This window comes from Flaviflagellibacter deserti, assembly GCF_042652085.1.
GTDB classification, from domain to species: domain Bacteria; phylum Pseudomonadota; class Alphaproteobacteria; order Rhizobiales; family Methylopilaceae; genus Flaviflagellibacter; species Flaviflagellibacter deserti.
The window spans coordinates 221,959-278,146 of record NZ_JBHSJF010000006.1 but is presented as its reverse complement, the minus strand read 5'-3'; the positions used below and the strand labels follow the sequence as shown (position 1 = coordinate 278,146).

The window sequence follows — 56,188 nt, the reverse complement described above, 5'->3', positions numbered from 1 at the left end:
GGCCTCCCCGTTCCGGAATGGCTCGAACAGCCCGCCCGGATCCGGGCATCGGACGTCTTGGTCTGATGCAGCTTCGAACGCTCTGTGCGTGGCCGGCGACTAATCGTCGGCAACCAAACGCGATACTCGGCGTTAAAGGTTGGGTGTGTAGGTGTTGCTTGTCGACCTCGTATTAGTCGCCGCAGGGGAAGGAACGAAACGTGGATCTGTTGCCTCTTCATCTTTCGATCGCGTTTTTCGTTCTTACGGTCGCGGGCTGGGCCGCGCTTTGCGGTCATCTTTACTTCAAGCGTCGCCGTTCGCTCGAAGCCGGTATCGCAGCCCTCCGCGCCGAACTGGACGCGGCTGTTTCCGAGCCGATGCAGCAGGCTGCCTGAGCGGTCTCGCATCCAGACGCAAACGGCGCCTTCCGGCGCCGTTTTCGATTCGTGAGCCCCGTCAGATCCGCCAATAGGGATCGGTGTCGTAGTGTTCGTGGAGCGCACGCTCCGCGTTGCGGTCCGGTCCGCTTTCACCTTCGGAATTCAGCACCGGCGCGCCCTGTAGCTGGCCCTTCGTGATGTCCAGCACATAGGCATTGAGGTTCGGATCGTAGTCGAGCTTGGTCCACGGCATCGTGTAATAGCGCTCGCCCACGCCGAGCAGGCCGCCGAAGCTCATCACGGCATAGGCGACCTTGCCGCTGATCTTGTCGATCATCAGCCGCTCGATCTTGCCGATCTTCTCGCCGTCCGGCCTGCGAATGGTCGAGCCCTGCACGCGGTCACTCGCGATGAGCGGGTTTCCGGCCGCGCGAATCTTGGTCTGGGTATCAGAATCCATCTGATGGTCCTCCCGCTTGTACGGGATGAACACTCCCCTCCGAGGGTGGGTTCCGTCAGGCGGGCGCGGGAAGCGGCTCGGAGCGGGTTTCCGCAGACGTCAGACGCTGCACGTTCGCCACCGCATGGCCGATAACGGCCAGCGCTCCGAACTGATGGGCGAGCGCGAGCGAAATCGGCACAACCTCGAGCAAGGTCCAGATGCCGAGCACTGCCTGGCCAAGCACCATGCCGAACAGGACTTTCGCCGACTTCTCCGCTTCGGTGCCCCGCGCCTGGAATGCATGGAACGCGGCGACGGCGAACAGGAGATAGGCCGTCATGCGGTGCATGAACTGGGCCGTCATCGTGTTCTCGAACAGATTGCGCCACACCGGATCCATGAACAGCAGGCCGTCGACCGGCGGGATGAAACGGCCATCCATCAGGGGCCACGAATTGTAGGTCAGCCCCGCATCGAGCCCGGCGACGATGGCGCCGAGGAACACCTGGACGAAAGCGATGACGAGAACGATCCAGGCACCGGTGCGGACCGAGCGCGGGACGGATCTCGTCGCATGCTCCCGTAGGCTGCCCGCAATCCAGATCAGGGCCGCGAACAGAAGAAATGCGAAGGTCAGGTGGACCGCGAGCCGATAGGGCGCGACGGACACGCGTCCCGCCAGACCGGAGGCGACCATCCACCAGCCGATTGCGCCCTGAAAGCCACCGAGCACGAACAGCAGAGTGAGGCGCGGCGCGAGCGTCCGGTTCAGGTATCCGCGCCACCAGAAGAAGACGAGCGGCAGGAGGAAGACGAAGCCGATGACGCGGCCGAGTAGCCGATGGCTCCACTCCCACCAGAAGATCGTCTTGAACTCATCGAGGCTCATGCCTCTGTTGACCCGCTGGTACTGCGGAATCTCGCGATATTTCGCGAACTCCGCCTCCCACGCCTCGTTCGACAGCGGAGGCAACGCACCGGTGACCGGCTTCCACTCGGTGATCGAGAGGCCCGATTCGGTAAGGCGCGTCGCACCGCCGACCATTACCATCACTGCGACCATGGCAGCGACGATGTAGAGCCAGACGCGGACGGGTCGCATGGATTTGGCGGCGGCCGCCATGAGCTTGCATTCCTTGAGAGTTCGCCGGAGAGATAGGTCCCTCGCCTTTCGACCGCAACGCGACCTGTCGCCCCGCGCCATTTGGAGTAATCGTGCAGATCCGCACCCGCAAATTCATCGGCACCGTGCTGATGATCATCCTTGTGCTCAGCTGGGCGCTGTTCTTCATGGCCGTTGCACAGGGACGTGTGGCGCAGGCGGGCGCTATCGTGCAGTTCGTCTATTACGTCGTGGCGGGCGTCGGCTGGGTGATCCCGGCCGGACTCATCATCAAATGGATGTCGAGACCGGACTAGGCGACGTCGAGCCTGCGGAACCTGTTCTGCAGCGCGAACGGCAGGCCGGAGGCGAAGAGTTCGAGATAACGCCGTTCCTGGTAATTGCCGTTCAGCGAGATGCGCGGCAGCGCCGTGGGATAAGTGCCGTGCTCGGGAAAAAGCACGCCCTTCCGCGTGGTCAGCCCGCTGGCAAAGCCCAGTTCCCTGGCGATACGAAACTCGCGCGGGCCAGCCGAGGTCGGGTCGCCGACGGGATAGGCGAGGTGTCGGGGGGTGACGCCAAGTTCTTCCGTGATGCGGCGTTGCGAGGTCGTCAGTTCATCACGCACGTCCTGTTCGGTGGCCTTTGCGAGCATCGGATGGGAGACGGTGTGATTGCCGATCTCGACCAGAGGATCGGCCGCGACCGCGCGCAGTTCGCTCCAGTCCATGCAGACTTCGCGGGTTAGCGACAAGCCGTCGAAGCCGGAATCCTGTGCCATCCGGCTGATGATCGCGCGCATGGTCTTTTCGTCCGCGATGCTCCTGAGATGCCAGTAGATTCGATTCCACACGGCATTCTTCTCGGCGTCGCTCACGAGCGCGATCTGTTCCGGGCCGCCGCCGAAGTCGTAGGCCAATGACGAGCGGCGACGGAGTGTCTCTTCGAGGACCAGCCACCATAGCTCGGCTGTGCCATCGGCAAAGCCCGAGGCGATGAACATGGTGCAAGGCGCATCGTGCTTCCGCAGGACGGGCAATGCGTGATCGCGGACATCGCGGGCTCCGTCGTCGAAGGTGAAGACAGCGAAGCGGCGCTGGTCTTTCTCCTGAAGACGCTGAAGGGCGTCGCCGAGCGTGACCACGTCGTAGCCGGCCTCTTTCATCGCGACGATCGCAGTGTCGAGAAACTCCGGTGTGATCTCCAGGATACCGTTGGGATCGAAACGCTTCTCCCGCGCTGGGCGCACGTGGTGCAGCGTGAAGATCAGACCTGAACCGCGTGTGAGACGCGCAAGCAATCTCGTGATCCCGAGCGCACCCGCCGCATCAATGGCGTTCAATCCCAGTCGAAGAAGGCCTGTGCGCAGATCCACCGCGCCGCTCAGGCGGACAGAACGGACGAGGCCCGCGCCGGGGCATCGGGCGTGAGCAGCACGACGACATCGCTGATACCGCTGGCGAGCAGCGACGTATGCGCCATCGCGGTCGCTTCGTTCGCGCCTGTCGGGGCGACGAGAATGGCGGCGTCGGTTTTCTTGGCGAGTTCGATCATGCCACGGCTGGTGTCAGGCGACGGCGCGAGGACGACGACGAAGTCATAGGTGAGGCCGAGAGCATCGAAGACGACGCCGATGCGCTGGATGGCCGGCACGGTCAGCGCGCCTGAAGCCCCATGAGCGATGATATGCGCGGCCGAGGCGCGATCGCGCTGGATCGCTTCCCCGAAAGAAACATCGCCGTTGACGAGTTCGGCAATTCCGCCGGCCCTCGGCGAGGCGACCGTATCCGAGATGACGTCGGTGTCCGCAGCATCGATCAGCACGACCTTCCGGCCGGCTGCGGCAAGCGAACGGGTCAGTGACAGCGCGATCGTGCCGGCGTCAACACCGCCAGTCGCCCCAACGGTGAGGATGTTCAGGGCGCCCTCGCCCTTCGGCATCGCAGCGAGATGGTTCGCCAGATCTCCGAGCAGACGAAGATCGGCTGCCTCGACTTCCATCTGAGGCGAAAGCGGCGTTGCAGCCGAAGTTTGCAGGCGGCCGAACACCGGTAGTTCCGTCGTCGCCGCCGAAGCAGATGGCGCTTCCGGCGCGGTTACATTCGGCACCGTGACATTCGGCACGCGAGAGATGACGACTGGCGGGGGTTCGGGCTCGGCTTCCTTGCGCCGGAACCGACCGGTCGCGCCCGCGAGTGCGCCGCCGAGCGACCAACGGGCACGCGACGGTTCGACCACTGGGCTGGGTTCGGCGACCGGCGTGGGAACGGGCACGCGGACTTCCGGCGTCGGTGGAGTGCGCAGGAATTCCGCCACTGCAACCGCGATGCTCAGCAGTACGAACGTGGCGACTGCAGCCAGCGCCACGATCGGTATGGGCTTTGGGTAATAGGGCGTGTTGGAGGCCGCCGCACGCGAGATAATGCGGGCATCCGCAGGCGTCGCTTCGATGCGCTCGCGTGCGGCCGCGTCGCGGTAGCGGGCGAGAAACTGTTCCAGAAGATCCCGCTGAGCCTTGGCATCGCGTTCGAGCGCGCGGAGCTGGACTTCCTGTTCGTTGGACGAGCCGGTGACCTTGCGCTGATCGACGACCGCAGATTCGATGGAGGCCACGCGCGCGGCGGCGACATCGGCCTCGTTCTCGTAGGCACGGGCGAGCTTACCGGCTTCTTCCTTCATCTGCTGATCGAGCGATTCGATCTGGGCGTTCAGTTCCTTCATGCGCGGATGCGCAGGGAGATAAGTCCGGCTTTCACGCGCGATCGTGGAGGCAAGCGCGACGCGTTGCTCGGCAAGGCGCCCGATCAGGCCGGAATTGGCAAGATCGAGCGATTCCATCGGCTTGCCGCTCTTCAACGCATCGCGAATGGTCTGCGCCTTGGCGCGGGCATCGGCCTGCTGCGAACGGACTCGCGACATCTCCGCGGAGAGATCGCTGAGCTGCTGGCTGGTCAAACTGACATTGTTCGCACCACCGCCCATGAAGAGATTCGAGTTGGCGCGAAAAGCCTCGACCTTGGCTTCTGCCTCGGACACACGGCGGCTGAGCTGGTCGATTTCCGTGGCCAACCAGGCGGATGCCTGGCGCGTGCTCTCCTGCTTCGCGGTCTGCTGCATCTGCAGATAGCGTTCGGCGACGGTGTTCGCGACCTTGGCCGCCAGATCGGGATTCTCCGACGAGAACTCCGTGACGACGACACGGGAGCGTGCGACGGCGTAGACGCCGAGCTTCTTGAAATAGGAATCGAGCACACGCTCTTCGGTACTCATCTTGCCGGGATCGCGGATCACGCCGAACAATGACAGCACCCTGTTGACCGGCGAAGGACTGCCGCCGTCCGGATTGAATTCCGGAAGGTCGGCGAGACCGAGATCCCGCACGACGTCACGAGCCAGATCGCGCGACATCAGGAGCTGAACCTGACTCGTCACCGCAAGCTCGTCGGCCTCGACGGCCGCGTTCTGGGCCTGTTCGGTGCTCGGCCGCGTATAGGCGTTTTCACTCGTCTCGATGAGCAGACTCGCTTCAGACTTATAGAGAGGGGTGAGCTTGCCGGTGAGGAACAGCGCAGCGGCCGCGACGAGAAGCGTCGGGCCGATGATCAGTACCTTCTTTGCCCATATGGCGCGGCCGAGCGCGCCGAGATCGATGTCGCTCGGTGGCTGATCGCTGGGCGGTACGCTGAAACTGTTGGCGCCCGGCATGGCGCTCCCCTGCTCGAATGACCCAGCCTGTTGTCGCGGCTTATGGTTTCGAACGGGTTAACCCCGGGAAGAACCAAGGGTTTGTTAACCATAACGGGGCTAACTCGGCATCAGAGAAAAGCTACTGAAAGCCTGTCATGCCGCGTTTCCGCTGGGCCGTCATTCCGCTCCTCCTCGTCACCATTGGATTCATAGCGGGCTGCGCGCCAAAACCGCGCGGAGCAGAGCTCGCGATCGCGATGGTGGACACGCCCTATCTGCTCGGCAGCGGCGATAAGTTGAGAATCACCGTTCTCAACCAGGCGAATCTCAGTGCGACCTACCAAGTCGATCCGAGCGGGTTGATCACCATGCCGCTGCTCGGCCCGGTCGAAGCAAGTGGACGCTCGCCTTTCGAGTTGAAGGGCGCGATCGAGGCTAGGCTTCGGAAAGACTACCTTCGAGAGCCGAATGTCTCTGTTGAGATCGAGAGTTACCGGCCATTCTTCATCCTCGGTGAAGTGACGGCGGCAGGACAATATCCATTCGTCGCGGGCATGACCGCCGAGCAGGCAGTGGCGATTGCAGGCGGCTACTCACCGCGTGCCTACCGCAAGCAGGTCGAACTCAGCCGTCGCGACCAGACCGGCGTCACAAGCATGACAGTGCCGATGACGACATTGATCCGGCCGGGTGACACCGTCACCGTCAAGGAACGCTGGTTTTGACGCAGCACGCGACCGATCGGCCGCTCAGGATCGTTCACGTCTTCCGCTCGCCCGTCGGCGGGCTTTTTCGCCATGTGCTCGACGTTGCACGCGGCCAGGCCGAACTCGGCCACCATGTCGGCATCCTCTGTGATGCGAGCACGGGCGGCGAGCGGGCTGCAACGGCCTTGGAGGAACTCAAACCGCGTCTCGATCTTGGCCTGAGACGCATCGCGATGGGCCGCAATCCGGGCCTCTCCGATCTTGCCGCGACGCGCGCGGTTCGCGTTTTCGTCGAAGAGGCGAAGCCCGACATCGTGCACGGACACGGCTCTAAGGGCGGTGCCTATGCCCGGGTACCCAGATTGATCGACCGGAACTGGCCCGCGACGGTCTACACGCCGCATGGCGGCAGCTTCCACTACACGACCAAATCCGTCAGCGCCCGTGCCTATATGGCTGCTGAAACCATGTTGGCGCGCTCGACCGATATCTTCCTCATCGAAAGCGACTATATCGCCCGGCTGGCGAGGCCAGTGATCGGCGAGAAGGCGTCCCAGCGCATACGGGTCGTCCGCAATGGTGTCAGCACCGCCGAATTCAAGCCGGTGCCGCTCGAACAAGACGCTGGCGACCTGCTCTACATCGGCGAATTGCGCGTGCTGAAGGGGATCGACGTCTTGCTGCGGGCCGTGGCGCAGATCGCGGCCGGCGGCCGGGAACTGTCCCTTCTGATCGTCGGAGCGGGGCCGGACGAGCGGCAATTACATGACCTCGTTGCCGAACTCGGACTTGGAAACCAGGTCCGCTTCTCCCCTCCCCAGCCGATCCGGGAGGCTCTCGGCCAGGCCGGCCTGATGATCGTGCCGTCGCGCGCGGAAAGCCTGCCTTACGTCGTCATCGAAGCAACCGCCGCCGCGCATCCACTCGTCGCAACCAATGTCGGCGGCATTCCCGAAATCTTCGGACCGTTCGCGGATCGGCTCGTCCCGCCTGATGACAGCGAAGCGCTCGCCGACGCGATCGAGCAGCTTCTGTCGATGCCCGCCCCGGAAAAGACCGAGCAGGCGGAAGCATTGGCTGGCTATGTCCGCGAGAATTTCTCGATCTCGGAAATGGTCGCCGGAGTACTATCCGGATACCGCGAGGCCCTGACCTACAGGACCTGAGAATAAGCGTTTAATTGTCCCTATTAAGCCTTCTTCCACCCCTCTTGGCGATGATGCCCCGTCCCGAACCGCGTCTGGGTCTGTGCAGGTCTGTCATGAGTATTGCCGACATCGAAAGAAGAAACGCTGGGCGAAACCGTTCCGTGGCGCCATCCGCGCAGACTTTCGAAACCGGCAAGCCGACGGCCCTGTCGCCTCTGGCCGAAATGATCGCCAGCACTCCGGTTCCGGCAACCTATTCCCCCATCATCATCACCGGCCTCGTCAGGTTCGGCGAGGCGATCGGCCTGTTTCTGGTCGGCGTGGTTGCCCTTTCGCTGTTCTCCGGTTCAAGCGAATGGTTCTGGCTCGAGGCGCTGCTGCTTCCCGCCGTGACGATCACCGCCATCGTCCTGTTCGAGGCCGCGCATCTCTATTCGGTGCCGATGTTCCGCAACCTGAGCGCTCAGGCCATTCGACTCGCCTGCGCATGGACGGTCGCGGTCGCCGCGCCCTGGGTTCTCTTCGCCGCGCTCGGCTATACGACGCCCGGACCGAGCTGGATGCTGGCCTGGTGGTCCTGCGGTGTCATCGCGCTTATCGCCGGGCGAGGAATCGTCTGCGCCGTGGTGCGGCACTGGACGGCCGCGGGACGGCTCAAGCGGCGCACGGCGATCGTCGGCGGCGGCCCGGCCGCCGAGAACCTGATCAACGCCATCCAGGCTGATACGATGAGCGACGTCGACATTTGCGGCGTGTTCGACGACCGCACCGACGAACGCTCGCCGGACACTGTCGCCGGCCTGCCGAAGCTCGGCACCGTCAATAATCTCGTCGAATTCGCGCGCCGCACACGGCTCGATCTCGTGATATTCACCCTGCCGATCACGGCCGAGGGGCGCATCCTCGAAATGCTCAAGAAGCTGTCGATTCTGCCGATCGACATCCGGCTGTCGGCGCATACCAACAAGCTGCAATTCAGGCCGCGCTCTTATTCCTATCTCGGCTCGATTCCGGTCATCGACATCTTCGACCGCCCGATCGCCGACTGGGACGTGGTGATCAAGGCGATGTTCGACCGTGTCGTCGGCGCGATCGCGCTGATCTGCCTGTCCCCGGTGATGCTGGCGACCGCGGTCGCGATCAAGCTGGATTCACGCGGCCCGATCTTCTTCCGGCAGAAGCGCTACGGCTTCAACAACGAGCTGATCGAGGTCTTCAAGTTCCGCTCGATGTATACCGAGCATACTGACCCGACCGCGTCGAGGCTCGTCCAGGTCAACGATCCGCGCGTCACCCGCATCGGCCATTTCATCCGCCGCACCAGCATCGACGAGCTGCCACAGCTTCTGAACGTCGTGTGGAAAGGCAATCTCTCGCTCGTCGGCCCCCGTCCGCACGCGATCCACGCCAAGGCGGAAGACCGTCTCTACGACGAGGCCGTCGACGGCTATTTCGCGCGCCATCGCGTGAAGCCCGGCATCACCGGCTGGGCGCAGATCTGCGGCTGGCGCGGAGAGACCGACACGCAGGAGAAGATCCAGCAGCGCGTCGAGCACGATCTCTATTACATTGAGAACTGGTCGGTCCTGTTCGACATCAAGATCCTGCTGAAGACGCCGCTGTCGCTGCTGAACTCAAAGAGCGCCTATTGAGCGCAACGCACGCAACCGGCATCGCCGCGCCGCGACTGGCGGTCTCGCGGGAAGGCCTTGCCCGGTTCATGCTCTGGCTGTTCGTCTTCAGCGGCAGCTTCGTTCTGATCGAGCCTTCGCCCTATGAGGCGATGTTCATTCCAACGCTTCTCTTTTTCATGCTGGCCGGGCTGAGGCTGCACGCCACGGCCATGCCTCTCGTCATCCTGCTCGTCCTGTTCAATATCGGCGGGGCAATGGCCGCGACGCGCGTGCTGCAATATGAGGGCACGGTCGAATATGTGTTGATCTCGGCCTTCATGCTCGGCAACGCCGTTTTCTACGCGGCGCTGCTGACCGAGCACACGCTCGAACGGTTCGCGATCATCAAGACCGCCTATATCGCCACAGCGATGGTCGCCGCCGTCTTTGGAATAGTGGGTTATTTCAATGTCGCCGGCACGAGCGAGCTTCTGACGCTTTACAGCCGCGCCAAAGCCTTCTTCAAGGACCCCAATGTCTATTCGCCATTCCTGGTCCTGCCCCTCGTCCTGATGCTGCAGGACATGCTGCTCGGGCGCGCCCGGACGATCATGATCCTGTCGCTGCCCTACATGATCACGCTGATCGGCCTCTTTCTCAGCTTCTCGCGCGCGGCCTGGACGCACGTCGTCCTGTCGAGCGCGCTCGCGGTGCTCTTCCTGCTGATCTTCTCGAACTCGGCGCGGCTTCGGCTTCGAGTGATGGTCGTCAGCATCGCCGGGGGTGTGTCGGTGGCGCTCGGCCTCGTCGCCCTGCTCAGCATTCCCGCCATCAGCAAGGTCTTCGAGATCCGCGCCAGTCTCGAGCAGGACTACGACGTCTCGGATAGCGGCCGCTTCGCCAACCAGGCGCGCGGCCTCGCCTATATCATGGACAACCCGCTCGGGATCGGCCCGCACGCGTTCGCACGCATCTTCGAGGCCGACCCGCACAATGTCTTCATGAACGCGTTTTTCTCGTATGGCTGGCTCGGCGGCTTCAGCTACGCGGCGACGATCGTGCTGACCTGGGCGGTCGGCTACAAGGCGTTGTTCAAGCCGAGCCCATACCGGCTGCCGTTCGGCGCAGTGCTGGCGACGTTCACCGTGCTATCGCTGCAGGGCTTCATCATCGACACCGACCACTGGCGTCACTTCTTCCTGCTGCTCGGCCTCACCTGGGGCTTCATCGCCGCCGTCAGCAAATACCAGCAGCAGTCCGGATCCTATTTCCGGACCACCGCATAGGCGTAAGCGGACAGCCGGCCGAAATTGGTGCGGCGGGCAAGATTACTGACCAGAGCGTCGATCTCGCGCACGACCGGAATATTGATGAAATACTCGTGCCCGTAGAACGGCATCACCGCGACATCGCGATAGCCGATGTCACGCAGCATCGGCTCGACCAGACCCGGCGCGCCATAGCAATGGTCATAGAAGGCGGGGAATTTCGGATCCTCGTCTGCAGTGCGGTGCTTGTAGAGCAGGTTGACAATGGCCGAGGACACGCTCTCGGGGATGAACTTGTTCACGACAAAGGGCGGGCAATAGAGCGTCGGGTAGAAGGCGATGGCGACGCCACCGGGAGCGAGCAGCTGGTAAAGATTGGTCCAGGCCTGCTCGACGTCCTTCACGTGTTCGAAGACCATCCGGGAATAAGCGAGATCGTAGGCGCCCTTGGCGATGCCGGTCGAGCTGATGTCGCCGGAGACATCGAAACAGGCCGTGCCGAAATTGGCCTTCATGTTCTCGAGTTCGACCGACGAGATGTCGTTGATCGTCACCTGAAAGCCGTGCTCGGCAGCCTCTTCAGGAGAAAACGACGGATCGCGGCCGCCGCCGATTTCGAGCAGGCGCGTCAGGCCGTAGGCCTTGGCCAAAGCCACGATGGTCGGCTTGTAGCCGTCCCAGCACCAGTCGCCATAAGGACGGTATCCGGACGCCTCGATGACGCTGCGAAGAGAGGAATTCGCGCTAACCTCAGGGTGCGCGACATCATCGGCAACGTCGAATTTTGAAACAGCGGACACGAACGCCTCCCGAATATTCGCCGAAAATTCTATCGATCGACGGGAGTTTACAAGTTCAACGCTGAAACACTGTTAATCTCGAGGAAAAATCATTCCGACTGAAGGTTTCTGCGGATCAGTCGCCAGCCTATCGCGCCCACGGCGAGATAAGCGATCGCCGCCAGCCCGAGCCTGACCGCAGTCGGGAGAAGGTCGGGTAAGGAGGGGATCAGATTGGGCAGGCGGGCCATTTGCGGCTCAAGCCCGACTAAGACGGCCGCCATCGCGAAGGAGGCGGCAATCGATAGCAGAAGAACCCGGACGAGCCTCTGGTCGGCTGCGAACATCCCGCGCCTTGCGAGCAGGATCGCGAGAAGGATCGCATTGATCCACGCGCCGACCGACGTCGCGAGCGCAAGGCCCGCACTCGCGAGGTGTCCCATCAAAACGATCTTCAGAAGCACGTTGATGGTGATCGAGATCGCCAGCACCTTGACCGGCGTCGCGGTGTCGCCGCGCGCGTGGAATGCGGGCGTCAGGGCACGCAGCGCGACCACCGCGGTGAGACCAATCGCGTAGGCTTCGAGCGCGCGAGCGGAACCCGCGACCGCATTCGCATCGAACGCCCCTCGCCCGAACAGCACCGCCATCACCGGTTCGGCCGCCAGCAGGAAGACGACCACGCATGGAAGGGTCAGGGCGACGATGCCTTCCAGCGCCCGGTTGAGTCCACGCCGGGCGCCCTCCTCGTCTCCCGCCGCGACGCGGCGCGACAGCGCCGGCAGCAGCACGACGCCGACGGCGATGCCGATGACCGCAAGCGGGAGCTGGTAGAGCCGGTCGGCGTAATAGAGATAGGACACCGAGCCCGACGGCAGGAAGCTGGCGATGATAGTGTCGGCGAACATCGCGATCTGTACGCCGGCCGAGCCGATCGTCGCCGGCCCGAACGCCTTCAGGAATTTCCGCATGTCCTCAGTCATCGAGGGGCGGACGAAGCCGAGCGTCTGGCCCGTCCGGCGCAGATCGAGCATGACCCAGAGGAGCTGGCCGAAACCGGACAAAGTCACGCCCCAGGCGAGCGCATGGGCCGCGGTCGGGAAATACGGCGTCAGGAACAGCGCGCCGATCATGAAGATGTTCAGCAGGATCGGCGACGCCGCGGCGGCGGCAAACCGTTCATGGGCATTGAGCATGCCGGAGACGAGCGTCGCGACGGCGATCAGCGCGAGATAGGGAAAGGTGATCCGCGTGAGATCGATCGTCGTCGAAAACTGGGCGGGATCGTCGACGAAACCCGGGGCAAGCAGCCGAACGAGTAGTGGCATCGCCGCGAATGCGAGCGCCATCAGGATGAGCTGGACGATCAAGGTCAGCGTCAGGATCGCACCGGCGAAACGTTTCGCTTCCTCGGCGCCGCGTTCGGTCAGCACAGCCGAGTAACGGGGCACGAACGCGGCGTTGTAGGCACCCTCGGCGAAGATCGCGCGGAAATGGTTCGGCAGCCGGAACGCGACCATGAACGCGTCGGACAGCGGGCCCGCGCCGAGCAACGGAGCCATCGCGACGTCACGGATGAAGCCGAACAGGCGCGAGACGAGGGTCAGCCCGCCAACGGACGCAATGCTGCGCCACATCGCCATCAGCCTTTGGATTGTCCACTGGACACCGAGGCCTTCAGCTCGGCGAGATCCTTCCGGATTTCCCGCAGGACGTCGCCAAGGTCATGGTCGAGCTCGCGGCGCAGTTCGGCATCGCGCTCTTCCTCTTCCTCGGCCACCGCGGCCCGGACGCCGCTCTGCATGGAATCGACGATGACGGCGACGACGAGATTGAGCACCGCGAAGGTCGCGATCAACACGAAGGGTACGAAGAACAACCAGGCAAAACGATGCTGCTCCGCGACATCGCGCATGATGTCCGCCCAGCCTTCCAGGGTGAGGATCTGGAACAGGGTTAGCAGCGAGCGGCCGAGATCGCCGAACCATTCGGGATGCGTCGCGCCGAACAGCTTGGTGGCGATCACGGCGCCCACGTACAGAACCAGCGCCAGAAGCGCCGCCACCGAGCCCATCGCCGGCATGGCGCGCAGGAGCGCGTCCACCACGGACCGAAGCGCCGGCATTGCCGAGACGAGGCGCAGCACCCGCATGACACGCAGGGCGCGGAGCGCGGATAGGCTGCCCGTCGCGGGCAAAAGAGCGATGCCGATCACTGCGAGATCGAACACCGACCAGGGATCGCGAAAGAAGCGCGAACCGAATGCAAACAGGCGAGCCGCGATCTCTACGACGAAGACCATGAGGATCGCGTGGTCGAGCGCATAGAGCACGGGCCCTATCGCCGCCATGACCGGCGGGATCGTCTCCAGGCCGAAAATGACCGCGTTCACCAGGATCAGCGCGATGATCCCGGTCTGGGCCGGCGATGATTCCAGGAAGTCTGCGAGGCGGGTGCGGAACGAGACAGGCGTGGTTTGAGCGCGCGCCATTGTGCCCCCGTGAAATGAAATGGTCGGAGCGGCGGGATTCGAACCCACGACCCCTAGTCCCCCAGACTAGTGCGCTAACCGGGCTGCGCTACGCTCCGACGCCCGAACGTCTAGTTTATCAAGGTGATTTTTGGAAGGCCGGAACGGGGAAGAATTTCAGAATGGGAACAGAACGGCATTCACGGGACCGGTTTGGTGCGGAAAGCCCCACGAAAAGTCCCACGAATGTTTATGGCTTGTTCCGGCCCTGGCGGAACCATTCCGCCCGATCTGGACTCCACCGGCATGTCGCGGCTGGAGTTCATAGGCATCGTCACATGCGCGTTCATTGCTGCCGCGGCCATCTCGCAGCTCATCCGGGGCATTCAAAACTTCTTGTCAGAGTAAGCCGCCGTCCGCCAATCCCTACACTGTTGGTCAAGACACGGCCGCTCGCAACGGAGCCCTTCAAACGGCTATCGCTTGGTCCAAACGAAAGCCGCCGCTGTTGCCAGCATCATACCGCCTGCCAGATGTAGAATCAGGTTCGGCCAGGCGGCCGATCCCATCAACGTGGCGACGAGCACGCGTTTCCGATCAGGAGATGTGGACGGCGGATGGGCGACAACGACACCCTTCGTCTCACCTAATGAGGAATGCGCCTGAACAGCGATACCCATTAGGCGTCAGGTATTGCGATCTCGAACGACAGCATCGCATGGCAGAAGCCTATGGACCTCATTGAGTCCCCTGGCGTGATGGGCGCCCCATTCCTGGAGAGAATTCAACACGGGCCGCAGGCTTTCGCCGAGCGGGGTGAGCAGGTATTCGATCCCCTGACTGTCGACGGCGCTGGGCTGTCTGCTCACGATTCCATGTTCATCGAGCGCTCGAAGCTGCTCGATCAACACCTTCTGTGAAATGCCGACGATGCGGTTTTCCATGTCGCATATGCGTTGCGGGCCATCCATCAGCACGTGAAGAATGACCGCCTTCCAGCGTCCCGAAAGGACGCCCAGGGCACGCTCGACCGGCAAGCCCGGTAGTCTCTTGATGATCTTCATCCGCCGACCACTGACCAATCAGTGTGTAGATAGGAATGGCTACCGAACATAGATCTTCGGCAGAAATCCGCTCGAAGGTGATCTATGTACGATTTGTTCGAACCTCAACTGCTTGGCGGCACCGTCTCGCTGAAGAACCGCATCGTCATGCCGGCCATGACCCGCACGCGAACGTCCGAGGGCGACCTCCCGACCGATGGGGATCTCCCGAACGAGATGATCGCCACCTATTACGGCCAGCGAGCCAGTGCCGGTCTGATCATCACCGAAGCCACTGACGTCGACCAGTCCAGCCACGGTTACGCGAGGACACCCGGAATCCACTCGGAAGCCCAAATGCAGGGCTGGCGTCTCGTGACCGATGAGGTTCACCGTCATGGCGGCACGATATTCATGCAATTGTGGCACGTCGGCAGGATGGCCCATTCCTCGATTCTGCCGAGCGGCCAGGCCCCGGTGGGCGTGACTGGGCAACGGGCAGAGGGCTCGTCGGTGTTTGCCCACGGCCCGGACGGCCGATTGGGCTATATGCCGACGGCGACACCGAGGCCCCTCAGCACGGATGAAGTGTCGGCCATGGTCGGCACCTTCGCCAAAGCCGCCGCCAATGCACGGAAGGTCGGGTTCGACGGTGTCGAGATCCACGCGGCCAACGGCTATCTGTTCGAGCAGTTCATGAACTCGGTGCTCAATACGCGCACCGACCGTTACGGCGGGAGCAGCATCGAAGATCGCACGCGCTTCCTGATGGAAGTCGTCGATTCGGTGGTGGCTGAATTCGGTCCGGGGCGCGTGGGTGTTCGTCTGTCTCCGTTCGGCAAGTACGGCTCAATGCCGGTTGATCCTGTTACGGAGGAAACGTTCCTGTATGTTGCCGAGCAGCTGGGACGCCGTGGCGTGGCATACATCCATCTACTCTACGAGTTGATGCCTGACGGAAACATGGAGACGGCGGAGTTCAAGCCTCGGTACCTCGACCATGCTCTGCTTGCCAAAGCTCGGGCGGTGTTTCCCGGCGCGTTCATCTGGTGCGGCGGCTTCAACGACAGCGAGCGTGCCCAGGCTTCGCTCGACACCGGATTGGTGGATTTGATCGCTTTTGGCAGGCCGTATATCGCGAACCCGGACCTCGTTGAGCGTCTTAAGCACGGCTGGCCGTTGGCCGTAGCAGACCGGTCGACCTATTATACCCGCGATGGCGAGGTGGGTTACACGGACTTCCCCGCATGTTCGAACGATATAGCTGCAAGCAGCGCTGCCTGACGCGGCGATGGGTCGGAGCGGGGGGCGGGGCCGGGCGGTTCTGCGAACCCCTGCTGGTCGACTATGGAAACTCGGCCGCCCCTGGCGAGGTCGTCCTGATCTCCCCGTAATCCCGGATCAGGTGCGCTTGGCCACCCTTGTTCATGACAGGTAGAGACATCATGACGAAACGAACGTTTCTCGTCACCGGCGCCAGCAAGGGCATTGGCCGCGCACTCTCAACGCGGCTCGCCGCTGCCGGGCATCATGTGGTCGGCGTCGCTCGCGGCGAGGATCGATCCATGCGAGGAACGTTCGCTCGTTTGCCAAAGAGAACCGATAGTTCAGCCGCTTCCCGGTTTTCCGCCAAGGAGGGTCGGCGTCTTGGTCGTTCCGCTTTAGGAAACGGAACATCAGTTGTTCACCAACTCGACGCTGTCCTCTTTCGTACCGCGCGCGACGATCGTCAGTGCCTCGTCCGGCAAAGGCCGTTGCAGCAGACCGGCCTCGCTCCACGGCGCCCGCATCAAGATTTCGAGCTCTTCGATCGTGGTCGGCAGAGGGCAGCGACCAATGCGCGTATCCGTGGAGTTCGCCGAGATCACGTCATCCTCCGCGCCGTGCCTTCTCCGCCGCCGCGTAGCCCTTGATGCTCACCTGCACGTGCACGTTCTGGTTCTGGGCCACGTAGGCGATCAGCAGGCTTTCGTTAAGGCGGCCGATCACGTCGAGAACCGCTCCGTCCACATCGGCCACCGCAAAACACCCTCCCCCTTGGCATTGTGTGTACTGAAGGGAGGCTATTTCCTTCTTGGTTTCGTCTAAGAGCCTCACTCCAGACGGCAGCCAGACGCCGAGCGGAAGCTGCACCAGGATTTTGGATTTCGGCTCCCCTGGCAGCTGGCCGATGACGATCGAAGCCGCCTGCGCGATCGTTCCGCTCGAGGTCTTCACGTTAACCGCACTTGTGCTCTCGCAGATCTTGCCGGTGTCCGTCACCTGGCAGCGAACCACCCAATCGTCGAACGTGGCAGTCGTGGCCGACTGGCCAGGCGCAGCTTTGGTCATCGCAGCCAACAGCAGCAGCGAAGAGAATGCGGTTCTAATTCGAAGCCAACTCACCACTTCATCCGGAAGCCGACGGTTCCACCGACACTGTAGTCTTCGCCGAGATCTTCAAGGCTGGTAACGGCGGTCGCCTCGCCGTAAACGGCGAATTTGTCGTCGTTCCAACTATAGCTGCCGCCGAGGCCGACGCCACCGGAGAGCCGTTCGTTGGTGGTCGCGAACGGCGTGCCGGCAACGTCCACATCGGTGTTGTCGAGGAACTCGTGATAGAGATTGGCGATGCCGTAGAAGCTGGCCCGGCTCGTCTGCCCGGCCGCGTCCTGCCACGCATTGCGGTAATCGGCCGAGAGACCAAGGCGACCCGTCAGCCGCTCGGCGCCGTCGAGCGACACCGGGGTACCGAACGCATCGGTGAAACTGTCCTTGACCGCGGCGTAGACGAGATGCGCCTGTGGCATCAGCGACCAGGCGCCGCTGACAGCAAGGCGGCGGCCGGTCTCGATGCCAAGCGCATAGCCGCGGCCGGCATTATCTGTGGCGAGACTGCCGGCAGTGTCGGAGGACAGATCGCTGTCGAAAATGGTGAACTGCGCCTGGCCGTCGACATAGAAACCGTTATCGCCGTACCAGGTCAGCGTGCCGCCGACGCCGTAGCCCGCCGCCTCGATCGTGCCGTCGCCCCAGAACGAACCGATGTCGGCCGAGACTAGACCATACTGCGCAGTCAGGCCGCCGATGAGGCGCCCTTTCTCACCGTCGTGCAGTTGCGTGTCTAGGCCGACCTGCATCTCGACTTCGTCGGCCTCGTAACTCAGACCCGATGTCGAGCTCGACGGTTCAAACCTGCTGTGCGTCGTCTCGATGCGGCCCCAGATCGGAGACGCCGCATCCCCTTCGGTTCCTCGGCTCGGGCCCGCGGCATCGTCATCCCGATAGCGATTGCCGACGCGCTGCTGCAGCGTCGGCAGATCGGCGAGACTGAGCAATGCCTGCGGCATCGCCTCGTACAAGGCAACGCCGGCCTGGAAGGCGGCGCCGACGACGCCGAGAAAGTCCGACCGCAGATACCAGTCGCCGTCGGCTGGCGTGCTGACGCCGCCCTGATAGAGACGATAGGCATAGGCGCCGCCGACCACTGCCTGCTGGCCCTTGAAGACATAGTCACCGAGCAGAGAGAACGTGCCGGTAGAGGCAACAGGATCGAGGACATCGACGATCTTGATGCCTTCATTCGTCTCTCCGCCGCCACCGCCGACATTCGTCACGCGCAGATTGCTCGTGCCCAGCACCGTCGTCGCCACGAGGCGGTCGGTGACCGACAGATCGCCGCCCAGCGCCGTATTGACATGGAGCGTGCCGCTATCGCCGTTATAGGTATCGACGGTGAGCACCGTGCCCGGTGCACCGCCGGTCCGCACCGTGCCGGCATTGTTGAGCAGACCGAGCGTCTGATCGAAGCCTTTGAGATCGAGCGTTGCGCCCGGATCGACATAATGATCGGAGGCGGCGCTGAACGCATTCGCCGCACCGGCGCGCAGCGTGCCGGCCCGGATCGTCGTCGCGCCGGTATAGGTGTTCGCGCCTGTCAGCACGGTCGTGCCGGGACCGTTATGGTTCACCGCGCCGCCAGTGCCCGACATCGCGGTCGAGAAGAGATAGTTCGTGTCGGTGTGATTGAAGTTGACGCGTGCCGTTCCGGGGCCGAACGTCAAAGTCGCCGCGTCGAGTGTGCCCGCGCCGGTCGCCGCCTGCCCCTCCGCGCCGCCGATATTGAGGATGCCCGTGCTGCTTGCGCCGCTCGCCAGCGTGAGCTGGTCGCCGACCGTCATGAGCGCGCCGTCGGCCAGCGTGACGATGCCGGTGGCGCTACTGGCCCCGATCACCTGGTCATCGCTGACGGAATAGGTCGAGCCGGCGCCGGAAACCAGCAGATTGGCGGTACCACTTGTGCTGCCGATGCGCGATGTCGTTGCGTTCGCTGCGCCGCCATCGAGGATCGACACCGATCCGCCGCTTTGGAGATTGAGCTCCCCGTTCATCGTCCAGCTCGAGCCCGCATCCGAGATCAGGACCGACTTTGTGCCGGTCGCAGCAGAGAAAGAGCCGACGGTTCCGTTCAGGCTCCGGACCGTGCCTCCGTTGGTAACGTTCAGAAAGGTGTCCGAAGCCCCATTCTGATGGCCGACGCCGAAATTGCCGGCGAGATCCAGGAGCGATCCCGCGCCGTCGACATTGACCGTCGCTGTTTGCGCGTTGGGGCCGCCGATAGCCGCCGTCCCGTTGATCGTCGTCCTGACGACACCGCCGTTCAACACGTTCAGGGTGGCGTTGCTTCCGGCGGTGACACCTCCTACAGCCAGAGTCCCGGTTTCAAGGAGCGAGCCGGTCCCGCTCACCGTCGCGGTCACCCCCGGGCCGCTCAGCCCCATGTGACTGGTGTCCGTGATCTTGCCGCCGTTCAGCAGCCGCAGATGGCCGGTGCCCGTCACGTTCGTGATGCCGGTATAGTCGCTCGTGCCGGTGAGGGTCTGCGTACCGGCTGAAACGCTCACGCCGCCGGTGCCGGTGATGGAGCCTGCGAACGTGTCGCCGGCATTGGTCAGCTGCAGCTGCTTGGCGCCGAGATTGACAGTGCCACTGCCAGCAAGGCTCTGGATGCTTGCGCTTGTCGGCGTCACAGCGGAAATGTCGAACGTGCCATCGGCGACGACGCGGCTGGAGTTGGCGATCGACCCGGCGCCGGACAAAGCGAGCGTGCCGGTTCGGATCCATGTCTCGCCGGAATAGGTGTTGGCATTCGTCAGCGTGAGTGTGCTGCTGCCGGTCTTCGCGAGCGCGCCGTTGCCGTCAATAACGCCCGACAGCGTGAGATTGGCGTCGGTCTGGAACGTGCCGCCGCCCGCGTTCAGCGTCACCGGCAGCGCGGTCGTGAATGCACCGGTGTTCTGCAGCGTGCCGCCGTCGAAGCTCAACCCGCCGGTGCCGAGATTGGTCGCGGATGCAACCGAAACCGTGCCGGCATTGATGGCCATCTCGCCGGAAAAGTTGGTGCTGTTTGCGCCGGTGAGCGTCAGCGTGCCCGCGCCGATCTTGGTGAACGTGCCGGTGCCGCTGAAGGGCGAGGACGCGGTCACGTTGAACCCGGCCGTATCGACGGTCAGCCCGCCGGACGCGATGTTGAGTTCCGTGCCGGAAAAGCCGCTGACGAAGCTCGTGGTATTCGTTTTCGCACGCAGCGTGCCGCCGTCGAAATTGACCTGAACCGGACCGGTGCCACGCAGAAGCGTCTGCGTTTGTAACGTGCCGCCACTCGTGACGTTGAGAGTGCCCTGGCTCGCGGAGGTTCCGACAGTCGTAGAGGTCCCGACGTTGACCAGCGCGTTGTCGCTGATCGTCAGCGCACCGGGGCCGCCGTTGCCGATGAGCAACCGGCTGGCGATTGTCCAAGTCGAGCCGGTTCCTGAGATCAGAGCGGTCCCGTTTGAGCCACCGAACCTACCGATATAGCCGTCGCGACCGGTGGTCAGCGTGCCGCCGCTGGTCACGTTCAGGAAGCCGGTGCCGTTCGTCTCGGCGACGACGATGTCTCCGGCTGTTTGGACGGCGCCGCCATTACTGATGTTGAGCGTGCCTGTTGCGCTTCCGCCGCCCGACGCAACGCTGCCCAGCAACAAGGAGACAGCGTTGGGGCTGCCGTTGATGATCCACTTCGATCCCGGACCGGTCACGTTCATGACGCCGACCGATCCCCCGTTTAATCCAACGTAGGAGTAACCAGTCGCATTGCTCGTGAGGGTACCGCCATTCTGGATCGTCAGGCTGCCTGGCCCGCTGCCGAAGCCGACAACAACATTTCGGCTCGTAGCGGTCGCAGCGCCGGAGACGCCCAGAACCGTCGGATTGGGCGAGGTCGTGGCAATCGTTACGTTGCCGTTGGTCGGCACCGCGCCGCCGGACCAGTTGCCGCCAACCGTCCAGTCGCTGCTGGTGTTGCCGGTCCAGGTTTGCGCCTCGGCGGTCTCGGAGATGCAGACCGCCAGCGCCAGGATCGAGCATGAGACCAGAAGAGGGGCGACCGAAGCGCGGGCTAGGCGCCTCTGCAGGGAAGCGTGATGCGCCTTTGCTGAAAGGTTCGTGCAAGTGCCCGGCGCGGTTTTCAAGGCCTGTTCCGCCTCCAATCCGTCACCGAATCTCCGACGCGAGCAAGCACCCACTTACCGCTCCCTCATCCGCCTGAGCGGAAGGACCTTTTTCGAATCCCAATAAGGACAACATACCGGTCGCCAAATTCGTAGGTCAGGTACCGTTTAGAATGTGTAAAAGTAGGCTAACTTGTCTCGGCCAGGCCGTTGCACCGGGAACACGGCGACGGACGTCGCGGAAGCCCGGATTGACTCCGGATCGCCATGAGAACAAATCTGGAACATGGGTGTCAAAGCGCTACCAGGCCAAGCATCAAGGGAAACGGCCAAGCTCAACGATTTCATGCTCGCTCAGGAGATCGAGCAGCGGGTGAAGGACGGCCGGTCGATCCGCCTCACTGCTGAGACAGCGATGCGCCTGGTCCAGGCCATGCGTTGGAAGATCGCTTATGAGGGCGGCAAGCAGGGTGCCTATATGGTCGAGAGCTGGGAAACTGAGCGCGCGATCCGAGGCCAGCTAAAGAAAAGCTTCGGCACCCTCAATAATTTCTGGGCCGCGATCAGCGCCTACGAGGGTGTCGCCGAGCAATTTCCGAACGAGCACATCACCTGCCGGGGGAAGGCGCGTATACTCCGCCAACAGAACGAACCGCCGACGCGGCCCTGAAAACGCAAAAAGCCCCGCCCGGCCGAAGCCGAGCGGGGCATGTGGTCAGGGCAACTGCTTAGTCGAACAGACCGCCGGGGACGGCTTTATCCCCGACCGGCGAAAAGCCGGAGACCTCTTGGCGGATCGTCAGTTCGCAGGCCACGGGAACGAATTGACGGTTTCCAGCTTCTACCCGCAGGAGGCCCCCAATGGTGTCAACGACTGCACGCCGCGTTCCTCTTCACACAGCCGCTCAGGTCAACCTCCGCATCCGGCAGGAGACCGAAGATCGACTCGCCTATTTTGCCGACCATCTCCAAGAGATCGAGGGTCGACTCAACGAACTCGACCGCGAATGGGACATCGAGCGCACGATCGAGGCCAATGCCTCCACACTCGCTTTTACTGGTGTCGTCCTCGGCGTATCGCTCGACAGGCGTTGGCTAGCACTACCAGCCGTCGTCACAGCTTTTCTGTTTCAGCACGCGGTTCAGGGATGGTGCCCTCCTGTACCGGTTCTACGCCGGATGGGCTTTCGCACCTCCGACGAGATCAACCAGGAACGGTATGCGCTGAAGGCTCTCCGAGGCGATTTTCAACTCCTTCAGAAGGCCCAGAATAAAGAATTGGCCGTACTGCAAGCAGTAGGGCTTCGCTAAAGCAACTCATGAAAAAGCCCGCCGAAGCGGGCCGTTGACGTTTAGATTTGTGAAGGTCAGGCGCCCGTTCGTCGGCGCAGGCGTGCCGATCCTCCGGCACGCGAGGTCAGCCCTGCTTGCTGCCGCACCACGGCAGCTTCGACGGGTCGCCCAGGGTCGCGCCGTCGCTCTTCAGGCACGCCGCGAGCTTCGCCTTGTCGCGGATCTCGTGCAGCCCCTGCTTGCGCTTCGCTTCCTCGAACCAGGGAATGAACAGCGGCGACGCCGGCAGGATCCCGGCGGCCTTGCCGGCATCAAGCGCGAACAACGTCTTCGGTCCGGCGATGCCGTCGACCGACAGACCGTGATCCGCCTGGAACGCCTTCACCGCCGAGATCGTGGCGCGCCCGAACACACCATCGGCGCCGGCCGAGCCAACGGAATAGCCGCGCGCGATCAGCGCGAGCTGCAGGGCAGTCGTCGTCATCAGAGATCTCCGGAAATGAAAAAGCCGCCTCGGAGGGCGGCTGGTTGAGAAAGTACGGTTGTGCTAGGCGTCACGCTTCATCGGCTGAGAGGAACAAGATGCTCGTTCTCGGACTTCACAAGGATCCTTGGCACAACACAGGCGCCTGTGCGGTCAGAGAGGACGGTGGAAAATTCTCGATCGCAATGCTGTCCGAAGAGCGGCTTGACCGACTAAAGGATTCTCGCGCCTTCCCTCATCACTCGGCAATGGCGTGCCTCAGGGAAGTTGGCGCACATGCTCCCGAAGAATGTGACAGCATCATCCTCGACCACATCGTCAACAAGAGCGATTGGAGGAAGGATCAATTTCGCCGCTCATGCTCAAACGTGAACTTCCTCGCCGAGGTCGACCAAAGCAAAATCGAGATGATCAATCATCATCTCGCGCACGCCTGTTCCGTCTTCTACTCCTCTCCGTTTTCCGAGGCTGCTGTTCTGGTAGTAGATGGTCGAGGCAGTGACCGCGAAACGCAAAGCCTCTTCCATGCGACCGAGGACGGCATCCGCCTGATCACTTCGACGTCCAAGATCGGAATCGGCCTTCTCTATGCGGCTGTCACCCAGGCGATCAAGTTCGGACTACTTCAGGAGGGCAAAACCATGGGTCTCGCGCCTTTCGGGAAGACGAACAGCCAACTCTTCAACTTCGGCGGTCGGTTCGATGGAATTGTGACCGACTACGAGGGCTTCTGCATCGACGGTAGCTACGACATTGCTCATAGCTATGAACCGCTCGATTCCTTCGAAAAGAAAGCCGACGCAGCCTTCGCGGTGCAGGCTGAATGCGAGCGGGCCATGTTACATTTGGCGCGTTTCGCAAAAGAGCAGACGGGCGCGAAATATCTCTGCATCACTGGCGGCGTCGCGCTCAATTCCGTCAGCAACTACCGGATTCTCGAAAGCGGCCTGTTCGAAGACATCTTCATTAACCCCGCCGCTTCAGACACGGGCATTCCCTTGGGCTGCGCCCTCTACGGCTATTACACGAAGGGCGGCAGGGTGCGCGAGGAGATATCGCCCTATCTCGGCCCAACCTATTCGGACGCCCAGATCGAGGACGCGATAAATCGGTTCGATGGTTACGAAATCGTACGAGCATCAGCGGTCGACCGGGCCATTGATCTGCTGGCAGCAAACAAGATCGTTGCACGTTTCGAAGGCCGCTCCGAGATGGGTCCTCGCGCCCTTGGCCATCGCTCGATCCTCATGAGCCCCTTGCTCGCGGAGAATAAGGACGTTCTCAACGCTCGCGTAAAATTTCGCGAGTCCTTCCGCCCCTTCGCCCCGATCGTCTTGGAGGATCGGGCCTCAGAGTTTTTCGAGATCGATCGCCCTTGCCCATACATGCTTCTCATCCCGCCGGTGCGGAAAGAGATGAGGTCTGTTGTTCCAGCTATCACACACGTCGACGGAACGGCCCGCCTTCAAACCGTCACCCGTGAGCGGAACGGAAATCTGTACGACATCCTTCAGGTTTTCGGAGAGCGCACCGGTGTTCCAGTGCTGTTGAACACCTCATTCAATATTGCGAACGAGCCAATCGTTGAGTCTCCGGTCGATGCCATTAAGTGCTTTATGGGGACCGACATCGACGCACTGCTGATCGAGGACATTCTTCTTCTGAAGATCTAACAGTGACCAGCGCAAGCATGCCAGGAGAAAAACTGATCGTTGCCTTCCCCATCTACAATGGGGAGCGGACGATGGAACAAAGTCTTCAATGTATCGCCGATCAAGACTTCCGGGACTTCAGAGCCGTCATCGTCGACAACAAGTCGACTGATCGCACGGCAGAGATCGCGAAGGAGTTCTGTCGAAGGGACCCGAGATTTGAGTTGATTGAAGCGGACGAGCACGTCGCTGGCGTTGATAACTTCGTGCGTACCATCAAGATCGCCCGCGAGCGTGGCGAATTTTTCTGTCTTCGGGCGTGCGATGACCTCTCCACAAGGGATTATCTCGGCAAGCTCCTATCAGCTCTCGAAACTGATCCAACAAAAATGCTGGCAGTTGGCTCTGTGGAGAGACACGCAGGAGATCAGGTCACTTATCTAACGCCCAAGGACGATATATTCGATTTCTCCACGCGGATTGCGTCCGGCCGCATCCCCCGCGGCCTCATGTTCCCTTCTGAGTGGTTCTACGGGATTGTTCGATCACACGGCGGCTCGGAGATCATGCTGAGGCGTTGGCCTGAATTAGGCACTCCATGGTGTGCGGCATCCTATACAGTGGCCGAATTCGTGGTCCGGGATTTGGTCGTCTACGTGCCCGAGCCGAGATTCCATTTCATTCGAGGCTCGAACTCGGAGTCGCTCTACAAAGTCACCAAATTCAAAGATCGTTTCTTAGCACGCTGGAATTACACTATAGGTTGCTTCCGCATTCGGGAATCCCTCGGCCCCCTATCGGCCCGCGCAAAGTACAAGCTCTTCCGCATGTTCTGGCGGGATGCCCGGAGGAAGACCGGATACAAATTGTTCTGGAAGCTCTGAGCTACCAAGCCGACGGGCGCAAAGGCCACTTCTTTTTGGGATTGTCCTGCCGTGTTATCGAAGCGGATCTCGGCATTTAGGCAGACATATGGCTTTCGGAATTGGAAGAACGATCCGCCGCTCTCTCGGCATCAAGAAAAAATGGCGGCCAGACTACGTCGGTGACAATGTCGGAGTACGCCGAAAGAACCTGGGATTTATGTCAGAGCCGTCCTTCGCATCGGCATGGGAGAGGGCTGCTGAGGGAAATCGGCCCGCCTGGGACGGACGAGTCAAGGACGTTCGCTGGAGAGCCCACACCGCTGTTTGGGCGGCGCGGCATGGCCTTCTTCTACCCGGGGATTTCGTCGAGTGCGGCGTCAATCTCGGCGCCTTGTCGATGACGATCTGCCACGCGCTGGATTTCGCAAAGGTCACGAAAACGTTCTATCTCTTCGACACCTACGAAGGCATTCCCGACGACGGCCGCGAGATCACTCAATCGCGCAACGGCTCGCTTTACTTCGACTGCTATGCCTTGGCCGAGAAGAATTTTGCGCCATTCCCGAATGCAAAGCTGGTCAAGGGGTGGCTTCCAGGTACTCTCGACCAGACCTCACTTGATCGGATCGCCTATCTATCAGTCGACCTCAACCATGCCGATGCAGAGAAAGCCGTAATGGACGAACTCTGGGACCGGCTCAGCCCGTCCGCCATCGTTGTCATCGATGACTATGCCTTCGCAACCCACGAAGATCAGCATGAGATGTGGGACGAATTCGCAGCCTCCAAAAAATCGTCTGTGCTGACTCTGCCGACTGGACAGGGGCTACTCGTGAAGCCAGCATAGCTTGGGTTCATGCGAGGCGACGTATAATAACTTCAGCATAGATTTCGATAACGCCGGCGTTGGTTGCCACGCCGAAACCATCGGTGTTTCTGGTCGTATTGCACCAGTGCTGAAGCGCGAACGTCGGCCGCAAGAGCTGGTGGCGGAAGTTCAAGAAGCGGATCGACCTGTCGAAGTACCGCTGGCACGACAACCGCCACACCGCCGGGACGCGGCTGTTGCGCGAGACCGGCAACCTGAAACAGGTGCAGCACCTGCTCGGACATTCGAAGATCGAGACGACGACGAAGTATGCGCACGTCCTCCTCGAGGATCTTCGCGCAGGCATGGAGGCGGTCAGCGCCCGGCGTAGCCAGACCCACGAAAATCCCCACGACAGAATAGACCGGACGGAAGAAGGCCAAGAGCTTCTTGGGAAAGAGGCATAATGCCTCCCATTCCCCCAGACTAGTGCGCTAACCGGGCTGCGCTACGCTCCGACGCCCGAACGTCTAGTTTATCAAGGTGATTTTTGGAAGGCCGGAACAGGGATGTTTTTCGAGATCAGCAGAATGATTCACTGAGGCGCCAATCATGCCTATCGAAATCACGCCCCCTGCCTCCAGAAATCACGGCCAGATCACGCCAGGCCGCCATCTTCCCCAAGCCGAGATTGAATCGCCCGGTTTGGGGAGGCAACATGTCGAAGATCAAATCTCGAAAAGCTCGCGTGATCGGCGCCCAGATCCCGGTTGAGTTGAGCGTCGCCGTCGATGCATGGATCGAACTCCAACCTGAACCAAAGCCCACTCGTTCAGACGTACTGCGGCTTGCTCTTAAGAGGCTTGTCGGCTCCAAGAGAGTGATCAAATGCCCTCAGCCGAGCATTCGATGGGAACGAGGCACCCAGAGCCCGACATGGCGATAAGAGCAAGCCGCAATAGGTCCGAACGGGAATCCTGCCCCGAACGGGGATAGTTCCAGGCTATCCTCATGATCGGTTTATGAGATTAGACGTGGACTGTCAGTTAAGTACGCTGAGGTTGCGAGGCGTCCCGTCTGCAACAGGCTGCATCGCCGGGTCGCCGCCCGTGGCTATAGAGGGTGGCGACCTAGCCTTTAGCCAGCGCTTAGCTGGCGCATCCCTGCATGGCCGCGAGGCCTGCAGGCGGGCCGCCGCTTTCTCTGCATGGGGTGGCGGCCCGCACCAACGAGCAACATACCCGCCCGGCTACTGCGAGACGTCCAACAGCCGCCGGCATTCCGCGAGTTCACGAAGCGCCGCTTCCAGCCTGTGCCGCCCGCCGAGCGCGATGCTCGGACGGCCGTTCGAGGCGCCCGTCAGTTCGAGATGAGGTGCATGTTCGAGCTCATCCGGTTCGTCATGATCATCGACGATCGGCTCGAAATTCGACCGCCGGGCGATGACCGCCGGATTGACCGCGAATGTATCGATATGCTTCGGAGCGAAGGCTTCCGGACCTGGCCGCTCCTCCATGCCGAACATGGGCTCGTGGCGCTGCTCGCCACGATCTGCGCGCGGGGCATAGTCCTCGGCATGCGCCTGTGAGAGCGCGGGCAACTCCTCTTCGAGGTCGTCGCGCCAGACCATCTGGACATAACGCAGCCCCTGTTCCTTCAGGATGCGCTGAACGCCCTTGATCGTGTAGCCCTCGCCGTAGAGCAAGTGCTTGATGCCGCGCAACAAAAGGACGTCGTCCGGGCGGTAATACCGCCGTCCGCCGCCGCGCTTCAGCGGCTTGATCTGATTGAAGCGCGTCTCCCAGAAGCGGAGAACATGCTGTGGCAGATCGAGATCGTCCGCGACCTCGCTGATAGTCCGGAACGCGTCGGGAGACTTATCCACCCCTACCCCCTACTCCAGATCAATCCTCTTCGCCGACGGCCTCTCCATTGATGCGGCCCTTCAGGATGTTGCTCGGCTTGAACACGAGCACCTTGCGCGGCGGAATTGGCACTTCCTGGCCACTCTTCGGGTTACGGCCCACCCGCTGTCCCTTCGGGCGAACGACAAAGGACCCGAACGAAGACAGTTTCACCATCTCACCCTGTTCGAGACAGTCGGCAATCTGATCCAGCACCATTTCCACAAGAGCCGCGGATTCGGTCCGCGACAGCCCCACCTTCTGATAGACGGCCTCGCTCAGATCGGCGCGGGTTATTGTCTTTGTGGCCATCGGCTTCCTCCCTAGGGACCGGTTATATTTATTACCACGAGATGTCAGCGTAGACGTCTGGTGTAATTGGTCAACTCGTCTTGCTACCAGCGCAGCAGGGCCGAGGCCCACGTAAAGCCGCCGCCCATTGCTTCGAGCATTACGAGGTCGCCACGCTTGATACGGCCGTCATCATAGGCGACCGAAAGCGCGAGGGGGATTGAAGCCGCCGATGTGTTGCCGTGGCGGTCGACGGTGATAACGACCTTGTGAGCAGCAATCCCAAGCTTATCCGCGCTGGAATCGATGATCCGCTTGTTCGCCTGGTGAGGGACGAACCATGTCAGGTCTTCCGAAGTGAATCCTGTTGCTTTGTAAGCATCTTCGATCACATCCGTGATCATCCCGACCGCGTGTCGAAAGACCTCCTTGCCCTCCATCGTCAGGACGCCCACCGAACCTGTGGACGACGGCCCGCCGGTGGCGCAGAGCTTCGGTCCGTGCCGTCCGTCGGAGCGAATGTGAGTCGTGAGGACACCGCGGTCAGTCTTCACGTCACCCGGCTGATCCTGGGCCTCGACGACCATCGCGCCGGCGCCGTCGCCGAACAGGACGCAGGTCGTGCGGTCTTCCCAGTTCAGGATTCGTGACAGCGTATCGACGCCGATGACCAGTGCGCATTTGTGACTGCCGGAAGACAGGAATTTGTCGGCGATTGCGACGCCATAGACGAAGCCGGAGCAGACCGCCTGCACGTCAAAGGCGGCACCATGGAAGATGCCGAGCCTGGACTGGATCTGCGTCGCGGTCGACGGGAAGGTGAGATCCGGCGTCGTCGTCGCGACGATAATGAGATCGATATCCGCAGGCGTCTTGCCCGCGTTCTTCAGCGCGGCCTCGGCCGCCGCGAGGCCGAGAGTCGAACTGGTCTCGTTCTCACCCGCGATGTAGCGCTGACGGATGCCGGTGCGCTGGACGATCCATTCGTCCGAAGTGTCGACTGTCTGGGCGAGTTCGGCATTAGTCACAACACGCTTCGGCAGGGCGCTGCCAATGCCCAGCACCACGGAACGCTTAACTGTCACGATATAGCGGCTCCTACCGCGGGGGCCTCTTTCAGGCGATCATAGGTCGCGAGGCCGGCCGAAATCTTGGCGAGAAGGTCGTAGCGGGCCATGTCATGCCCGAGTTCAACGGCGGCGGCAAATCCTTCCGGATTGCTGCCGCCATGGGCCTTGATGACAATGCCGTTCAGCCCAAGGAAAACGCCACCGTTGTAATTATTTGGATCCATCTGTTTGCGCAGCGCATTAAATGCCGGCTTGGCCAGGAGATATCCCAGTTTGGTCCGCCAGCTCCGGCCGATTTCCTCGCGCAGCACCGTCGCGACCTGCCTCGCCGTTCCTTCGGCGGTCTTCAGGGCGATGTTCCCGGAAAAGCCCTCGGTCACCACGACATCGACAGTACCCTTGCTGATGTCGTTGCCCTCGACGAAGCCTCGATAGATGAAGTCTTCGCCGTGCTCGCGAAGGATAGCCGCGGCGCCCTTCACCTGCTCGACGCCCTTCATCTCCTCGACGCCGACATTCAGCAGGCCGACGGTCGGCCGATCGAGGCCGAAGACGATTTTCGCCATGGCGGCGCCCATGACGGCGAAGTCGACCAGTTGGCGCGCATCCGCGCCGATGGTCGCGCCCATATCGAGCACGATGCCGCGGCCGCGGGCGGCGAGCGTCGGCCAGATCGCGGAGATCGCCGGCCGCTCGACGCCGGCCATGGTCTTGAGGTGGACGGTCGCCATCGCCATCAGCGCGCCGGTGTTGCCGGCGGAGACCGCGATATCCGCCTCGCCCGATTTTACCGCATCGATTGCGAGCCACATGCTGGACGTCTTGCGACCCTGGCGAAGTGCCTGGCTCGGCTTGTCGTCCATCCGGACCGCGACGTCGGTGTGTACGATGCGACACACTGCCTTGAGCGCCGAATGTTCGTCCAGCAACGGCGCGATGGCCCGTTCGTCGCCGTAGAAGACGAACGCACTGTCCGGATTGCGGCGAAGCGCGATGGCGGCCCCGGGGACGACGACCGAAGGGCCGATATCCCCGCCCATGGCATCAAGCGCAATACGAACGGGCTTAGACATCTAACATGCTTTGCGGGGGACCTGATTGTCGGGCGGCCCGACGGAGGGCGGACAATAGCGTCTCGGAATCTAGGCGCAAGCTTTGCAACCCGGGCCGCGAACTTTCACTTATTTTCGTCGTCCTTGCGACGAACGAGGTTCTCCAGCCCGGCAAACGGCCGATAGGTACCTTCAGACGGCGCGTCGACCTTCGATTCTTCCGGCGGCGAGAATTCCGCGCCGGGCTTGCGAGGATAGGGGTCGAGTGACAGCGCCAGAAATTCCGCGATCACGGTGCCCAGATCGACGACACCGTTTTCCAAAACGTCCGGAGCGTCGAGGTCGGATTCGAACTCGCTGCCGATTTCCTCCTCGGAGGGCATCTCCTCCTCCGGCACGAAGGTGAGGTTGACGTCTTCGGCGATGTCCACATCGAAGGGATCGACGGTGACGACGCACACCTGTGTAACCTTGCCTTCCAGCCGCCCTGTCACCGCGAGACCGGAGCGACCCCAGGGCTTCACCGCGAGATCGGCGGTCAGGCGCTTTACCGCCGGGATCTTCAATTGCTTGGCCAATGCCGAGCGCGCGGTCTCGTCGGCGTCGATCACAACGCGCGTACCACGCGGCGGGACATCCGAGATGGCGATGGGTCGGCTGAGGGCTGCTTTCGCGGTCATGCGGCGGTCTCCGGGGCGGGGAAAACCGGGCCCTTGTCGATCAGGCTGTCGCTCGGCTGCTCACTGAGCGCCTTTACAGCCGAGCGGACATAGGCTGCGAGCTTCCGCGCCCTCGGATCGACACCCGAATCACCGTCGAACACATTCCGCTCGATCGCGGCCGCAAGTTCTCCGTCATCCAACTGAAGCGCCGAATCATAGGCGGCGGTTCGACCATAGAAAGCCGAAGCCATCTTTTTGATCTTCTTCGGCACGGTGAGGTCGCCGACGCCCATTTCCCGCAGTGATCGATCCATGTCGGTAAACATCAGATCGAACACCCGCTGGCCGGCATCACGCACGGAATCCGGCTCGGATTTCAGCCTGTGCATGAAGAGAAATGCATGCAGCATCAGCATTTCGTAACGCCCCTCGGGCGTGTCCGGCACACCAATGTCACGATAAAGCTCGGCTTGCCGCGCCTGTGCCACGATCAGCGAATAGAGCCGCATCGCCTGCTTGTCGTCGGCCGCCTGCCGGAACAATCCGAAGATCATGGATACCTCCGCGCCGGGCGCAAAGTTGCACAGTTCATGTGGGCGGGTTAGGGCAAGGCGCCGCAGCGGGCAAGTCGCGTAGTCGTTTTGGGGGATGGGGATGGCCGGTTCAGCACGTTCGCTTGGTCTCGCCGGGGCCATGTCGCTCGTCATCGCCGCTGCCGGATGCAGCGCGGTCGAGACGACCCAGGTCAAGGGCTATATGTTCTCGCAATCGGCGCTGGACCAGATCCCGGTCGGCTCGAGCCAGGAACAGGTTCTGGTCGTCCTCGGCACGCCCTCTACGACGGCAACCGTGAACGGCGAGGTCTTCTACTACATTTCGGCCACCGAGAAGCGCGCGATGCGCTTCATGAAGCCGAGCGTGACCGACCAGAAGGTGGTGGCTGTCTATTTCGACAAGAACCGCAAGGTCGAGCGCCTCGCCAATTACGGCATCCAGGACGGCGTGGCGTTCGACTTCATCAGCCGAAAGACGCCGACGCCGGGCGTCGAGAAGACCCTCGTCAGCCAACTCCTGGGTCTGGTGAGCTTCTAAGCAAAAAGCCCCGCCGAAGCGGGGCTTTTTTCTTCGTGAGCGAGTCGATCAACCGTGCGCAAGCACTGCGAGGAGCAGAAGCGCCACGATATTCGTGATCTTGATCATCGGGTTCACGGCGGGGCCGGCGGTGTCCTTGTAGGGGTCGCCGACCGTGTCGCCGGTCACGGCCGCCTTGTGGGCATCAGAGCCCTTGCCGCCGTGATTGCCGTCTTCGATGAACTTCTTGGCGTTGTCCCAGGCGCCGCCGCCGGCCGTCATCGATATGGCGACGAAAAGCCCGTTGACGATGACGCCGAGCAGCATCGCGCCGAGAGCCGAGAAAGCCGCCGATTTACCGGCGATGCCGAGGATCAGGAAATAGCCGATGATCGGCGACAGCACCGGCAACAGCGACGGGATGATCATTTCCTTGATCGCCGCCTTGGTCAGCATGTCGACCGCGCGGCCGTAATCCGGCCGGTCGGTGCCTGCCATGATGCCGGGCTTCTCGCAGAACTGCCGCCTCACCTCCTCGACCACCGCGCCGGCGGCACGGCCAACGGCGGTCATGCCCATTGCGGCGAACAGGTACGGAAGCAGGCCGCCGAACAGGAGACCGACGACGACGTATGGGTTGGCCAGCGAGAAATCGACCGTCACGCCCTGGAAGTATGAGAATCGCTCGGGCGTCGCATTCGCGATGAAGAAGTTGAGGTCTTCCGTGTACGCCGCGAACAGGACCAGCGCGCCGAGGCCCGCCGAACCGATCGCATAACCCTTCGTAACCGCCTTGGTGGTGTTGCCCACCGCGTCGAGCGCGTCGGTCGTGCGGCGGACATCGTCCGGCAGGCCCGCCATTTCGGCGATGCCGCCGGCGTTGTCGGTCACCGGGCCGAAGGCGTCGAGCGCGACCACCATACCGGCAAGGGCGAGCATTGTCGTGACCGCGATCGCAATGCCGTAGAGGCCCGCCAATCCGTATGTCGTCAGGATGCCGGCGATGATGATCAGCGCCGGCAGCGCGGTCGATTCGAGCGAGACCGCAAGGCCCTGGATGATGTTCGTGCCGTGACCAGTCACGGACGCCTTGGCGATCGACTGCACCGGGCGGAAATTCGTGCCGGTGTAATACTCGGTCACCCAGATAATCAGGCCGGTGATGACGAGACCGGTCACGCCACAAAGGAAGAGATCCAGTCCCGAGAAGCTGACCCCGCGCGTCGTGGTGAACTCGGCGCCAAAGCCGATCAGTCCCCAGGTGACGATGGCAAGGCCGAGGATCGAGAACAGCGCCGAGGCGATGAAGCCCTTGTAGAGCGCGCCCATGATCGAATTGGTCGGGCCGAGCTTCACGAAGAAGGTGCCGATGATCGAGGTGATGATGCAGATACCGCAGATCGCCAGCGGATAGAGCGGCATGACGTTCACCGCATCCGACCCGGCGAAGAAGATCATGCCGAGCACCATCGTGGCGACGACCGTCACCGCGTACGTCTCGAACAGGTCCGCCGCCATGCCGGCGCAGTCGCCGACATTGTCGCCGACATTGTCCGCGATGGTGGCCGGGTTGCGCGGATCGTCCTCCGGAATGCCGGCCTCGACCTTGCCGACGAGATCGCCGCCGACGTCCGCGCCCTTGGTGAAGATGCCGCCGCCGAGACGAGCGAAGATCGAGATCAGGGAGGCGCCGAAGCCGAGGGCGACGAGACCGTCGACGATGACGCGGTCTCCGGGCGCATAGCCCTGGGAAGTGAGTACGGCGTAGTAGCCGGCGACCGCGAGCAGCGCGAGGCCAGCGACGAGAAGGCCGGTAACCGCTCCGGAGCGGAAGGCGATGTCGAGACCGCCCGCGAGGCTTTTCGTGGAGGCCTGCGCGGTGCGGACATTGGCCCGGACGGAGACGTTCATGCCGATGAAGCCCGCCGCGGCGGACAGGATCGCGCCGATGGCGAAGCCGATCGCGACGGTGATGGAAAGCAGCCAGGCGACGAGCGCGAAGATGACTACGCCGACGATACCGATCGTCGTGTACTGGCGCGTCAGATAGGCCTGCGCACCCTCCTGAATCGCCCCCGCGATCTCGCGCATGCGCTCATTGCCCGCGTCCGCCGCCAGAATGCTCCGGACGGTCCAGACGCCGTAGACGATCGACAATGCGCCTGCTGCTAGAATAGCCCACATAACCGGCATGTTTGATGTCCCCGCGCGTTACCTGGGACCAGGGCGGTCCCTCCCAAATCACTCGGTTTATTTGCATTTTGATCGGCCCCGAGCCGGCCGTGCGGGGAGACTGCCAGAGCTTCGGACTGGTCGCAATCGTCACATGCGACTTGCCGACGCACTTATTTCAATGATTTGAAGCGATACGCGAAGTTCGGCTCAGAAATGCCGGAACGCAAGCCTGTCCAGGACGAGCGGATGGCCGTGGCGCTCTATCCGCACGCGCCCCGCGAAGGACGGCATGATCGTGCCGATGGCGGCGACCTGAAGCCCTGCCCTTTTGGCCGCGCGTTCGAAGGCTTCGGTGTCGTCCGGGTTCACCGTCGCCAGTACTTCGTAGTCGTCGCCGCCGGTCAGGACGGTGGCGAGCGCCGAGGGATCGGCCGCGACAGCCTTGGCGGCTGCCGGAGACAGCGGAACGCGATCGGCTTCGAGGACCGCCCCGACATCGGATGCCGCGCACATGCGCCCGAGATCGCCCGCCAGTCCGTCGGAGATGTCCATGCTGGCGGTCGCGAAATTCGCGACGATGGATGCCGCCTGAACGCGAGGCTCGGGCAGCAGATAACGGTCAAGCAGATGCTCGGCGTCTGTGGCGCTCAATCCCCAGCGGCCCTTGAGCGTCTGGTCGAGACGGATCTTCAGGCCGAGCGCGGAATCGCCGATCGTGCCGGTGACGTAGATGCGCTGCCCGGTGACGGCGCGATTGCGGCGCGGCACGTGCCCCTCGGTGGCCAGACCGAAGGCCGTGACCGAGATCCACAGCGGTCCCGGCGTGCGGACGGTGTCTCCGCCGAACAGCGAGATATCGAACTCTTCTTGATCCGCGCCGAGCCCCTCGACGAAGCTCTCCAGCCAATCCGGCGACCAGTCTTCGGTCAGCGCGATGGTGAGAAGATAGCCGACCGGCCGCGCACCCTTGGCGGCGAGGTCGGAGAGATTGACACGAAGCGCCTTGCGGGCGACGGCGTCCGGGGGGTCCTCGGGAAAGAAATGGACTCCGGCCACCACCGCGTCGGTGGTCAGGACCAGTTCATGGCCTTCCGGCGGCTGATAGGTTGCGGCGTCGTCGAGAAGCTGCGCGGCGCCGGGCGCGGTCGCGAGCGGCCGGAAATAGCGGGCGATCAGCCCGTCCTCGTCTGGCCGCCCGATGCCGGTCATTGCCCGTTTTCTCGCGCTCCCGCTTCGAACTCCTCGGCCCGCATCAAACGAGCGAGCGTGTCGAGGACAGCATTGGTCATGCCGACTTCCTCGCGATCGACGAAGGCGTCGGCCACGTCGACATATTCGGTGATCACGACACGCGCGGGAACGTCGCGGCGGACGAGCAGTTCGTAAGCCCCTGCCCTCAGCGTCGCGCGGAGAATCGCCTCGATGCGCTTCAGCGGCCAGCCCTTGGCGAGCGCGGCATCGATATCGCGGTCGAGTTGGCGCTGCTCGCGCACCACGCCCTCGACGATGTCGCGAAAGAAGGCGATCTCGGCCGGCTTGTAGGACTCGCCCTCGACTTCCTGGCCGAGCCAGAAGCTCTCGAATTCGGCGAATACATCGGTCATCGCCGCGCCGGCGATGTCCATCTGGTAGAGCGCCTGCACCGCGCCGAGACGGGAGGACGAGCGTTTTTCGCCGCGCGACATCTCACTGTCCTCCGATCATGCCGGGAAGCTTGCGCTTGGCGCGGATGAGCATGAGCGCCGCCTCGACGGCGCCGCCGCCCTTGTCGCCCTCCGCGACCCGGGCGCGGACCCATGCCTGCTCCTCGGTCTCGACGGTGAGGATGCCGTTGCCGACGGGGATGCGGCGTGCGACCGAGAGGTCCATCAGCGCGCGCGAGGATTCACCGGCGACGATCTCGAAATGATAGGTCTCGCCTCGGATCACGGTGCCGAGCGCGACCACGCCGTCGAACGGACGGCCCTGCGCCTCGGCGGTGTCGAGCGCGATGGCGACAGCGGCCGGAATTTCCAGGGCGCCCGGCACGGTGATGCGTACGCTGGTCGCGCCGGCCTCGGCGATCTTCGCCTCGGCGCCGCGCAGGAGTTCGTCGGCCAGTTCGTTGTAGAAACGGGCCTCGACGATGAGGATCGACGCGCGTGTGGGTTCGGTCGCCACGTCGCGGCGAGGTTCGGCAATCATGATGGTCCTCGAATGTCGGGGCGGCTTAGCGGACGCCGCTCGCCTCCGCAAGCCGCGCCGCGTAGCGAGCCATCAGATCGACTTCCAGATTGACGGCGTCGCCGGGTTTCCAGTCGCCGAGCGTCGTGACGGCAAGCGTATGCGGGATGAGTAGAACGGAGAAACGGGTACCGTCGACGGCGTTCACGGTGAGCGAGACGCCATCGAGACAGACGGAGCCCTTGGTCGCGATGAAGCGGGCCAGTTCGGGCGCGGTCTCGAAGCCGAAACGCACGGCGTCGCCGATCTCGTCGCGGCTCAGAATCGAGGCCGTGCCGTCGACGTGTCCGGCGACGATATGGCCGCCAAGCTCGTCGCCAACCTTCAGCGCACGTTCCAGATTGAGGCGCGTTCCGGTCCGCCAGAGCGCGGCGGTCGTGACCGCCAGCGTTTCGGGAGCGGCATCGAATTTCACCAATGTACGGCCATCGAGCTCGCCGGTTTCGACAACCGTCAGGCAGACGCCCGAGCAGGCGATGCTCGCGCCGATGTCGATGCCCTTGCGCTCATAGCGGCAGCCGACGGTCAGACGCGTCACCGCGTCACCGACCTCGGTCTCCAGCACTTCGCCGATATCCGTCACGATCCCCGTAAACATCACGCCCGCCTGTAGATCTGCATCAGGTCGACACCCGCCTGATGGTGCTCAGATAGTCCGAGACCAGCCTCGTTCAAAACCCGTTCGACGGGTCCCGGCAATGCGGGGACCGCATCCTCGCCGAGATTATTGGGGCTGGTGAAGATCACCGCCTCGTCGACGAGGCCGGCCTGCAGGAAGGAATCGGCGAGTACCGGCCCGCCCTCCACCATCAGGCGCGTGATGCCCCGCCGCGAGAGTTCGGTCAGCGCCTTGGCGATGTCGATGCCCGCGTCGTCGATGCCGCTGCGGATGATCTCGACGCCATGCGGGGCAAGCGAGCGCTCGGCGTCATGGCTCGCACTGTGTTCGGTGACGACCCAAACCGGCGTTTCGCGGGCGGTTGTCACGAGCTGGGAGAAGCGGGAGAGCCGAAGCGACGTGTCGAACACGACGCGGACCGGGGAGAGTTTTTCGAGATCGGGAAGACGCGAGGTCAGCACCGGATCGTCGGCGATCACCGTGCCGATGCCGACCGCGATCGCGTCGGACTGGGCGCGCATCATGTGGACGAGATCGCGGGCGACGTCTCGAGTGATGGGAGCAGGGCGGCGACCTGCGAGGCCTGCCTTGCCGTCGGCGGAAACCGCAAGTTTGAGTGTCACATACGGACGGTTCTTCGTAACCCGCATGATGTGGCCGGCGTGAATTTGCCGAGCCAGGTCGGCTCCAATACCGACAACCACGTCGAGACCAGCCGCGCGCAACTGGGCATGCCCCTGCCCGGCCACCAGCGGGTTCGGATCCTCGATCGCCGAGACGACGCGACTGATGCCGGCGGCGATGATCGCATCGACGCAGGGCGGCGTCTTGCCGTGATGGGAACAGGGTTCGAGGCCGACATAGATGGTCGCGCCACGCGCCCGCTCGCCGGCCTGCCGCAGCGCGATCGGCTCCCCGTGCGGGCGACCGCCATCGGCGGTCCAGCCGCGCCCCAGAACCTCGCCGTCCTTGACCACCAGCGCGCCGACGGCCGGGTTCGGCCAGGTCCGGCCTAGACCACGCGCGCCAAGCCTGAGCGCCGCCTCGATGAAGCGGACGTCATCCTCGGTTGCGGCTCCGGCGGCCGCATGCTCGACCGCCTGGTCCGTCATGGGGTGCGTGTATCGTCTTCGGCAAGTTCGGCGAGGGCCTGCTCGAAATCCCTGGCCTCGCGGAAGTTGCGATAGACCGAGGCGAAGCGGACATAGGCGACGGTATCGACCGCCTTCAGCTCATCCATCACGATCTCGCCGATGGCGGAGGATGCGATTTCTTCGCCCTCCCCCTCAAGCCGGCGGACGATGCGGCTGACGAGCGCCTCACGCTGGTCGGCGTTGAACGGCCGCTTGCGCAGCGCGATATCGACCGAGCGCTCGAGCTTCTCGCGTTCAAAGGGGACGCGGCGGCCGGAATTCTTGACCACCGTGATCTCGCGCAATTGCACGCGCTCGAAGGTCGTGAAGCGGCGATTGCAATCGGGACAGATACGGCGACGGCGGATCGCCGTCGTATCCTCGGTCGGCCGGGAATCCTTGACCTGTGTGTCGAGGCTTCCGCAGTACGGACACCGCATCTGTCGTTCCGATCCTCAGCCCTTACGAATTATAGATCGGGAAGCGAGCGACGAGCGCCTTGGCCTTCTCGCGGACGGCGCCCTCGACCAGGCTGTCCTCTTCGGTGCCCTTCTGCGACAGCACGTCGAGAACTTCCGCGATCATGTCACCGACTTGCTGGAACTCGGAAATGCCGAAGCCGCGCGTCGTGCCGGCCGGCGTGCCGAGGCGGATGCCCGACGTCACCATCGGCTTTTCCGGATCGAACGGGATGCCGTTCTTGTTGCAGGTGATGTGGGCGCGACCGAGCGCGATCTCCGAGGTCTTGCCGGTCAGGCGCTTCGGACGGAGGTCGACGAGGATGAGGTGCGTATCGGTGCCGCCCGAGACGATGTCGAAGCCGTGTCCCTTGAGGTTCTCCGATAGAGCCTTGGCGTTCTCGACCACGTTCTTCGCATACATCTTGAAGTCTGGACGAAGCGCCTCGCCGAAGCAGACGGCCTTGGCCGCGATGACGTGCATCAGCGGGCCGCCCTGCATGCCCGGGAAGACAGCCGAATTGATCTTCTTGGCGATGTCCTCGTCGTTCGTCAGCACCATGCCGCCGCGCGGGCCGCGCAGGGTCTTGTGCGTGGTCGTCGAGACGACATGGGCATGCTCTAGCGGGTTCGGATGCTGGCCGCCCGCGACGAGACCGGCGAAGTGCGCCATGTCGACGAAGAAGTAGGCGCCGACCGCGTCCGCGATCTTGCGGAAGCGGGCGAAGTCGGGCTGGCGCGAATAGGCCGAACCGCCGGCTATGATGAGCTTCGGCTTATGCTCATGGGCCAGACGCTCCATCTCGTCGTAATCAATGACATGGGTCTTCGGGTCGACATTGTACGCGACCGGCTTGAACCACTTGCCCGAGACGTTGACCGGCGCGCCGTGAGTCAGGTGACCGCCGGCGGCAAGGTTGAGGCCCATGAAGGTGTCGCCTGGCTGGAGCAGGGCGAGGAAGACCGCCTGGTTGGCTTGCGAGCCGGAATTCGGCTGGACGTTGGCGAACCTGGCGTTGAACAGACGGCAGGCTCGCTCGATCGCGACCCGCTCGACGATGTCGACATACTGGCAGCCGCCATAATAGCGGCGGCCCGGATAGCCTTCCGCATATTTGTTGGTGAGGACGGTGCCCTGCGCTTCGAGCACGGCCTTGGAGACTATGTTCTCCGAAGCGATCAGTTCGATCTCGTCGCGCTGACGGCCGAACTCGAGCTGGACGGCGTCGAAAATCTCATGATCGGACTCGGCGAGCGAGGCGGAAAAGAAGGCGCTGGCGCCATTCGCGGCGCGGGTGTCGGTCATGGACATAGTTTGCTCCTGGCCGACGGCGATCTATCGCGGTCCCGGCTCTTTGTCGATGCGTGGCGTACCATATCGGCCGTCGCGCCGCCAAGTTGCTACGAGGGCTATCTGGGTCGTGCTCCGGTTCGACCGGAGCATCCACCAGCGTCGAATATGGATCCTCCGGTCAAGCCGGAGGATGACGGCTCTAAGATGGACGCCCCAGTTTCATTTCCAACTTCCGCAGGGCCAACCTCTGTAGGTCGGCCCGGGATGCATTCACCGGCCCGACGATCGACACTTCCGTGCCTGTTTCTGGGCAGATGGCCGAAACCTTCATCGAGCCGCCTAGCGCCCGAAACTCGAAATAGACATCGCCATGGCTTCCCCGCCTGGCAATGCCTCTTTCATTGTGCGGCGGCGATCTGTCCGACGCCATCGAGATTGTAGATATCATCGCGGAACTGGACCACGCCCTCGGAGTCCGCCCAGGCCGAGATGTAGACCCAGTGCACCGGCGTCGCCTGCGCGAGTTTGGCATCGATACGCTGGCCGGACTTGATCGCCGCATCGACCTGCGAACGGTCCCAGTTCGGCGTCTGACCGAGGAGCCAGGCGGCGAGCTCGCGGACGTTCTGGACACGCACGCAACCGGACGAATGGAAGCGCGCGTTCTCGCCGAACAGGCCCTTCGACGGGGTATCGTGCATATACACGCCGTCTTTGTTCGGCATGTTGATGCGCATCGAGCCCATCGAGTTCAAATCGCCCGGATCCTGCGTGAAGCGATAGTCCATCGCCTCGTCGGACTGCCAGTTGACCTGCTCGGGCTGCAGTTCCTCGCCGCGCTGCGTGAAGATGCGGATGTTGTTCTTCGTCAGGTAGTCCGGCTCCTTCTGCATCTTCGGGATCAGATCCTTGCGGATGATCGAAGACGGCACCGTCCAGTACGGGTTGAAGTTGACTTCCTGGATCTTGACGTCGAGCTGCGGCGACTGGCGGTCGATCTTGCCGACCACGGCCTGATGGCGAAGCTCGACCACGCCCTCGTTCACCGCCTCGACCTGTGCGGCCGGGATGTTCACCATCACGAAGCGGCGGTCGATCTTGCGGGTGAGAGTCGCGAGCCGGGCGAGGCTCGCCTCCATCTGGTGGCGGCGCACCGACGCCGGAACGTTCATGGCGGCGCGGCTGTCGGGGCCGACGGCGCCGTTGGCGATCAGACCATGACGGGCCTGGAAGCGCTTCACCGCGGCATCGACATAGGAATCGAAGACATCGGAATTGCCGGCGTTCGCCGGCAGGTCGCCGGAGACCATCAGGCGCTGGCGGACGATGCGCACCGCCGGATCACGGCTGCCAAGTTTCAGGACCGGCCCGGGCGGAATGGCAGGCCAGCCGCCCTGGTTCTCGATCTGGATGTACTGCTGGAGCGCGGCGGTCGTCGATGCGAGCGTCTGCTCGCTGATGATCGGCACCGTGGTCTTCGGCATGCGGGCTGCGGCGGGAGCGGAGTCGAAGCGATCGCCCCACTCGACCGAGACGCCCTGCATCGCCGTCTTCTGCTGTGCAAAAGCAGGCGCGGCGGCGGCCACAATGGCGAGGCCGAGGAAAGCGGCCACGCCGCGTCTCGTGGTCGACATGCTCAACATCATCGGCTGACTAACCCTCGCCGCAATACGTGCCCTTGCCCCGATCATTGGGCGTAACATGCACAAGGTTAATGAACAACGAGTTCGCCCCTCGGGCACGCCTCGTATTGATCCCTAGACGCCATCGATTTGGGGCGGAACCATGATGCGGCGCTGGTTTTATACAGTCCTCCACCAAGTGTTGCGGAAGCGACACATTCCATCCGTCATACCGCGAGCGCGAAAAACTCCTTCGGCATCGACTTCATCCGGGCGATATCGCGCATCGGCGGCGCGCCGAAAACGCGCGCATATTCGCGGCTGAACTGCGAAGGACTGTCATAGCCGACGGTATGGCCGGCCGTGGCGGCATCCGCCGCCTTGCTGAGGATCAGTCGGCGGGCCTCCTGGAGGCGGAGCTGCTTCTGGTACTGAAGCGGACTCATCGTCGTCACCGCCTTGAAATGCGCGTGCAGCGCCGACGGGCTCATGCGGGCTTCGGACGCAACCGTCTCGATGCTGAACGGCTCCTTGAAGTTCTGCTTGATCCAGCCGATCGCACGATTGATCTGCTGCACTTTGCTTTCGGCGACCGCGATCTGGCGGAGACGCGTACCCTGCTCTCCAAGCAGCAGGCGATAGAGGATTTCGCGCTCGGCCAGCGGCGCCAAGATCGGGATGTCGCCCGGTGACGAGAGCAGGCGCAGGAGACGGCAGGCCGCATCAGTGAGCTCGGTCGTCACAGCGCTCAATGTCAGGCCGGGCTCCGAATTCTGCCGGACGGGCGGCGATCCGGCATCCATCATGAGCTGGCCGAGCAAACCGGGATCGAGATCTACCCGTAGACAGAGATAAGGCTTTTCCGGCGTCGCCTCGGTGACCTGGCCGACGATCGGCATATCGACCGAGACGACAAGATATTTATCGCGGTCGTATTCATAGACCGCATCGCCGAGGATCACCTGTTTGGCGCCCTGCGCGATGATGCACACGGCCGGTTCGTGCAGCGCGTGGAGCGGCAGGGTCGGCTGGCTCGAACGGAAGAGAAAGACCCGGGGAATGGCGGTCGGGAAGACGCCATCGGTCCCGGTGTTTCGTTCAATCAATTCGGCGAATTCGTTGCGGGCGGCCATGGCGATGTTCCTGGGTAATCAGCGGAGCGAAGCATACGCGCGAAGACCGCTCGGCGGAAGCCAAAGGACGAAAAACATAGAGAATCGGGCAATAATCGTGGAGGATCATGAGATTGGCGCAAGTCGCTGATGCACTTGAGCATTCATGATCACGTCATGGTCGGATCATCGCATCACGATTATCTGGTGGCTGGATTTTCAGGGCATATTTTCGGGACATAATGAATTTGCTGATCGGTAGGGAGCGATCGGCGCACCTTTCCATTCGACGATTGTCGGCTCTTTCCTGACCGCCTTGGACAATCGAGCAATCTTTATAGGATCGGGCAATTTCCCGCGAGCATCGATCTACCGCCTGAAACGTGACCTAGAACAAGCTCTCCTCACACCGAAACGCACAGCGCGTCCGGACCCCAAAGAGGAGAAGTCAGATGTCGAGCATTTCTGGAAAAGTCATCGCGATCACCGGCGCCTCCAGCGGCATCGGCGAAGCCGCCGCCCGCCTGCTGGCCCAGCGCGGGGCCAAGGTCGTGGTCGGCGCCCGCCGCACCGACCGTCTTGAAGCCTTAGTCAACGAGATCAACGCCGCCGGCGGCCAGGCCCGCTTCAAGGCTGTCGACGTGACGAGCCGCGAGGACACCAAGGCTTTCGTCGACTTCGCCAAGTCGGAATTCGGCGCGGTCGACGTCCTCGTCAACAATGCCGGCATCATGCCGCTGTCGCTGATGGAAGAGCTGAAGGTCGATGAATGGGACCGAATGATCGACGTCAACATCAAGGGCGTCTTGAACGGCGTCGCCGCAGTGCTGCCCGACATGAAGGCCCGCCATAGTGGCCAGATCATCAATGTCGCCTCGGTCGGCGCGCATATCGTAGTGCCAACCGGCGCCGTCTACTGCGCCACGAAATACGCGGTCTGGGCGATCTCGGATGGTCTGCGCCAGGAGAACCAAGACATCCGGGTGACGACGATCTCTCCCGGCGTCACCGCGACCGAGCTCGGCAACGACATCTCGGACCAGGCGGCGAAGGACTATCTCGTCGAGCTCCGCAAGACCGCCCTGACCCCGGATGCGATCGCCCGCGCCATCGCCTATGCGGTCGAACAACCGGACGAGGTCGACGTTAACGAGATCGTCGTCCGCCCGATCACCAGCAGCCTGTAATCATTATACCAAAGTCGCATACTACGGTCGGCCGCGGCGTTCCGCGTCGCGGCCGGCAAAATGGGAGAAGCGAGATGTTCAACACGCTGCGGACACGCCTCGCCGGACTGGCGGTGGCGCTGGTGGTTCTGATTCCGATGGAGAGGGCAATGGCCACGACCGACAACACGGTCGAGACCCGCAACAAGGCGATTGTTCAGGCCGGCTTCGACGCCTGGAAGAACGGTACGGGGAGCCCCTACGACAAGCTCGCGGCTAACGCGACCTGGGAGATCGTCGGCAATTCGGCGGCCTCACGCATCTATAAGGGCAAGGAAGACTTCATGACCAATGTCATCCGGCCGTTCAACGCGCGGATGTCAAGCCGGCTCGTCCCGACGGTCCGCAACATGTATGCGGACGGCGACACCGTGGTCGTGTTCTTCGACGCGGAAGGCACGGCGAAGGACGGCAAGCCCTATCGCAATACCTATTCGTGGTTCCTGACGCTCAACGACGGCGAGATCGTGAAGGCGTCGGCGTTCTTCGATAGCGTGGCGTTCAACGATTTCTGGGAACGGGTGAAGCCGTGACCTTCAGCCTTCGCGGCCGGTCCAATAGCTCTTGGGCTTGGCCGCGAAGGTCTCCGGCAGGTTGCGAACGATGGCGGCGAGCGCGGCGTCTATATCGTGCAAATATTGCGTCCAGTCGGAGTATTTGCTGATCGGATCGCGTCCGTCGGAGATGCCCCGCAGACCGATCATCGAGGCGCCGCACAGCGAGGCGGCGCGGAATACGGCATAGGTCTCCATATCCACCATGTCGGCGGCGATGGCGACGTAGGCCTCGCCGTTGACGATTGCGCCGCCGGTGCTGAGGCTCGCTTCCGGGATGCCCGGCAGACGCTGGAAGATCGGCAGGACCGCCGGCAGGCCCAGGAACGGCGTGAGGCCTTTCTCGAAGCCCAGCGGGCTCGCGTCCATGTCGCGGTAAGCGACCGACGACACCTGATAAATGCTCGCCTGGGAAAGCAGACGCGATCCCGCCGAGCCCATGCTGATCACGAGGTCGGCCGGGTCTTCCGTGAGAGCGAGGGTCACCCGGATCGCGGCCTCGACCGGTCCTACCCCCGTGATGATCGGCTTGATCAGCGTCCGCAATTCCGGCCCGTATTCCGGCTCGGCCGCCATGACGAAGAGCACGCGGAGATCGCCATCGGCGGCGCGATAAACTGCGGTCACGATTGATCTTTCAAGAACGAAGGGCGGCCGAGAAAATGGTCAAACCCCGTCATCGTCAAGCCCCGGCGGCTGCCGGATTGGCGGCCACCTTCGCGTCGGCAAGTCGGTTTGCAGTTGCCGACGCGGCAGCGGCCGCATCCTGTCCACCGCCCGAGACCTGTACTGTCGGCACCGCGAACTTGATGCCGTTCTCCTCGAAAGCCTTCTTGATCAGCACATAGGCCTTGCGCCGGATGATGAATTGCTCGCCGGGCTTGGTCATCATCTTGAGGCGGATCTGGATCGCGAATTCGCCCATCTGGTCGACGCCCTGCATCTTCAGCGGCTCGATGATGTGGTGTGCGTATTCCTCGTCCTCGGCCAGTTCCTGACCGATCTTCTTGATGAGTTTCCTGACCTTTTCGAGGTCGGTGTCATAGGTGACGCCGAGGCTCATCTTGTCGATGACCCAGTCTCGGCTTTCGTTTCTCACCGAGCCGAGCTCGCCGAACGGCACCGTGGTGATCGGACCGCGATGGTGGCGGAGCCTGACGGATCGGAGCGAGAAGCCCTCGACCGTTCCCTTGTGGCTGCCGGCGACGATGTATTCGCCGACGCGGAAGGCATCGTCCAGGAGGTAGAAGACGCCGGAGATGATGTCCTTCACCACCGTCTGTGCGCCGAAGCCGACCGCTATACCGATCACGCCGGCACCGGCGAGCAGCGGGCCGATCTGCACGCCCATGGCGTCGAGCGCCATCAGCACGCCGACCACAGCGACGAGGACGAGAAGCACGTTGCGGAGGATAGGCAGCAGCGTCGCCAGCCTCTGTCGGCGGCGGGCCTCGGGGCTGTCGTCATAGCCGTGGGCCGCCGTTGGAGCCGGCACGATGTAGCTGTCGATCAGGGTCTTCACGAGCTTCCAGGCGAGATCGACGGCGAGCAGGACGATGACAATGCGCAACACGGCGCGCAACACATAGGTCGCCCCTGTCTCGCCCATGGCGAGGTCGTTCAGCCTGATCCCCCAGGCGCGGGCAAGGACGATCGCCGCGATCGCCACGAACACCACGCGGAGCGCGCGCTCGGCCACGACCGACCAGCCGAGTATTGTTTGATCCGCTGTCTTCTCGGGATCGTCGATACCCGCGATGTGGCGAACCGCGTCGCGCGAGACGACGAGGACCACCGGCAGGATCATCGCGACGAGCGCCGTCCAGAACAATTCGTCGAGGCCCATCAGAGCGAAGATCCAGGTCAGGACGATGCCGAAGGTCAGGACGAGCGCGGTCGCGCGGTTGGATTGCGGATCGGCCTCGCGGCACTGCCGTCCCCAGACCATCAGGATCGCTGCCCCGCCAAGTATCGCGAGCCACAAGGCCTCGATGACCTCGTGGGAGGCGTAGGGCACGTTGATAATAGCCAGAAGACTCAGGATCGCCACGCCGGCAGCCGCAATGCCGACCAGCCAGACCGACCAAAAGAACCAGAACTTCGCGAGCTCGGTCGTCAGCGGCAGCATGCGGTAATGGCCATACCGGCCTGCCGGCGCCAGAACGACGCGACCGATGAGAACGCTGAGCCTCGTGACGAACACCGCGACGAGGAGGATCAGCACGATCTCGCGGAACACGGGAGGCCACGGGAACAGGAGGAATGCACCGAGGCTACCGACCAGGAAGGAAACCGTCACGAGCAGGCCGAGCGACAGCCGGACACCGTGCACCTTGAGCCGATCGAGAACGGTCTCGGACGGCGCGACGAAGATATAGTTCAGCATTCCCTTGCCGGCCCACCAGCCGATCGCCTGTGCGGCGAACCCGCCGGCAATGAAGACGACGACCGCCCCGACAAGCCAGAGCAGATCGATCTTGTTCTCCATCATCTGGAAAGAGTTCGCAGAGGCGGCGATGTCGGTCAGCACATTCGGAGCGGCCGTCGCCAGCGTCATCGCGCGCGTTCGCAAGTTATGAAGATGGGTCGCAAGCGACGACATGCCCTCGCCCATCGCCCTGGTCGAGCGCGATTGCTCGGTCGATTGCGGCGCCGGAGCAGCGGGCTGTGCTGCTGTCGTGTGCCTCAGCTGGTCCTGCGCAAGTGCGCGACCGTGTTCGTCGTTCGGCACTTCAATCGTGAAGCGGATCGGAGGCGACGGGACCGGCTGTTGCGCGACAGCCGCGCCCGTGGTTGCCAGCAGCAGGCAGAAGAAGAGGGTCGAACGAACGCGGCGAATGGACATTGGATGTTTTCCAGCGGGCTGTCCGCCAAGGGGATCATACATTCCCTTTCGCTGAAGGGCAGCCGCCCGTTACGTCCCTTCGTGTCGTCGCGATCACACGTTCTGCGCCGTTGAAACAAATCGGCACCGCGACGACCTCGTCCGGAAACAATCCATCTTTATTTGACGCCGCCAACGAAATTCGATGGCGCCACGCGCCGTTATTTAGGACTGCCCAGACATGAAGCGGCTCGGCCTGCTTTTGCTTGCGGTCGGTTTGTCCTGCGGCCAGGCCCAGGCATCGACCGCCCTGATGGATCAAACCCCTGTCGAGATTCAGGCGGGGATCGAGGCCAAACATCCGGTGGCATATCTCATCGTGGCGACGAAGTTGTTCGAGAGCAGCAGGAAGGACGAGGCCGTGTTCTGGTTCTATCTCGGCCAATTGCGCTATCGGACGCATCTGATGGCGCGGCCGAAACTCGATCCGACCGGCGATGCCGCTCTGTTTTCGTCACTGTTCTCAAGCATGGGGCCGGCGATCAATCGCTACGCCTATGCTGATCCCGGCAAGCTGACGAAGACGATCGACCGCGTTCTCGCCTGGGACGACGCCCATGACGACACGTTCACGTCGAAAAAGACCTACGCCGCCGAACGCGAATCCATCCGCAAGGGCTTGATCGAGCTTCGCGAATACAACCTCGCGCAAGCTGAACGGATCAATACCATGCGGAGCGCGAACGGACTCGAGAACCACTGATGAGCTGGACGAGTTACCTGCCGATGCCCGCAAACGACGAACCCATGCTTCGCCGCCGCCGTGTGCGCTGGCTCGCCATCATCCCGCTCGCGATGATCCTGTTCGTCGTGCTTTGCACCTGGACGCTCGTTTCGGTGTTCAACGCGGGCCTGACACTCGGCCTCATGACGTCAGGCGCGGTGCTGCTCGCCTACAGTGTGCCCGCTACCCTGTTCGAATGGCCGCGGCTGACGCTGGAGGCCATCGGCGCGTTGTTCGAATGGCTGTGGGATCTGCTGACGTCCTGGTGGAACTGAACATCAGGTCCCGGCCGACGAGATGCGGCGGCACGGAATGCCTTCGAACCGGCACAACGCGTCGTAGACCTGCTCCGAATGGGCGCGGTCGCGTGTCTCGACCGTGATGTCGAGCGTCGCGCCCTTGGCCGGGACGTCGAGATAAAGCCGGCCGTGCGAGACTTCCAGAATATTGGCGCCGAGTTCGCCGAGCCGCGTCGCGATGCGGCCGAGCACGCCCGGCTGGTCGTTGATCGTCAGCCGGAAGCGGGCGATACGGCTTTCGCGCTCGAGCTCGCGGACCATGATCGAGGCCATGATGCGCGGATCGATATTGCCGCCGCACAGAACCAGGCCGACCTTCTTGCCGTAGAACCGGTCCGGGAAGGCGAGGAGTGCCGCGAGGCCTGCCGCGCCTGCGCCTTCGGCCATGGTCTTCTGATAAAGCGCGAACGCGTTCACCGCGCGCTCCAGATGCGGCTCGTTGACCAGCAGGACTTCGGAAACAAGCGCCTCGACGACCGGCAAAGTGAGGTTGCCGACATTCTTGACCGCGATGCCTTCGGCGAGCGTCGGCCCGCCGGCTGGACGCGGTTGACCAGCCATCGCGTTGATCATCGACGGGTATAGCGAGGACTCGACACCGACGATCTCGATCTCCGGCTTGATCGCCTTGGCGGCGATCGCAATGCCCGAAATGAGTCCGCCCCCGCCGATCGGCACGACGAGCGTGTCGAGGTTCGGCGCATCTTCGAGGATTTCGAGACCGGCAGTGCCCTGCCCGGCGATGATGTCCGGATCGTCATAGGGATGGATGAGCGTAAAGCCCTCGTCTTTCACCATCTGTTCGGCGCGGATCTGGGACTCGGCGAGCGTCTCGCCGTCGAGCACCACGCGGGCACCGTATGCCTCTGTATTGCGGACCTTCACCTGCGGTGTCTGTTCCGGCATGACAATGACAGCCGGGATGCCGAGACGCTGGGCATGATAGGCGACGGCCTGGGCGTGATTGCCGGCCGACATGGTGATCACGCCCTTGGCCCGCGCCGCTTCGTCGAGCCGCGACAGCCGCACGAAAGCGCCGCGGTCCTTAAAGCTGTTCGTGACCTGCATGTTCTCGTACTTCACCCAGACCTCTGCCCGGGTGAGCGCGGAGAGCTTTGGCGCCGGAAGCGTCGGCGTGCGGAGCACCTGACCCTTGAGGACCTCCCGCGCGGCGCGGATATCGTCGACGGTGACGGGGAGCTTTGAGTCAGGTTTCGTCAGCACGGGCGGATTCCAGCGAGTCGCATAAGAGAAGTCTAGCGCGGAGAGGACGGGAGGGCATCCCGGCAACCGCCGTCGTCCTGCGGCTTGACCGGAGGACCCATCCGGCGCCGTACATGGATGCTCCGGTCAAGCCGGAGCATGACGGTCGCTCAACCCCGCTTCAGCTTCTCGGCCACCACGGGCGCGAAGTAGGTCAGCACCGCGTCTGCCCCTGCCCGCTTGAAGGCAAGCAGGCTCTCCATCATCGCCCGGTCGCCATCGATCCAGCCGTTCTGGGCGGCGGCCGTGATCATCGCGTATTCGCCGGATACCTGATAGGCGAGCACCGGACGCTCGAAACGGGTCTTCAATCTATGGACCATATCGAGATAGGGCATGCCCGGCTTCACGATCATCATGTCCGCGCCCTCGGCGAGATCAAGTTCCGCTTCGAGTAGGGCCTCGTCGCTGTTGGCGGGATCCATCTGGTAGGTGCGCTTGTCACCGATCAGGACGGTCGAGGTGCCGATCGCATCGCGGAACGGACCGTAGAAGGCAGAGGCATATTTCGCCGTATAGGCGATGATCTGGACATCGGTCCGGTTGGCGGCATCGAGCGCCGTACGGATCGCTCCGATACGTCCGTCCATCATGTCGGATGGCGCGACGGCATCCGCGCCGGCCTCGGCGTGAAGGAGGGCCTGCCTGACAAGCACCTCGACGGTCGCGTCGTTGACGATCTCGGCCCCGTCCAGCAGGCCGTCATGGCCATGACTCGTATAGGGATCAAGCGCGACATCGGTGATGAGGCCGATCTCCGGAACCGCCCGCTTGATCGCGCGAAGCGCGCGGCAGACCAGGTTTTCCGGGTTCTGGGCTTCCGAGCCGCGGGCGTCGCGCAGCATCGGATCGGTGAAGGGAAACAGAGCCAGGGCCGGGATGCCGAGGCTCGCGGCGCGCTCGGCCTCGCCCACGGCTTCGTCGACCGACAGGCGCTCGACGCCCGGCATGGAGGCGACCGGCTCGCGATGGCGTTCGCCCTCGACGAGAAAGATCGGCCAGATCAGGTCGGAAACGCTCAGCGCGTTCTCGCGCACGAGGCGACGCGACCAGTCAGCCTTGCGATTGCGACGCGGCCGGATCGGCAGATCGAGCGTGGCCTGGCGGAAACGGCTGGTCTTCACGTCTCCCGCGGCGGCATCGCCAGTAAAGGGAAGGCGGCCCACCGTATCGTGCATCTCATTGTCCTTCCGCGGCCCTCGCCGCATCAGCCCTGTCCCTTGCTATCATATTGGAGCTTTTCCAGACACCGGGAGATTGCCGCACGCATGTTTGACGACGCGGATGCGCGCACCTAAAGCTCGGCTCCGCAATCGAGGCAGGCTTCCGTGATCCGCTTTCTCCGCCGCAAGGAACCCAGCACCCTGAACGGCGACGAACAGCCGGTAATGGACTGGACGCAGAACCTCGTCCTGTTCTTCCGCGTGCTGGCCGTCTTCCAATTGTTCAAGGGCCTCGTCCATTGGGCGCTGCTGCTGGGTGCGGGCGGTGACCCGCTGGGTTCCAACCAGGCCGTCGAATTCCTGTCGGCGAATATCTACTTCGCCGTGCTCGACCCGGTTTCGGCGGTCGGACTCTGGCTGACCTCCTCCTGGGGAGCCGTGCTGTGGCTGCTGGCGGCGGTCAGCCAGCTTGCGATCTGCATCGCGTTTCCGGAGATATTCGGCTCGCTCTGGCCGCTGATCCTGATCGAAGCGATCGCCATCGGCGGATACATCTTCCTGACCTTCAAGGTAGCTCAGGTTTCGGACGACTGATCTCGCATCGTTACCGAAAGCTTATCCGGTATAAGATTTGATTCAGCACGCGAAGTTACCAGTTGTTCAGTACGAGAAATAAAGACAAATTTAGTCAAGGCTTTTAAGCGCATTTTCATATGCGGTACGTATCTTACAGTGGAAAGGTGGCGGAAACCAATAAAGCGCCATCGTCATTAGCAAGAGGCGTACAGATGTCTAATGTTGCTCGCGCGGCTGCTTCGGCAACCCCCGCAAACCAGCCGGAAGATGTTCGGCCGCTCTACCTTGAAGCGCTGACGCTCGTCGAGCGCCTGCATCGCCGTCTTCTCGACGTCATCAAGGACGAGTTCGACCGTCGTGGCCGGGCCGATGTCAACAGCGTCCAGGCGCTCTTGCTGTACAATATCGGCGATGCCGAACTGACGGCCGGCGAGCTCCGCACCCGCGGCTACTATCTCGGCTCCAACGTTTCCTACAATCTCAAGAAGCTCGTCGAAGCCGGCTTCCTGCACCATCAGCGCTCGCGCATGGATCGCCGCTCGGTCCGCATCAGCCTGACGCCGAAGGGCCAGGAAGTGCACGACATCGTCAACCAGCTCTACGAGAAGCACATGCGCTCGATCGAGCAGGTCGGCGGCATCGGCTCGCAGGATTTCCTCACGCTCAACAAGGCGCTCGTCCGCCTCGAGCGCTTCTGGACGGACCAGATCCGCTATCGTCTCTGATCCCGGCGACGGTGGGTGAATGCGGGGCGCCTCAGGCGCCCCGTTTTCGTTTTACGGCCACCATCTTGTCCGTATGATCGGCGATCCCACATCCTTGGGATGAAGGAAATGCCGTGATGACGACCCTCGATAGTGCTTACGACCACAGCCGCCTCGATGGCGTGCGCCGCAAGCGCATGCTGGCCTTCCTGGTCGATTTCACCTGTATCTGCATTCTCTGGCTAATCGCCTGCGTGGTCGTCGGCTTCCTCGGCATCATCACTCTTGGTCTGGCCTGGCTGTTGTACGGCGCCGTGTTCCCGATTGTTGCCGTGCTTTATTCCGGCATCAGCATCTCGAACCGGAGCGCAACGCCCGGCATGCGCGCTGCCGGACTGATCTTCCGGTCGGAGACCGGCGAGCCACCGAGCTTCATACAGGGCGCGGCCCACGTCATCCTGTTCTACGTGACGGTGACGTTCCTCACCCCACTCATTCTCGTGATCAGCCTATTCAACAGCCGCAAGCGCCTATTGCACGATATGCTGATCGGCGTGACGGTCGAGAACGCGTGAGCCGGCCAAAAGGGCCATTTTCCCGCCGAAAGCTCGGTGTTATCGTCGGAGCATGGATTAAGCTCCTGAGAACGTGACCGAACATCCTCGCGACACACCGCAGTTTTACATGACTGCACCGGCTCCCTGCCCCTACCTACCGGGGCAGGTTGAACGGAAAGTGTTCACACACCTCGTGGGCGAGCGGTCCACCGGTCTCAACGATCTTCTCAGCCAAGGTGGCTTCCGCCGCAGCCAGACGATCGCCTACCGTCCGGCCTGCGAGAACTGCCGTGCCTGCGTTTCGGTACGCGTTCTCGTACGCGAGTTCGACTGGACGCCGAGCTTCCGCCGCATTCGGGCCAAGAACTCGGATCTCGTCGGCGATCTTCGCGCCGCCGTCCCCTCATCCGATCAGTATTCGCTGTTCCGCCGCTATCTCGATTCCCGCCATTCAGACGGCGGCATGGCGTCGATGAGCGTGCTCGATTACGCGATGATGATCGAGGACACGCATGTGAAGACGCGGCTGATCGAATATCGGCGCCGTGGGCCGGACACCGCGATCAACGGGCGAGGCATGGGTCCGCTCTATGGCGTGGCCCTGACCGACGTCCTCGCCGACGGCCTGTCCATGGTCTACTCGTTCTATGACCCGGACGAGGCGCATCGCAGCCTCGGCACCTGGATCATCCTCGACCACATCATGCGCGCGCAGGCGATGGGCCTGCCCTACCTCTATCTCGGCTATTGGATCGAGGGCTCGCGCAAGATGCACTACAAGAGCCGGTTTTTGCCGCAGGAGCGACTGGCGCCGGCGGGTTGGGAGCGGGTGTAGGACCTCATTGGTCGTCATGCCAAGGCTGTCCTTGGCATCCACGAGTTTACTTCCTGTCGAGAGCAGCCAAGCCCTGCCATGACGTAGCTAATCCGGCTTGAACTTATTCGTCCTCGGGAAGCCCTTCGGAGCCAGGCGGCCGGCGTCGGCGCGGTTGCCCATCCAGTCTCGTAGCTCTTCGCCGGCGAGCGTCCATGTCCGGCCGGACGTATCCAGCCAGGTCAGGCCCTTGGCGCTCTCGAACGTCCTGGCATCGACCACCGCACCGTCCTTGTACTTCTGCAGTCGAACGCCGCGCCCGCGGGACATTTCGGCCACCTGTGCGATCGGGAAAACCAGTAGCTTCCGGTTCTCGCCGACGATCGCAACCATGTCGCCTTCGACACGCGGGGCAAGGCGCGCCTCGCTCTTCATGTCGAGGTTCATGACGTTCTTGCCCTTGCGGGTCGATGCCACGAGATCGTCCTCGGCAACCACGAAACCGCGCCCGTCGGTCGCGATGACGAGGCGCTTGGTGCCCGACGCGTAAACCCAGACCAGAGCGATATCGGCGCTCTCCTCAAGATCCACGTGCAGGCGGATCGGCTCGCCCTGCCCGCGCCCGCCCGGCAATTTGGACGCTTCGAGCGTGAAAACCTTGCCGTTCGTGGCCATGACCATGATCTTGGCCGTGGTCTCGGTCATGAAGGCGGCGCGGAGCTTGTCGTCGGCCTTGAACTGCAGGCCGCTGAGATCCTGCACATGGCCCTTCAGTGCCCGGATCCAGCCCTTGTCGGACACCACGACCGTGACCGGCTCGCGCTCGACGAACGCTTCGGTCAGGGCGGCGACAGGACGGTCCGGCGCCTCGGCGAAAGTAGAGCGGCGCTTGCCGAGCGCCGTTTCCGGGCCAAACGACTTACGGACCTCGGCGATCTCCTTCTTCACCTTGGTCCACTGACGGCGATCGCTGCCAAGCAGCGCCTCGATATCGGCCTTCTCGGCGCCGAGTTCGTCGTGTTCCTTGCGGATCGCGATCTCTTCGAGCTTGGCCAGAGCACGCAGGCGGATATTGAGGATCGCCTCGGCCTGGATCTCCGTCAGCTCGAACTGACGGATGAGTTCGGCCTTCGGATCATCCTCATAGCGGACGATGCGGATGACCTCGTCGAGGTTGAGGAAGGCAATGAGCAGGCCGCCCAACACCTCCAGCCGGCGGTCGATCGCGTTGAGACGGAACTGCGCCCGGCGGATGACGACCTCGCGGCGATGGTCGAGCCACTCGCGTAGAGCAGGCGCCAGACCGAGCACCTGCGGGACGCGTCCCTTCACCAGCACGTTCATGTTGAGGCTGATCCGGGTTTCCAGATCGGTCAGCTTGAACAGGCTTTCCATCAGGATTTCGGGATCGACCGTGCGGGCGCGCGGCTCCAGCACGATGCGGATGTCGTCGGTGCTCTCGTCGCGAACGTCGGCGAGGATCGGCACCTTGCGGTCTATGACCATCGAGGCGAGTTGCTCGATCAGCCGGCTCTTCGGCACGAGCCACGGAATCTCCGTGACGACCAGAACCCAGGTGCCGCGACCGGCATCTTCCTTGTGCCAGCGGGAGCGTACACGGAAGCCGCCGCGCCCGGTGCGGTAGGCATCGCGGATGCCGCTCTTCGGCTCGACGATGATGCCGCCGGTCGGAAAGTCGGGACCCGGGACGAATTGCAGGATGTCATCGGTGCCGGCAGCCGGATTGTCGATCAGGTGGACGGCCGCATCGAGCAGTTCGGCGGCGTTGTGCGGCGGGATCGATGTCGCCATGCCGACCGCGATGCCTTGCGAGCCGTTGGCCAGCAGGTTCGGGAAGGCGGCGGGAAGGACGATCGGTTCTTCTTCCGAGCCGTCATAGGTGTCGCGGAATTCGACGGTGCCTTCGTCCAGGCCGTCGAGCAGGAGGCGCGCGACTTCGGTCAGCCGAGCCTCGGTGTAGCGCATGGCGGCGGGGTTATCGCCGTCGACATTGCCGAAATTGCCCTGCCCCTCGACCAGCGGCCAGCGCTGGGCGAATTCCTGCGCGAGGCGGACCAGCGCGTCATAGACCGACTGGTCGCCGTGCGGGTGGTATTTGCCGATGACGTCGCCGACGACGCGGGCAGACTTCTTGAACGCCTGCCCCGGATCGAGCCGCAGCAGCCGCATCGCGTAGAGCAGACGGCGATGAACCGGCTTCAGGCCGTCGCGGGCATCCGGCAGCGCGCGCTGGGTGATGGTCGACAGCGCATAGGCGAGATAACGCTCCTCCAGCGCGGAGCGCAGATCGACGGCCTCGAAACCGTCCGGAGGGGTGACTTGCTCGCCCATGGGACTTGGCTAGCGGAAGGCCCGAGTCGAGGCAATGGCCGGTGGGCTACAGTCCAACGCCACCGACAGGAATGGTGGTTGCGCCCTTCTCGAAACCGGCGATCAGGGGCATGGCCTTGCCGATCGCTTCCTTAACCGCCGGGATTGCAAGGGACGCCTTGTGGCTGTCCTCGTCGTCCCACACCTCGGTGA

Annotated in this window: 58 protein-coding genes, 1 tRNA gene and 1 pseudogene (2 of these 60 running past the window's edge); 24 read left to right on the top strand and 36 right to left on the bottom strand. The window is 62.9% G+C overall.

Annotation, left to right across the window (positions count from 1 at the left end; genetic code table 11):
• A protein-coding gene (locus ACFPFW_RS08305; protein WP_114958545.1) for a cysteine synthase A crosses the window boundary here: on the top strand, window positions 1-66 show its final stretch. 972 nt of this gene lie to the left of the window's left edge; the window shows 66 of its 1,038 coding nt (coding positions 973-1,038); the start codon falls outside the window, past its left edge; it ends in the stop codon at window positions 64-66.
• 134 nt (window positions 67-200) lie between these two features.
• The gene (locus ACFPFW_RS08300) at window positions 201-377 is read left to right on the top strand and encodes a hypothetical protein (RefSeq protein WP_162799794.1); all 177 of its coding nucleotides are present in this window, start codon (window positions 201-203) and stop codon (window positions 375-377) included.
• Window positions 378-438: 61 nt separating this feature from the next.
• On the opposite strand, the gene ACFPFW_RS08295 is transcribed toward ACFPFW_RS08300, so the two are convergent.
• Window positions 439-822: a PRC-barrel domain-containing protein gene (locus tag ACFPFW_RS08295; protein WP_114958544.1), complete on the bottom strand. Its 384-nt coding sequence runs from the start codon at window positions 820-822 to the stop codon at window positions 439-441.
• A gap of 55 nt (window positions 823-877) precedes the next feature.
• Window positions 878-1,927 (bottom strand): COX15/CtaA family protein, encoded by a 1,050-nt coding sequence (locus ACFPFW_RS08290; protein WP_114958543.1) that lies wholly within the window; start codon window positions 1,925-1,927, stop codon window positions 878-880.
• Between the two features lie 92 nt (window positions 1,928-2,019).
• Here ACFPFW_RS08290 and ACFPFW_RS08285 point away from each other — a divergent pair, with 92 nt between their 5' ends.
• Window positions 2,020-2,223 carry a DUF2842 domain-containing protein gene (locus ACFPFW_RS08285; protein ID WP_114958542.1) on the top strand — a complete coding sequence of 68 codons (204 nt, stop codon included), beginning with the start codon at window positions 2,020-2,022 and terminating at the stop codon, window positions 2,221-2,223.
• Here ACFPFW_RS08285 and ACFPFW_RS08280 read toward each other — a convergent pair.
• Window positions 2,220-3,281, bottom strand: coding sequence for a polysaccharide deacetylase family protein (locus ACFPFW_RS08280; RefSeq protein ID WP_114958541.1), 1,062 nt, complete (start codon window positions 3,279-3,281; stop codon window positions 2,220-2,222). The genes ACFPFW_RS08285 and ACFPFW_RS08280 overlap by 4 nt on opposite strands.
• Window positions 3,282-3,289: 8 nt before the next feature.
• Entirely contained in the window at window positions 3,290-5,611 is a 2,322-nt protein-coding gene (locus ACFPFW_RS08275) for a GumC family protein (protein WP_114958540.1), read from the bottom strand.
• A 137-nt stretch (window positions 5,612-5,748) separates the two neighbouring features.
• Here ACFPFW_RS08275 and ACFPFW_RS08270 point away from each other — a divergent pair, with 137 nt between their 5' ends.
• From ACFPFW_RS08270 to ACFPFW_RS08255, 4 genes are all read left to right on the top strand, one after another.
• The gene (locus tag ACFPFW_RS08270; RefSeq protein WP_114958539.1) at window positions 5,749-6,318 is read left to right on the top strand and encodes a polysaccharide biosynthesis/export family protein; all 570 of its coding nucleotides are present in this window, start codon (window positions 5,749-5,751) and stop codon (window positions 6,316-6,318) included.
• Window positions 6,315-7,466 (top strand): glycosyltransferase family 4 protein, encoded by a 1,152-nt coding sequence (locus tag ACFPFW_RS08265; RefSeq protein WP_114958538.1) that lies wholly within the window; start codon window positions 6,315-6,317, stop codon window positions 7,464-7,466. The genes ACFPFW_RS08270 and ACFPFW_RS08265 overlap by 4 nt, the downstream gene beginning before the upstream one ends.
• A gap of 95 nt (window positions 7,467-7,561) precedes the next feature.
• Window positions 7,562-9,100 (top strand): undecaprenyl-phosphate glucose phosphotransferase, encoded by a 1,539-nt coding sequence (locus ACFPFW_RS08260; protein ID WP_114958537.1) that lies wholly within the window; start codon window positions 7,562-7,564, stop codon window positions 9,098-9,100.
• On the top strand, window positions 9,097-10,347 hold the full coding sequence (locus ACFPFW_RS08255; RefSeq protein ID WP_114958536.1) for an O-antigen ligase family protein: 1,251 nt from the start codon (window positions 9,097-9,099) through the stop codon (window positions 10,345-10,347). The genes ACFPFW_RS08260 and ACFPFW_RS08255 overlap by 4 nt, the downstream gene beginning before the upstream one ends.
• On the opposite strand, the gene ACFPFW_RS08250 is transcribed toward ACFPFW_RS08255, so the two are convergent.
• From ACFPFW_RS08250 to ACFPFW_RS08230, 5 genes are all read right to left on the bottom strand, one after another.
• Entirely contained in the window at window positions 10,326-11,129 is an 804-nt protein-coding gene (locus tag ACFPFW_RS08250; RefSeq protein WP_162799793.1) for a class I SAM-dependent methyltransferase, read from the bottom strand. The genes ACFPFW_RS08255 and ACFPFW_RS08250 overlap by 22 nt on opposite strands.
• An 89-nt stretch (window positions 11,130-11,218) precedes the next feature.
• Complete coding sequence (gene murJ, locus ACFPFW_RS08245; protein ID WP_114958574.1) at window positions 11,219-12,745, bottom strand: murein biosynthesis integral membrane protein MurJ; 1,527 nt, start codon at window positions 12,743-12,745, stop codon at window positions 11,219-11,221.
• A gap of 5 nt (window positions 12,746-12,750) precedes the next feature.
• Window positions 12,751-13,599 carry an ion transporter gene (locus ACFPFW_RS08240; RefSeq protein ID WP_114958534.1) on the bottom strand — a complete coding sequence of 283 codons (849 nt, stop codon included), beginning with the start codon at window positions 13,597-13,599 and terminating at the stop codon, window positions 12,751-12,753.
• 20 nt (window positions 13,600-13,619) lie between these two features.
• Window positions 13,620-13,697: transfer RNA gene (locus tag ACFPFW_RS08235), tRNA-Pro, on the bottom strand.
• Window positions 13,698-14,264: 567 nt separating this feature from the next.
• The gene (locus ACFPFW_RS08230) at window positions 14,265-14,642 is read right to left on the bottom strand and encodes a winged helix-turn-helix transcriptional regulator (RefSeq protein ID WP_114958758.1); all 378 of its coding nucleotides are present in this window, start codon (window positions 14,640-14,642) and stop codon (window positions 14,265-14,267) included.
• 84 nt (window positions 14,643-14,726) lie between these two features.
• On the opposite strand from ACFPFW_RS08230, the gene ACFPFW_RS08225 reads away from it, so the two are divergent.
• Both ACFPFW_RS08225 and ACFPFW_RS08220 read left to right on the top strand, forming a co-directional pair.
• A complete protein-coding gene (locus ACFPFW_RS08225; RefSeq protein WP_114958757.1) occupies window positions 14,727-15,905 on the top strand; it encodes an alkene reductase in 1,179 nt (392 codons plus the stop codon).
• 143 nt (window positions 15,906-16,048) lie between these two features.
• Window positions 16,049-16,135, top strand: a pseudogene (locus ACFPFW_RS08220) (hypothetical protein); the annotation flags it as partial.
• A gap of 162 nt (window positions 16,136-16,297) precedes the next feature.
• Here the strand turns inward: ACFPFW_RS08220 and ACFPFW_RS08215 are convergent.
• Genes ACFPFW_RS08215 through ACFPFW_RS08205 form a run of 3 tightly spaced genes read right to left on the bottom strand, consistent with a single transcriptional unit; the run spans window position 16,298 to window position 21,112 of the window.
• Window positions 16,298-16,489 (bottom strand): hypothetical protein, encoded by a 192-nt coding sequence (locus ACFPFW_RS08215; protein WP_379771506.1) that lies wholly within the window; start codon window positions 16,487-16,489, stop codon window positions 16,298-16,300.
• A gap of 1 nt (window position 16,490) precedes the next feature.
• Entirely contained in the window at window positions 16,491-17,006 is a 516-nt protein-coding gene (locus ACFPFW_RS08210; RefSeq protein ID WP_114958756.1) for an invasion associated locus B family protein, read from the bottom strand.
• A complete protein-coding gene (locus ACFPFW_RS08205; RefSeq protein WP_162799818.1) occupies window positions 17,003-21,112 on the bottom strand; it encodes an autotransporter outer membrane beta-barrel domain-containing protein in 4,110 nt (1,369 codons plus the stop codon). Before ACFPFW_RS08205 ends, ACFPFW_RS08210 begins: the two co-directional genes overlap by 4 nt.
• A gap of 265 nt (window positions 21,113-21,377) precedes the next feature.
• On the opposite strand from ACFPFW_RS08205, the gene ACFPFW_RS08200 reads away from it, so the two are divergent.
• Window positions 21,378-21,761 carry a hypothetical protein gene (locus tag ACFPFW_RS08200; RefSeq protein WP_114958754.1) on the top strand — a complete coding sequence of 128 codons (384 nt, stop codon included), beginning with the start codon at window positions 21,378-21,380 and terminating at the stop codon, window positions 21,759-21,761.
• A gap of 191 nt (window positions 21,762-21,952) precedes the next feature.
• Window positions 21,953-22,402: a hypothetical protein gene (locus ACFPFW_RS08195; RefSeq protein ID WP_379770239.1), complete on the top strand. Its 450-nt coding sequence runs from the start codon at window positions 21,953-21,955 to the stop codon at window positions 22,400-22,402.
• Window positions 22,403-22,508: 106 nt separating this feature from the next.
• Here the strand turns inward: ACFPFW_RS08195 and ACFPFW_RS08190 are convergent, their stop codons facing one another.
• Window positions 22,509-22,868, bottom strand: coding sequence for a peptidoglycan-binding domain-containing protein (locus ACFPFW_RS08190; protein ID WP_114958753.1), 360 nt, complete (start codon window positions 22,866-22,868; stop codon window positions 22,509-22,511).
• A gap of 98 nt (window positions 22,869-22,966) precedes the next feature.
• Here ACFPFW_RS08190 and ACFPFW_RS08185 point away from each other — a divergent pair, with 98 nt between their 5' ends.
• The 4 genes from ACFPFW_RS08185 to ACFPFW_RS08170 all read left to right on the top strand — a co-directional run bounded on the left by ACFPFW_RS08185 (window position 22,967) and on the right by ACFPFW_RS08170 (window position 26,661).
• Window positions 22,967-24,541 (top strand): carbamoyltransferase family protein, encoded by a 1,575-nt coding sequence (locus ACFPFW_RS08185; RefSeq protein ID WP_114958752.1) that lies wholly within the window; start codon window positions 22,967-22,969, stop codon window positions 24,539-24,541.
• 2 nt (window positions 24,542-24,543) lie between these two features.
• On the top strand, window positions 24,544-25,404 hold the full coding sequence (locus tag ACFPFW_RS08180) for a glycosyltransferase family 2 protein (protein WP_379770235.1): 861 nt from the start codon (window positions 24,544-24,546) through the stop codon (window positions 25,402-25,404).
• 88 nt (window positions 25,405-25,492) lie between these two features.
• Window positions 25,493-26,233: a TylF/MycF/NovP-related O-methyltransferase gene (locus tag ACFPFW_RS08175; RefSeq protein WP_114958751.1), complete on the top strand. Its 741-nt coding sequence runs from the start codon at window positions 25,493-25,495 to the stop codon at window positions 26,231-26,233.
• A gap of 161 nt (window positions 26,234-26,394) precedes the next feature.
• On the top strand, window positions 26,395-26,661 hold the full coding sequence (locus ACFPFW_RS08170) for a tyrosine-type recombinase/integrase (protein WP_114958750.1): 267 nt from the start codon (window positions 26,395-26,397) through the stop codon (window positions 26,659-26,661).
• 782 nt (window positions 26,662-27,443) lie between these two features.
• On the opposite strand, the gene ACFPFW_RS08165 is transcribed toward ACFPFW_RS08170, so the two are convergent.
• The 6 genes from ACFPFW_RS08165 to ACFPFW_RS08140 form a co-directional block, all read right to left on the bottom strand.
• Window positions 27,444-28,079, bottom strand: coding sequence for a MerR family transcriptional regulator (locus ACFPFW_RS08165; RefSeq protein WP_114956456.1), 636 nt, complete (start codon window positions 28,077-28,079; stop codon window positions 27,444-27,446).
• Between the two features lie 19 nt (window positions 28,080-28,098).
• A complete protein-coding gene (locus ACFPFW_RS08160; protein ID WP_379771435.1) occupies window positions 28,099-28,458 on the bottom strand; it encodes an integration host factor subunit alpha in 360 nt (119 codons plus the stop codon).
• A 35-nt stretch (window positions 28,459-28,493) separates the two neighbouring features.
• A complete protein-coding gene (locus tag ACFPFW_RS08155; RefSeq protein WP_114956458.1) occupies window positions 28,494-29,474 on the bottom strand; it encodes a beta-ketoacyl-ACP synthase III in 981 nt (326 codons plus the stop codon).
• Window positions 29,471-30,532: a phosphate acyltransferase PlsX gene (gene plsX, locus ACFPFW_RS08150; RefSeq protein WP_114956459.1), complete on the bottom strand. Its 1,062-nt coding sequence runs from the start codon at window positions 30,530-30,532 to the stop codon at window positions 29,471-29,473. Before plsX ends, ACFPFW_RS08155 begins: the two co-directional genes overlap by 4 nt.
• Before the next feature lie 104 nt (window positions 30,533-30,636).
• Entirely contained in the window at window positions 30,637-31,191 is a 555-nt protein-coding gene (locus tag ACFPFW_RS08145; protein ID WP_114956460.1) for a DUF177 domain-containing protein, read from the bottom strand.
• On the bottom strand, window positions 31,188-31,880 hold the full coding sequence (locus ACFPFW_RS08140; protein ID WP_379770230.1) for a ubiquinol-cytochrome C chaperone family protein: 693 nt from the start codon (window positions 31,878-31,880) through the stop codon (window positions 31,188-31,190). Before ACFPFW_RS08140 ends, ACFPFW_RS08145 begins: the two co-directional genes overlap by 4 nt.
• Here ACFPFW_RS08140 and ACFPFW_RS08135 point away from each other — a divergent pair.
• Window positions 31,867-32,265, top strand: a complete 399-nt coding sequence (locus ACFPFW_RS08135) for an outer membrane protein assembly factor BamE (protein ID WP_379770227.1) — start codon at window positions 31,867-31,869, stop codon at window positions 32,263-32,265. The two genes, ACFPFW_RS08140 and ACFPFW_RS08135, sit on opposite strands and share 14 nt — an antisense overlap.
• Window positions 32,266-32,313: 48 nt before the next feature.
• Here ACFPFW_RS08135 and ACFPFW_RS08130 read toward each other — a convergent pair whose 3' ends face one another.
• The 11 genes from ACFPFW_RS08130 to ACFPFW_RS08080 form a co-directional block, all read right to left on the bottom strand.
• Window positions 32,314-34,437, bottom strand: a complete 2,124-nt coding sequence (locus ACFPFW_RS08130; protein WP_114956463.1) for a sodium-translocating pyrophosphatase — start codon at window positions 34,435-34,437, stop codon at window positions 32,314-32,316.
• 189 nt (window positions 34,438-34,626) lie between these two features.
• On the bottom strand, window positions 34,627-35,628 hold the full coding sequence (thiL, locus tag ACFPFW_RS08125; protein ID WP_114956464.1) for a thiamine-phosphate kinase: 1,002 nt from the start codon (window positions 35,626-35,628) through the stop codon (window positions 34,627-34,629).
• Window positions 35,625-36,104: a transcription antitermination factor NusB gene (gene nusB, locus ACFPFW_RS08120; RefSeq protein WP_114956465.1), complete on the bottom strand. Its 480-nt coding sequence runs from the start codon at window positions 36,102-36,104 to the stop codon at window positions 35,625-35,627. The genes thiL and nusB overlap by 4 nt, the downstream gene beginning before the upstream one ends.
• Window position 36,105: 1 nt before the next feature.
• Window positions 36,106-36,600, bottom strand: a complete 495-nt coding sequence (ribH, locus tag ACFPFW_RS08115; RefSeq protein WP_379771432.1) for a 6,7-dimethyl-8-ribityllumazine synthase — start codon at window positions 36,598-36,600, stop codon at window positions 36,106-36,108.
• Window positions 36,601-36,628: 28 nt separating this feature from the next.
• Entirely contained in the window at window positions 36,629-37,240 is a 612-nt protein-coding gene (locus tag ACFPFW_RS08110; protein WP_114956467.1) for a riboflavin synthase, read from the bottom strand.
• Window positions 37,240-38,373 carry a bifunctional diaminohydroxyphosphoribosylaminopyrimidine deaminase/5-amino-6-(5-phosphoribosylamino)uracil reductase RibD gene (gene ribD / locus ACFPFW_RS08105; protein ID WP_114956468.1) on the bottom strand — a complete coding sequence of 378 codons (1,134 nt, stop codon included), beginning with the start codon at window positions 38,371-38,373 and terminating at the stop codon, window positions 37,240-37,242. Before ribD ends, ACFPFW_RS08110 begins: the two co-directional genes overlap by 1 nt.
• Window positions 38,370-38,834, bottom strand: coding sequence for a transcriptional regulator NrdR (gene nrdR, locus ACFPFW_RS08100; protein WP_114956469.1), 465 nt, complete (start codon window positions 38,832-38,834; stop codon window positions 38,370-38,372). The genes ribD and nrdR overlap by 4 nt, the downstream gene beginning before the upstream one ends.
• Before the next feature lie 22 nt (window positions 38,835-38,856).
• A complete protein-coding gene (glyA, locus tag ACFPFW_RS08095) occupies window positions 38,857-40,158 on the bottom strand; it encodes a serine hydroxymethyltransferase (RefSeq protein ID WP_379771430.1) in 1,302 nt (433 codons plus the stop codon).
• A 187-nt stretch (window positions 40,159-40,345) separates the two neighbouring features.
• Entirely contained in the window at window positions 40,346-40,576 is a 231-nt protein-coding gene (locus tag ACFPFW_RS08090; protein ID WP_114956471.1) for a DUF6898 family protein, read from the bottom strand.
• Entirely contained in the window at window positions 40,545-41,780 is a 1,236-nt protein-coding gene (locus tag ACFPFW_RS08085; RefSeq protein WP_379770220.1) for a L,D-transpeptidase family protein, read from the bottom strand. Before ACFPFW_RS08085 ends, ACFPFW_RS08090 begins: the two co-directional genes overlap by 32 nt.
• Window positions 41,781-41,995: 215 nt before the next feature.
• Entirely contained in the window at window positions 41,996-42,901 is a 906-nt protein-coding gene (locus ACFPFW_RS08080) for an AraC family transcriptional regulator (RefSeq protein ID WP_114956473.1), read from the bottom strand.
• Between the two features lie 431 nt (window positions 42,902-43,332).
• Here ACFPFW_RS08080 and ACFPFW_RS08075 point away from each other — a divergent pair, with 431 nt between their 5' ends.
• The gene (locus tag ACFPFW_RS08075) at window positions 43,333-44,067 is read left to right on the top strand and encodes an SDR family oxidoreductase (RefSeq protein ID WP_114956474.1); all 735 of its coding nucleotides are present in this window, start codon (window positions 43,333-43,335) and stop codon (window positions 44,065-44,067) included.
• A gap of 74 nt (window positions 44,068-44,141) precedes the next feature.
• Window positions 44,142-44,639, top strand: a complete 498-nt coding sequence (locus ACFPFW_RS08070) for a nuclear transport factor 2 family protein (protein WP_114956475.1) — start codon at window positions 44,142-44,144, stop codon at window positions 44,637-44,639.
• A gap of 3 nt (window positions 44,640-44,642) precedes the next feature.
• Here ACFPFW_RS08070 and ACFPFW_RS08065 read toward each other — a convergent pair whose 3' ends face one another.
• Window positions 44,643-45,287, bottom strand: coding sequence for a 5'-methylthioadenosine/S-adenosylhomocysteine nucleosidase (locus ACFPFW_RS08065; protein ID WP_379770215.1), 645 nt, complete (start codon window positions 45,285-45,287; stop codon window positions 44,643-44,645).
• Between the two features lie 55 nt (window positions 45,288-45,342).
• Window positions 45,343-47,505: a mechanosensitive ion channel family protein gene (locus ACFPFW_RS08060; RefSeq protein ID WP_379770212.1), complete on the bottom strand. Its 2,163-nt coding sequence runs from the start codon at window positions 47,503-47,505 to the stop codon at window positions 45,343-45,345.
• A gap of 220 nt (window positions 47,506-47,725) precedes the next feature.
• Between ACFPFW_RS08060 and ACFPFW_RS08055 the strand changes: the two genes are divergently transcribed.
• Complete coding sequence (locus tag ACFPFW_RS08055) at window positions 47,726-48,247, top strand: hypothetical protein (RefSeq protein WP_114956477.1); 522 nt, start codon at window positions 47,726-47,728, stop codon at window positions 48,245-48,247.
• Entirely contained in the window at window positions 48,247-48,543 is a 297-nt protein-coding gene (locus ACFPFW_RS08050) for a hypothetical protein (RefSeq protein WP_114956478.1), read from the top strand. Before ACFPFW_RS08055 ends, ACFPFW_RS08050 begins: the two co-directional genes overlap by 1 nt.
• A gap of 3 nt (window positions 48,544-48,546) precedes the next feature.
• Here the strand turns inward: ACFPFW_RS08050 and ACFPFW_RS08045 are convergent, their stop codons facing one another.
• Entirely contained in the window at window positions 48,547-49,791 is a 1,245-nt protein-coding gene (locus ACFPFW_RS08045) for a threonine ammonia-lyase (protein ID WP_379770208.1), read from the bottom strand.
• Window positions 49,792-49,940: 149 nt separating this feature from the next.
• Window positions 49,941-51,008, bottom strand: coding sequence for a porphobilinogen synthase (gene hemB / locus ACFPFW_RS08040; RefSeq protein ID WP_114956673.1), 1,068 nt, complete (start codon window positions 51,006-51,008; stop codon window positions 49,941-49,943).
• Window positions 51,009-51,158: 150 nt separating this feature from the next.
• On the opposite strand from hemB, the gene ACFPFW_RS08035 reads away from it, so the two are divergent.
• From ACFPFW_RS08035 to ACFPFW_RS08020, 4 genes are all read left to right on the top strand, one after another.
• Window positions 51,159-51,587, top strand: coding sequence for a DUF6163 family protein (locus ACFPFW_RS08035; protein WP_114956479.1), 429 nt, complete (start codon window positions 51,159-51,161; stop codon window positions 51,585-51,587).
• Window positions 51,588-51,781: 194 nt separating this feature from the next.
• Window positions 51,782-52,294 carry a transcriptional regulator LdtR gene (gene ldtR / locus ACFPFW_RS08030; protein WP_114956480.1) on the top strand — a complete coding sequence of 171 codons (513 nt, stop codon included), beginning with the start codon at window positions 51,782-51,784 and terminating at the stop codon, window positions 52,292-52,294.
• Between the two features lie 116 nt (window positions 52,295-52,410).
• Window positions 52,411-52,848: an RDD family protein gene (locus tag ACFPFW_RS08025; RefSeq protein ID WP_114956481.1), complete on the top strand. Its 438-nt coding sequence runs from the start codon at window positions 52,411-52,413 to the stop codon at window positions 52,846-52,848.
• A 73-nt stretch (window positions 52,849-52,921) separates the two neighbouring features.
• Window positions 52,922-53,665, top strand: coding sequence for an arginyltransferase (locus ACFPFW_RS08020; protein WP_114956482.1), 744 nt, complete (start codon window positions 52,922-52,924; stop codon window positions 53,663-53,665).
• Window positions 53,666-53,752: 87 nt separating this feature from the next.
• Here ACFPFW_RS08020 and parC read toward each other — a convergent pair whose 3' ends face one another.
• Both parC and ACFPFW_RS08010 read right to left on the bottom strand, forming a co-directional pair.
• Window positions 53,753-55,996 carry a DNA topoisomerase IV subunit A gene (parC, locus tag ACFPFW_RS08015; RefSeq protein ID WP_114956483.1) on the bottom strand — a complete coding sequence of 748 codons (2,244 nt, stop codon included), beginning with the start codon at window positions 55,994-55,996 and terminating at the stop codon, window positions 53,753-53,755.
• A 46-nt stretch (window positions 55,997-56,042) separates the two neighbouring features.
• Window positions 56,043-56,188, bottom strand: the 3' portion of a protein-coding gene (locus ACFPFW_RS08010) for a putative quinol monooxygenase (protein ID WP_114956484.1). The gene runs 145 nt beyond the window's last position; only the last 146 of its 291 coding nucleotides appear in the window; its start codon lies off the right edge, out of view; the stop codon is at window positions 56,043-56,045.

Coding starts and splice junctions, on each gene's coding strand:
- ACFPFW_RS08085 (WP_379770220.1), bottom strand. CDS start 41,780: ATGTCGACCACGAGACGCGGCGTGGCCGCTTTCCTCGGCCTCGCCATT.
- hemB (WP_114956673.1), bottom strand. CDS start 51,008: ATGCACGATACGGTGGGCCGCCTTCCCTTTACTGGCGATGCCGCCGCG.
- thiL (WP_114956464.1), bottom strand. CDS start 35,628: ATGACCGGCATCGGGCGGCCAGACGAGGACGGGCTGATCGCCCGCTAT.
- ACFPFW_RS08025 (WP_114956481.1), top strand. CDS start 52,411: ATGACGACCCTCGATAGTGCTTACGACCACAGCCGCCTCGATGGCGTG.
- ACFPFW_RS08295 (WP_114958544.1), bottom strand. CDS start 822: ATGGATTCTGATACCCAGACCAAGATTCGCGCGGCCGGAAACCCGCTC.
- ACFPFW_RS08225 (WP_114958757.1), top strand. CDS start 14,727: ATGTACGATTTGTTCGAACCTCAACTGCTTGGCGGCACCGTCTCGCTG.
- ACFPFW_RS08110 (WP_114956467.1), bottom strand. CDS start 37,240: ATGTTTACGGGGATCGTGACGGATATCGGCGAAGTGCTGGAGACCGAG.
- nrdR (WP_114956469.1), bottom strand. CDS start 38,834: ATGCGGTGTCCGTACTGCGGAAGCCTCGACACACAGGTCAAGGATTCC.
- ACFPFW_RS08075 (WP_114956474.1), top strand. CDS start 43,333: ATGTCGAGCATTTCTGGAAAAGTCATCGCGATCACCGGCGCCTCCAGC.
- ACFPFW_RS08130 (WP_114956463.1), bottom strand. CDS start 34,437: ATGCCGGTTATGTGGGCTATTCTAGCAGCAGGCGCATTGTCGATCGTC.
- ACFPFW_RS08070 (WP_114956475.1), top strand. CDS start 44,142: ATGTTCAACACGCTGCGGACACGCCTCGCCGGACTGGCGGTGGCGCTG.
- ACFPFW_RS08055 (WP_114956477.1), top strand. CDS start 47,726: ATGAAGCGGCTCGGCCTGCTTTTGCTTGCGGTCGGTTTGTCCTGCGGC.
- ACFPFW_RS08260 (WP_114958537.1), top strand. CDS start 7,562: ATGAGTATTGCCGACATCGAAAGAAGAAACGCTGGGCGAAACCGTTCC.
- glyA (WP_379771430.1), bottom strand. CDS start 40,158: ATGACCGACACCCGCGCCGCGAATGGCGCCAGCGCCTTCTTTTCCGCC.
- ACFPFW_RS08090 (WP_114956471.1), bottom strand. CDS start 40,576: ATGGCGTCGGACAGATCGCCGCCGCACAATGAAAGAGGCATTGCCAGG.
- ACFPFW_RS08275 (WP_114958540.1), bottom strand. CDS start 5,611: ATGCCGGGCGCCAACAGTTTCAGCGTACCGCCCAGCGATCAGCCACCG.
- ACFPFW_RS08050 (WP_114956478.1), top strand. CDS start 48,247: ATGAGCTGGACGAGTTACCTGCCGATGCCCGCAAACGACGAACCCATG.
- plsX (WP_114956459.1), bottom strand. CDS start 30,532: ATGTCTAAGCCCGTTCGTATTGCGCTTGATGCCATGGGCGGGGATATC.
- ACFPFW_RS08240 (WP_114958534.1), bottom strand. CDS start 13,599: ATGGCGCGCGCTCAAACCACGCCTGTCTCGTTCCGCACCCGCCTCGCA.
- ribD (WP_114956468.1), bottom strand. CDS start 38,373: ATGACGGACCAGGCGGTCGAGCATGCGGCCGCCGGAGCCGCAACCGAG.
- ldtR (WP_114956480.1), top strand. CDS start 51,782: ATGTCTAATGTTGCTCGCGCGGCTGCTTCGGCAACCCCCGCAAACCAG.
- ACFPFW_RS08060 (WP_379770212.1), bottom strand. CDS start 47,505: ATGTCCATTCGCCGCGTTCGTTCGACCCTCTTCTTCTGCCTGCTGCTG.
- parC (WP_114956483.1), bottom strand. CDS start 55,996: ATGGGCGAGCAAGTCACCCCTCCGGACGGTTTCGAGGCCGTCGATCTG.
- ACFPFW_RS08230 (WP_114958758.1), bottom strand. CDS start 14,642: ATGAAGATCATCAAGAGACTACCGGGCTTGCCGGTCGAGCGTGCCCTG.
- ACFPFW_RS08195 (WP_379770239.1), top strand. CDS start 21,953: ATGGTGTCAACGACTGCACGCCGCGTTCCTCTTCACACAGCCGCTCAG.
- ACFPFW_RS08290 (WP_114958543.1), bottom strand. CDS start 1,927: ATGGCGGCCGCCGCCAAATCCATGCGACCCGTCCGCGTCTGGCTCTAC.
- nusB (WP_114956465.1), bottom strand. CDS start 36,104: ATGTCGCGCGGCGAAAAACGCTCGTCCTCCCGTCTCGGCGCGGTGCAG.
- ACFPFW_RS08135 (WP_379770227.1), top strand. CDS start 31,867: ATGTCGCTCGTCATCGCCGCTGCCGGATGCAGCGCGGTCGAGACGACC.
- murJ (WP_114958574.1), bottom strand. CDS start 12,745: ATGTGGCGCAGCATTGCGTCCGTTGGCGGGCTGACCCTCGTCTCGCGC.
- ACFPFW_RS08185 (WP_114958752.1), top strand. CDS start 22,967: ATGCTCGTTCTCGGACTTCACAAGGATCCTTGGCACAACACAGGCGCC.
- ACFPFW_RS08145 (WP_114956460.1), bottom strand. CDS start 31,191: ATGACCGCGAAAGCAGCCCTCAGCCGACCCATCGCCATCTCGGATGTC.
- ACFPFW_RS08190 (WP_114958753.1), bottom strand. CDS start 22,868: ATGACGACGACTGCCCTGCAGCTCGCGCTGATCGCGCGCGGCTATTCC.
- ACFPFW_RS08175 (WP_114958751.1), top strand. CDS start 25,493: ATGGCTTTCGGAATTGGAAGAACGATCCGCCGCTCTCTCGGCATCAAG.
- ACFPFW_RS08140 (WP_379770230.1), bottom strand. CDS start 31,880: ATGACGAGCGACATGGCCCCGGCGAGACCAAGCGAACGTGCTGAACCG.
- ACFPFW_RS08200 (WP_114958754.1), top strand. CDS start 21,378: ATGGGTGTCAAAGCGCTACCAGGCCAAGCATCAAGGGAAACGGCCAAG.
- ACFPFW_RS08270 (WP_114958539.1), top strand. CDS start 5,749: ATGCCGCGTTTCCGCTGGGCCGTCATTCCGCTCCTCCTCGTCACCATT.
- ACFPFW_RS08080 (WP_114956473.1), bottom strand. CDS start 42,901: ATGGCCGCCCGCAACGAATTCGCCGAATTGATTGAACGAAACACCGGG.